46 protein-coding genes and 1 pseudogene are annotated in these 56,458 nt (G+C 50.5%); 10 read left to right on the top strand and 37 right to left on the bottom strand.

The window, feature by feature from the left end; translation table 11 throughout:
- Positions 1-146 precede the first annotated feature (146 nt).
- Genes B5F07_RS18005 through B5F07_RS17980 form a run of 6 tightly spaced genes read right to left on the bottom strand, consistent with a single transcriptional unit; the run spans position 147 to position 5,401 of the window.
- A complete protein-coding gene (locus tag B5F07_RS18005; protein ID WP_087162592.1) occupies positions 147-710 on the bottom strand; it encodes a 4Fe-4S binding protein in 564 nt (187 codons plus the stop codon).
- Between the two features lie 10 nt (positions 711-720).
- Positions 721-1,800, bottom strand: a complete 1,080-nt coding sequence (locus tag B5F07_RS18000; protein WP_087162591.1) for a hydrogenase large subunit — start codon at positions 1,798-1,800, stop codon at positions 721-723.
- 5 nt (positions 1,801-1,805) lie between these two features.
- Positions 1,806-2,153, bottom strand: coding sequence for an NADH-quinone oxidoreductase subunit C (locus B5F07_RS17995; RefSeq protein ID WP_087162590.1), 348 nt, complete (start codon positions 2,151-2,153; stop codon positions 1,806-1,808).
- Positions 2,137-2,631 (bottom strand): NADH-quinone oxidoreductase subunit B family protein, encoded by a 495-nt coding sequence (locus B5F07_RS17990; protein ID WP_087162589.1) that lies wholly within the window; start codon positions 2,629-2,631, stop codon positions 2,137-2,139. The genes B5F07_RS17995 and B5F07_RS17990 overlap by 17 nt, the downstream gene beginning before the upstream one ends.
- 14 nt (positions 2,632-2,645) lie before the next feature.
- Positions 2,646-3,509: a respiratory chain complex I subunit 1 family protein gene (locus B5F07_RS17985; RefSeq protein ID WP_087162588.1), complete on the bottom strand. Its 864-nt coding sequence runs from the start codon at positions 3,507-3,509 to the stop codon at positions 2,646-2,648.
- Positions 3,509-5,401, bottom strand: a complete 1,893-nt coding sequence (locus B5F07_RS17980; protein ID WP_087162597.1) for an NADH-quinone oxidoreductase subunit 5 family protein — start codon at positions 5,399-5,401, stop codon at positions 3,509-3,511. Before B5F07_RS17980 ends, B5F07_RS17985 begins: the two co-directional genes overlap by 1 nt.
- 236 nt (positions 5,402-5,637) lie before the next feature.
- Here B5F07_RS17980 and hypA point away from each other — a divergent pair, with 236 nt between their 5' ends.
- Genes hypA through hypE form a run of 6 tightly spaced genes read left to right on the top strand, consistent with a single transcriptional unit; the run spans position 5,638 to position 11,567 of the window.
- The gene (gene hypA, locus B5F07_RS17975) at positions 5,638-6,063 is read left to right on the top strand and encodes a hydrogenase maturation nickel metallochaperone HypA (RefSeq protein ID WP_087162587.1); all 426 of its coding nucleotides are present in this window, start codon (positions 5,638-5,640) and stop codon (positions 6,061-6,063) included.
- The gene (gene hypB, locus B5F07_RS17970; RefSeq protein WP_087162586.1) at positions 5,981-6,721 is read left to right on the top strand and encodes a hydrogenase nickel incorporation protein HypB; all 741 of its coding nucleotides are present in this window, start codon (positions 5,981-5,983) and stop codon (positions 6,719-6,721) included. Before hypA ends, hypB begins: the two co-directional genes overlap by 83 nt.
- Complete coding sequence (locus tag B5F07_RS17965) at positions 6,718-9,222, top strand: carbamoyltransferase HypF (protein ID WP_087162585.1); 2,505 nt, start codon at positions 6,718-6,720, stop codon at positions 9,220-9,222. Before hypB ends, B5F07_RS17965 begins: the two co-directional genes overlap by 4 nt.
- The gene (locus tag B5F07_RS17960) at positions 9,194-9,412 is read left to right on the top strand and encodes a HypC/HybG/HupF family hydrogenase formation chaperone (RefSeq protein ID WP_087162584.1); all 219 of its coding nucleotides are present in this window, start codon (positions 9,194-9,196) and stop codon (positions 9,410-9,412) included. The genes B5F07_RS17965 and B5F07_RS17960 overlap by 29 nt, the downstream gene beginning before the upstream one ends.
- The gene (hypD, locus tag B5F07_RS17955) at positions 9,402-10,496 is read left to right on the top strand and encodes a hydrogenase formation protein HypD (RefSeq protein WP_087162583.1); all 1,095 of its coding nucleotides are present in this window, start codon (positions 9,402-9,404) and stop codon (positions 10,494-10,496) included. The genes B5F07_RS17960 and hypD overlap by 11 nt, the downstream gene beginning before the upstream one ends.
- Positions 10,497-10,517: 21 nt before the next feature.
- Positions 10,518-11,567, top strand: a complete 1,050-nt coding sequence (hypE, locus tag B5F07_RS17950) for a hydrogenase expression/formation protein HypE (protein ID WP_087162582.1) — start codon at positions 10,518-10,520, stop codon at positions 11,565-11,567.
- A gap of 129 nt (positions 11,568-11,696) precedes the next feature.
- On the opposite strand, the gene B5F07_RS17945 is transcribed toward hypE, so the two are convergent.
- The 10 genes from B5F07_RS17945 to B5F07_RS17900 all read right to left on the bottom strand — a co-directional run bounded on the left by B5F07_RS17945 (position 11,697) and on the right by B5F07_RS17900 (position 28,616).
- Positions 11,697-12,911, bottom strand: a complete 1,215-nt coding sequence (locus B5F07_RS17945) for an AAA-like domain-containing protein (protein WP_162613167.1) — start codon at positions 12,909-12,911, stop codon at positions 11,697-11,699.
- An 87-nt stretch (positions 12,912-12,998) separates the two neighbouring features.
- Positions 12,999-14,330, bottom strand: coding sequence for a GH1 family beta-glucosidase (locus B5F07_RS17940; protein WP_087162580.1), 1,332 nt, complete (start codon positions 14,328-14,330; stop codon positions 12,999-13,001).
- A gap of 39 nt (positions 14,331-14,369) precedes the next feature.
- Complete coding sequence (locus tag B5F07_RS17935; protein ID WP_087162596.1) at positions 14,370-17,069, bottom strand: glycosyl hydrolase; 2,700 nt, start codon at positions 17,067-17,069, stop codon at positions 14,370-14,372.
- A gap of 59 nt (positions 17,070-17,128) precedes the next feature.
- Positions 17,129-18,685: a helix-turn-helix domain-containing protein gene (locus tag B5F07_RS17930; RefSeq protein ID WP_087162579.1), complete on the bottom strand. Its 1,557-nt coding sequence runs from the start codon at positions 18,683-18,685 to the stop codon at positions 17,129-17,131.
- 11 nt (positions 18,686-18,696) lie between these two features.
- Positions 18,697-20,469: a cache domain-containing sensor histidine kinase gene (locus B5F07_RS17925; RefSeq protein WP_087162578.1), complete on the bottom strand. Its 1,773-nt coding sequence runs from the start codon at positions 20,467-20,469 to the stop codon at positions 18,697-18,699.
- Positions 20,470-20,604: 135 nt separating this feature from the next.
- On the bottom strand, positions 20,605-22,182 hold the full coding sequence (locus tag B5F07_RS17920) for an extracellular solute-binding protein (RefSeq protein WP_087162577.1): 1,578 nt from the start codon (positions 22,180-22,182) through the stop codon (positions 20,605-20,607).
- Between the two features lie 140 nt (positions 22,183-22,322).
- Entirely contained in the window at positions 22,323-23,222 is a 900-nt protein-coding gene (locus tag B5F07_RS17915) for a carbohydrate ABC transporter permease (protein ID WP_191403417.1), read from the bottom strand.
- Positions 23,222-24,112, bottom strand: a complete 891-nt coding sequence (locus B5F07_RS17910) for an ABC transporter permease (RefSeq protein ID WP_242972576.1) — start codon at positions 24,110-24,112, stop codon at positions 23,222-23,224. Before B5F07_RS17910 ends, B5F07_RS17915 begins: the two co-directional genes overlap by 1 nt.
- A gap of 293 nt (positions 24,113-24,405) precedes the next feature.
- The gene (locus tag B5F07_RS17905; RefSeq protein ID WP_087162576.1) at positions 24,406-27,324 is read right to left on the bottom strand and encodes a glycosyl hydrolase; all 2,919 of its coding nucleotides are present in this window, start codon (positions 27,322-27,324) and stop codon (positions 24,406-24,408) included.
- 11 nt (positions 27,325-27,335) lie between these two features.
- Positions 27,336-28,616: a CapA family protein gene (locus B5F07_RS17900; RefSeq protein WP_087162575.1), complete on the bottom strand. Its 1,281-nt coding sequence runs from the start codon at positions 28,614-28,616 to the stop codon at positions 27,336-27,338.
- A gap of 272 nt (positions 28,617-28,888) precedes the next feature.
- Here B5F07_RS17900 and B5F07_RS17895 point away from each other — a divergent pair, with 272 nt between their 5' ends.
- The gene (locus B5F07_RS17895) at positions 28,889-29,128 is read left to right on the top strand and encodes an antitoxin (RefSeq protein ID WP_087162574.1); all 240 of its coding nucleotides are present in this window, start codon (positions 28,889-28,891) and stop codon (positions 29,126-29,128) included.
- Positions 29,129-29,209: 81 nt separating this feature from the next.
- On the opposite strand, the gene B5F07_RS17890 is transcribed toward B5F07_RS17895, so the two are convergent.
- The 5 genes from B5F07_RS17890 to B5F07_RS17870 are packed head-to-tail and all read right to left on the bottom strand — an operon-like array spanning position 29,210 to position 34,216.
- Positions 29,210-30,004: an LPXTG cell wall anchor domain-containing protein gene (locus tag B5F07_RS17890; RefSeq protein ID WP_140398048.1), complete on the bottom strand. Its 795-nt coding sequence runs from the start codon at positions 30,002-30,004 to the stop codon at positions 29,210-29,212.
- A gap of 15 nt (positions 30,005-30,019) precedes the next feature.
- On the bottom strand, positions 30,020-30,520 hold the full coding sequence (locus B5F07_RS17885; protein WP_087162572.1) for a hypothetical protein: 501 nt from the start codon (positions 30,518-30,520) through the stop codon (positions 30,020-30,022).
- Positions 30,521-30,565: 45 nt separating this feature from the next.
- Positions 30,566-31,075 (bottom strand): hypothetical protein, encoded by a 510-nt coding sequence (locus tag B5F07_RS17880; protein ID WP_140398047.1) that lies wholly within the window; start codon positions 31,073-31,075, stop codon positions 30,566-30,568.
- 44 nt (positions 31,076-31,119) lie between these two features.
- The gene (locus B5F07_RS17875; RefSeq protein ID WP_087162570.1) at positions 31,120-31,620 is read right to left on the bottom strand and encodes a tRNA (uracil-5-)-methyltransferase; all 501 of its coding nucleotides are present in this window, start codon (positions 31,618-31,620) and stop codon (positions 31,120-31,122) included.
- Positions 31,621-31,636: 16 nt separating this feature from the next.
- Positions 31,637-34,216, bottom strand: a complete 2,580-nt coding sequence (locus B5F07_RS17870) for a carbohydrate-binding domain-containing protein (RefSeq protein ID WP_087162569.1) — start codon at positions 34,214-34,216, stop codon at positions 31,637-31,639.
- Between the two features lie 229 nt (positions 34,217-34,445).
- Between B5F07_RS17870 and B5F07_RS17865 the strand changes: the two genes are divergently transcribed.
- Complete coding sequence (locus B5F07_RS17865) at positions 34,446-36,107, top strand: ATP-binding protein (protein ID WP_087162568.1); 1,662 nt, start codon at positions 34,446-34,448, stop codon at positions 36,105-36,107.
- Between the two features lie 55 nt (positions 36,108-36,162).
- Here the strand turns inward: B5F07_RS17865 and B5F07_RS17860 are convergent, their stop codons facing one another.
- From B5F07_RS17860 to B5F07_RS17780, 16 genes are all read right to left on the bottom strand, one after another.
- A complete protein-coding gene (locus B5F07_RS17860) occupies positions 36,163-36,909 on the bottom strand; it encodes a LytR/AlgR family response regulator transcription factor (protein ID WP_162613166.1) in 747 nt (248 codons plus the stop codon).
- Positions 36,910-36,964: 55 nt separating this feature from the next.
- The gene (locus B5F07_RS23185) at positions 36,965-37,603 is read right to left on the bottom strand and encodes a PBECR4 domain-containing protein (protein ID WP_242972575.1); all 639 of its coding nucleotides are present in this window, start codon (positions 37,601-37,603) and stop codon (positions 36,965-36,967) included.
- Between the two features lie 391 nt (positions 37,604-37,994).
- Positions 37,995-39,962, bottom strand: coding sequence for a lysine--tRNA ligase (gene lysS / locus B5F07_RS17850; protein WP_087162566.1), 1,968 nt, complete (start codon positions 39,960-39,962; stop codon positions 37,995-37,997).
- An 89-nt stretch (positions 39,963-40,051) separates the two neighbouring features.
- Complete coding sequence (gene greA / locus B5F07_RS17845) at positions 40,052-40,537, bottom strand: transcription elongation factor GreA (RefSeq protein ID WP_087162565.1); 486 nt, start codon at positions 40,535-40,537, stop codon at positions 40,052-40,054.
- Between the two features lie 112 nt (positions 40,538-40,649).
- Positions 40,650-41,609, bottom strand: coding sequence for a tRNA dihydrouridine synthase DusB (gene dusB / locus B5F07_RS17840; protein WP_087162564.1), 960 nt, complete (start codon positions 41,607-41,609; stop codon positions 40,650-40,652).
- Positions 41,606-42,397: a type III pantothenate kinase gene (locus B5F07_RS17835; protein WP_087162563.1), complete on the bottom strand. Its 792-nt coding sequence runs from the start codon at positions 42,395-42,397 to the stop codon at positions 41,606-41,608. Before B5F07_RS17835 ends, dusB begins: the two co-directional genes overlap by 4 nt.
- A 111-nt stretch (positions 42,398-42,508) precedes the next feature.
- Positions 42,509-43,627, bottom strand: a complete 1,119-nt coding sequence (locus B5F07_RS17830; RefSeq protein WP_087162562.1) for a J domain-containing protein — start codon at positions 43,625-43,627, stop codon at positions 42,509-42,511.
- Positions 43,615-45,483 (bottom strand): Hsp70 family protein, encoded by a 1,869-nt coding sequence (locus tag B5F07_RS17825; protein WP_087162561.1) that lies wholly within the window; start codon positions 45,481-45,483, stop codon positions 43,615-43,617. Before B5F07_RS17825 ends, B5F07_RS17830 begins: the two co-directional genes overlap by 13 nt.
- A 159-nt stretch (positions 45,484-45,642) precedes the next feature.
- Positions 45,643-45,870: an HPr family phosphocarrier protein gene (locus tag B5F07_RS17815; RefSeq protein ID WP_087162559.1), complete on the bottom strand. Its 228-nt coding sequence runs from the start codon at positions 45,868-45,870 to the stop codon at positions 45,643-45,645.
- A gap of 123 nt (positions 45,871-45,993) precedes the next feature.
- The gene (locus tag B5F07_RS17810; RefSeq protein WP_087162558.1) at positions 45,994-47,205 is read right to left on the bottom strand and encodes a helix-turn-helix transcriptional regulator; all 1,212 of its coding nucleotides are present in this window, start codon (positions 47,203-47,205) and stop codon (positions 45,994-45,996) included.
- 56 nt (positions 47,206-47,261) lie between these two features.
- Positions 47,262-48,377, bottom strand: a complete 1,116-nt coding sequence (locus B5F07_RS17805) for an SLC13 family permease (RefSeq protein WP_087162557.1) — start codon at positions 48,375-48,377, stop codon at positions 47,262-47,264.
- A gap of 95 nt (positions 48,378-48,472) precedes the next feature.
- The gene (locus B5F07_RS17800; RefSeq protein ID WP_087162556.1) at positions 48,473-49,387 is read right to left on the bottom strand and encodes a glycosyltransferase family 2 protein; all 915 of its coding nucleotides are present in this window, start codon (positions 49,385-49,387) and stop codon (positions 48,473-48,475) included.
- 31 nt (positions 49,388-49,418) lie between these two features.
- Positions 49,419-50,492: a HEAT repeat domain-containing protein gene (locus B5F07_RS17795; protein ID WP_087162555.1), complete on the bottom strand. Its 1,074-nt coding sequence runs from the start codon at positions 50,490-50,492 to the stop codon at positions 49,419-49,421.
- 3 nt (positions 50,493-50,495) lie between these two features.
- Complete coding sequence (locus B5F07_RS17790) at positions 50,496-53,297, bottom strand: CotH kinase family protein (RefSeq protein ID WP_140398046.1); 2,802 nt, start codon at positions 53,295-53,297, stop codon at positions 50,496-50,498.
- Positions 53,298-53,302: 5 nt separating this feature from the next.
- A complete protein-coding gene (locus B5F07_RS17785) occupies positions 53,303-53,980 on the bottom strand; it encodes a DUF4956 domain-containing protein (protein WP_087162553.1) in 678 nt (225 codons plus the stop codon).
- Positions 53,981-54,066: 86 nt separating this feature from the next.
- Entirely contained in the window at positions 54,067-54,762 is a 696-nt protein-coding gene (locus B5F07_RS17780) for a polyphosphate polymerase domain-containing protein (RefSeq protein WP_087162593.1), read from the bottom strand.
- A 116-nt stretch (positions 54,763-54,878) separates the two neighbouring features.
- Here B5F07_RS17780 and B5F07_RS23740 point away from each other — a divergent pair.
- A pseudogene (locus B5F07_RS23740) lies at positions 54,879-56,030 on the top strand (IS91 family transposase).
- Positions 56,031-56,069: 39 nt separating this feature from the next.
- On the top strand, positions 56,070-56,246 hold the full coding sequence (locus tag B5F07_RS22875) for a hypothetical protein (protein ID WP_204248866.1): 177 nt from the start codon (positions 56,070-56,072) through the stop codon (positions 56,244-56,246).
- The last annotated feature ends 212 nt before the right edge of the window (positions 56,247-56,458 follow it).

Here is a 56,458-nt window from a genome sequence, read left to right as displayed (position 1 = left end):
CACCTATGCCATTACTGACACCGGCTTGTGGTTCACTACACTTGGCGGTAAATACCCGTGACTGGACTTTCACCAGTAAGATTAGTGCCATGCTCGGCACACAAGGAAAGACCCGCGGATCGCTCCGCAGGTCTCGCTGATGTTTCCTAATCCTTCATCTCTATGGCTTTTTTCGGGCAGGCTCCGGCGCAGATTCCGCAGCCTACACATTTTTCTTCGTGGAGTTTCCACAGTTTTTCCTTGCGGTCAACTGTGATCGCTTCCTGGGGACATTTCTTTGCGCAGAGTGTGCAGTAGACGCATTTTTCCGGGTCTACCGCCGGTTTTCCGCCGCCTCCGCCTGAAGCCGTCTGTTCTTCCGTCTTCGGTTTCACATAGTTCTCGCTCTTCTTCTGAACATCCGGCGCCGTATAGCCTTTCTCCATAAACAGGCATTTCTTCGGACATACGCTTACGCAGCTTCCGCACTGAACGCAGTCGAAACGGTTGATTATCCATGTGCCTGCCTTCCGGTCCACCTGGATCGCCTGGGACGGACAGGAGCGCATGCACAGCCCGCAGCTGATGCAGTCCTCGATCTTTATCGTCACGTGCCCCCGCATCCGCTCCGGATAGTCCACCGGCTCAAAGGGGTAGCCCGTGGTCGCCGGTTTCCGGAACAGATTTTTCAGCACTCTTCCTGCCAGTGTAAATATTCTCGTCTTCTCCATACTGCACCTCCTAACGCTCCGTGCAGCTCACGCACGGGTCAATGGTCAGGATCAGCACCGGCACATCCGCGAGCTGGCACCCTTTGAGCATCTCCACCATGGGAGGTATGTTGCTTGTCGTAGGCGTGCGCAGCCGGAAACGGTCCAGATATTTCGTGCCGTTTCCCTTGACGTAGTAAATCGCCTCGCCTCTGGGCTGCTCGATGCGCATGAAGAACTCTCCCGACGGATTCCCCTTCACCGGAACGCTGATATCTCCCTCCGGGATTTTCCCGATGGCTTCCCGGATCAGTTCAAAGGACTGCATCAGCTCTTTCAGCCGCACCTCGCATCTCGCGTAGGAATCGCACTCCTGTGATGTAACCGGCGCAACGGTAAGATCCTTATAGGCTGCGTATCCAAGCAGCCGTGCGTCATACTCCACACCGCTGGCGCGCAGCATGGGGCCTACAGCACCCATGGCGATGGCATTTTCCTTTGTCAGGATACCGGTTCCTTTCAGACGGCTCTGCACGGTATAATCCTGAAGAAATGTCTCCACAACCGGCTTCAGCTCTCCCTCCAGATCCTTCACCGCATGGAGGATGTCATTTAACATGGAAGAATCCATATCTTTCTGGACGCCTCCCACACAGTTAACGGAATGGATGATCCTTCCTCCCGTCGTCTCATCGAACATGTCCAGGATCTTTTCCCGCAGCCTCCAGCTCTCCATAAACAGGCTCTCGAACCCCATGGCGTCCGCCAGAAGTCCCAGCCAGAGCAGATGGCTGTGTACACGGCTCATCTCCATCCAGATGGTGCGCAGGTATTTTGCACGGTCAGGCACCTCGATTCCCATGACCTGCTCCACTGCCTCGCAGTAGCCGAGTCCGTGCCCGCAGCTGCAGATTCCGCAGACCCGCTCCGCAATATATACATACTGTTTAAAATCTCTCTTTTCCACCAGTTTTTCCAGTCCCCGGTGAATGTAGCCGATGCTCGGCACCGCGCCCACCACGGTCTCATCCTCCAGGACGAGATCCAGATGGACAGGCTCCGGCAGCACCGGGTGCTGGGGACCGAAAGGTACGATACTTCTCTTTGCCATATTTCCTACTCCTTCTTCTTAAACGGCGCCGTCTCATCGATCCGGTACAGCCTGTCATGATAATCTGTCTGAATGTTGGTAATCTTCACGCCGAAAAGCTCCGCCGCTTCGTTTTCCTGCAGAAATGCACACGGATAAATCTGGGTGATGCTCGCCACCTCTTCGTCCATCTCCACATCCAGCCGGAGCGTTACCATCTCGTAGTCTTTACAGAAGGAGTAGCTCATCTCGTATCCGCCTTCCACCGAAACCGCACAGATCTGAACCAGCCTCCAGTCCTTTGCCTTCATATCCACGATTGCCGGGAAGAACTCCCCTTTCGTGACTTTCCTGATCTCACTCTGATATGCCATGTCCGTCACCTCCCGCCGTTCCCGGATGCCCGCTCTTTTCCGCGGCTTTCTTCGCCTCAAGCGCCGTCTGCTTTTCGTCTAGCACTTTCAGCGCCTGCACGACCCCGTCGATGATCGACTCCGGACGCGCCGCGCAGCCGGGCACGTATACGTCTACCGGGATCACCGTATCGATCCCGCCTTTTATGTTATAACATTCTTTAAAAACACCGCCGGTGCAGGCGCAGATTCCCACTGCCACCACCACTTTCGGTTCCGGCATCTGACTGTAGATCTGCTTTACCACACTCTCGGTCTGGCTGTTTACCCCTCCGGTAATCAGAAGGATATCCGCCTGGAAAGGATCTCCGGTGTTGATAATTCCAAACCGCTCGATATCGTATTTCGGCGTCAGGCAGTCCAACACCTCGATGTCGCAGCCGTTGCAGCTGCTGGCGTCATAGTGGAGCAGCCACGGTGATTTTGAAACTTTACTCATGCTTGTCCTCCTCCCTACTTATCCAGCATCAGAATCAGTATGTTTACTCCACCTGCCACCAGGGTCACTACCCAGCAGCTGTAGAGAAGCGTTTTCCATTTTACACGGGCGCTCACATTGTCCCACAGCGTTTCCATAAAGAAGATCAGCGCGCAGGCGAGCACTGCTACAATCCAGCTCCACCATGTGCTGTTGATAAAGAACAGACAGAAAATGCCGAAGAGCAGGATCATCTCATAATATTCCGCAATGTTCATGATCGCCAGAGTCGTTCCTGACATCTCCGTAGTAATTCCCTTGACCATCTCCTGGTGCGCATGATGGCTAGTGGACAGGTCGAAAGGCGATTTACGGAACTTGATCGCCGCAGTGAACATGAATCCCACGAGCAGCCCCGGCATCCAGATCACTGCGCTTACATCTGCCCGGATGATGTCCGATACATGGAAAGATCCGGTTGTCAGATAGAATCCCACCGCCACCAGAAGGGTCAGCGGCTCGTATGCCATCATCTGGAGCATCTCCCGGCTCGCACCCATGTTGGCGTACGGGGAAGAATCGCTGGACGCCGCCATGATCAGGAACATGTCCGCCGTACTTAAGATGAACAGCACCATCAGAAGATCAGCCCCGGCGAACAGCATGCACCCGGCAATCACAAGGATCACAAGGTAGCTTAAGTTCAGAAGAAGCTGGACATTGTTGACCGCGATCATCTCTTTGGAAAAAAGTTTGCCGATATCATAGAACGGCTGAAGCAGATGCGGTCCTTTTCTCCTCTGCATCCTGGCGCTTATGATTCGCTCCACACCGTCCAGGAGACCGCCCAGGAGTGGCGCAAATATCAGATAGGCAAGTACAAATAAGACTTTTTCCATCACAGGGCACCTCCAATCACAAGACAGAACCCGAGTACAAGCACGGCAGCGGCCAGGATAATCGCCGGAATCCGCAGGTGTCTGCGCCCGAATTCAAAACGCAGATACCAGTTGCTCAGATACAGATGTTCTTTATCCCCGAAGCTGTTTGTAAAGTAGCGGTTGTCGCCCTCGTTGATTCCGTTCATATAGATCGGCACCAGCTCCCGGTGCGACCTGCGGCTGATGAAGAACATAACCACCGGGACAATGAAGATTGACACAAGCATAATCGCCATTGTCGCAAGCACACTCATCGACAGAACGTCTGTGGAATTTCCGAACAGCTCCCGCACAATCGGATTGACCACCTTGATTGCCACAAAAGGAAGGAAGAGGCACAAAAGCAGCATCACCGCTGCATGGAATGACATGGATACATATTCATCCCTGTGAGTCACATCTTTCACCGTGTCACGCGGGATATGGTAGCACAGAAGCTTTGCCAGCCATTTCGTCCAGTAAAACATGGTTGTGGCGCTGCCGTATGCGATGAAGAGCACCAGGACAAAGTTCCCGGAGTCCACGAATGCCTTGAGGGCAACCCATTTGGAAATCAGCATGCCGAAAGGCGCCAGATACATTCCGGCGATTCCGATTCCCATGATATACGCCAGTTTCGGAATCCGGATAATCAGCCCGTGCATATCCTCGATATCCCTGGAACCCAGGCAGTTTTCCGTAGCGCCCACGGACTGGAACAGCATGGATTTGCTGACCGAGTGGAAGATCATCAGGAATACGGCAGCCCAGACCGTCTCCTCCACGCCGATCCCGGCGCAGCCCACGATCAGTCCCAGATTGGAGATTGTGGAGAATGCCAGCACTTTCTTGCCGTCATTCTGTGCAATCGCCATCATACTTGCCATGATAAATGTCAGGCCGCCGATGCTTGAGACGATAATCCCGGTCATATTTCCGTAGAACGCCGGGGAAAGACGGATCAGCAGATACACACCTGCCTTTACCATGGTCGCACTGTGAAGCAGCGCGCTGGAAGGCGTAGGCGCCACCATTGCCCCCACAAGCCAGGTGGAAAAGGGAAGCTGCGCGGATTTGGTCAGTCCCGCCAGGGCAAGACAGATCAGCGGCACCTCCGCGCCTGCACTGATCACATCCAACAGCTGGACAGTTCCTTCCATAAACGCCATCCATGTAATGCCTGCGGCAAATCCCAGACCGCCCAGCAGGTTCATCCACAGAGCGCAGAAGCTGTTGTTCACCGCCTCATCTGTTCTCGTATATCCGATCATCAGGAACGAAATCACACTGGTGATCTCCCAGAAAAAGTACATCCAGATCAGATTCTGGGAAAAGACCAGACCGAACATGGCTGCCAGAAACAGGAACAGCATGGAAAAGAAAAACGGCTGCCGGTCCTGAACATCTGTATGATGCGCGTGATATCCCTTCATATACCCCACGGTATAGATACAGATAAATCCTCCGATAAATGCGATGATGATGCACATGAGAATGGTCAGCCAGTCCACGGACATGTGGGGTCCTTCCGCCACCTCAGTCGAGAACTCCGTATAAAGCATCAGCACCGTCTGCCCCACGGACAGCAGAATGGGCAGGATTCTTCTGTATTTTATACTCAGATATACGATCAGGCACATCAGGATAATATCCCCCGCTGCCATCAGATGATCCACCAGTTCCGTTGACGGATAGAGCATCAGCGTTTCCGCCCCGCCTGCCAGCCACTGAACGATAAAAATCACCGTCGTCAGCATCACGATCCCGGCTCCTGTGTATACCATGATTCCCCTGGATCTGCTCTCCCGCATAAAGGGGAAAATCAGGGCAAACAGCACCGGGATACCGATTAAAAATGGTATCATTGTCATATTTTCAGCACTTCCTCTCTTTATGTATTCTGGCATATAATTCAGATACACTTTTACAGATATCTGTATATATTGAATAAAAAATTGCCCATTATTGTTATAATCCTGATTCATTTTTTTTACAATACCAAATTTGTTCTTTCTTCTTCCTTTTCCGGCAAAATTTTTCTTACTCTTTCTTTTCTCCCGGAATGTGCTAGAATGGTAGTGTTCGGAATTCCAGGGGAGGTGCCGTTATGCACGAACTGAGTATTACAGAGCATCTGCTCGATTACTGTCTCAAAGAAGCACAGAGACAGGGCGCTGTGAAAATCCGCGCCATAAAAATATGTGTGGGGCAGCTTGGAGGGATCGTCCCGGAGTGTATCCAGGTCTATCTGGACATGCTCTCCGAAGGGACCATCGCAGAGGGCGCACGCATCGAGGCGGAGTTTCTTCCGGTCAGGGTCCGCTGCCGGGACTGCGGCAGGGAAGGCGAGATCACTCCCCGCAGCCTGCAGTGTCCGCACTGCGGCAGCCTCAGGCTGGAGCTTCTCTCGGGGAAAGAATTTTATATCGAAAGTATGGAGGTAGATACAGATGGAGATAAAGGTACTGCACCAGATCATGGACTGGAACGAGGATGTGAGCCAGGAAGTACGGGAGACACTGGCAGGGCATAAAATCTGCATGGTCAATGTCATGGGAAGTCCCGGCGCCGGAAAGACCAGCATGATTACCGCCCTTATCGGCGCCCTGAAAGACCGTTTCCGCATCGGAGTCATTGAGGGAGATATTGCAGGAAAGATCGACGCCGAGCGGATTGCGGATCTGGGGATCCCCACCGTGCAGCTCAACACAGACGGAGCCTGCCACATCGAAGCCATGAGCATCCGTGCGATCCTGCCGGAGCTCCCCCTGGATTCTCTGGATCTGATCTTCGTGGAAAATATCGGGAATCTTGTGTGCCCGGCAGAGTTTCGGATCGGGGAATCTCTGCGTATCACCCTCCTCAGCATACCGGAAGGGGACGACAAAGTAGAGAAATACCCGCTCATGTTTACCGATACCGACTGCCTTGTCTTAAATAAGTACGACATGCTTCCTTATTTCGATTTTGATGCGGAGCGGGTTGTGGCAAATTATCATACCGTAAATCCCGGCGCGCCCTTCTTCCATGTCAACAGCCGCGATGGGGAAGGTGTCGGGGAACTGGCAGAATTCATCGCAGGGAAAATCTCCGCTGCGTTTGGCGAGGATGCGGCTTTGACAGGAGACGCGACTGCGGCGGGCGAGACTGCCCCGGCGGAGGAAGCGGCTCCCGCGGATGACAGATCATGAGTCGGGAATCCATGACGCGGATCCGCCTGACGGTATCCGGCATCGTCCAGGGCGTGGGCTTCCGCCCCTTTCTCCACAGACTGGCAGAAAAATACCGGATCGGCGGATGGGTGCGCAACACCTCAGAAGGGCTGGAAGGGGAACTGGAAGGGACGGAGCAGAATCTGGAACACTTTCTGAAAGATCTGCAGGATTCCCCGCCGCCCATGGCGGTAATCGAAGAAGTCCGGGCAATGCCTGCCAAAGAGACATCCGACGATTCCGATTCCGCCTGTCAGCCGGGGAAATTCGTTATACGCAAGAGCCGCATCAGCGCCGGACACACTCTTGTCTCCCCGGACATTTCCATCTGTCCGGAATGTGCCAGAGAGCTTTACACCCCTTCGGACCGCAGATACCGCTATCCGTTTATCAACTGTACCAACTGCGGTCCCCGGTACACGATCATCCGGGATCTGCCCTACGACCGGGAGCGCACGGTCATGGAACAGTTCCCCATGTGCCCGGAATGTGAACAGGAGTACCACGACATCCGCAGCCGCCGCTATCACGCGCAGCCCGACTGCTGCCCGGCGTGCGGTCCGCAGGTCTTTTATCGAGAAGCCAGAGAAGCGATGCAGCCAAAGGCCACGGCACAAACTCTCCCTCCGGAAAGCACAACACAAACTCTCCCATCGGAAAGCACAGCCGCCGGAATGGATCCGGAGCCCTTTCGTGCTGCCCAGGAACTGCTCGTCCAAGGCGGGATTCTCGCAGTGAAAGGCATCGGCGGAATTCATCTTGCCTGTGACGCCTGCCGACCGGAAGCAGTCCGTCGGCTTCGACAGCGCAAGCACCGCCCGGAAAAGCCCCTGGCTGTCATGTGTTCCTCCCTGGAGGCAGTCCGCCGGATCTGCCGTGTGACACCGGAAGAAGAACGCCTTCTCGCCAGTCCCGCGCGTCCGATCGTCCTTCTTGCGAAAAAGGACCGGGATTCTGCAGTGCTCAGGGAGTTAAGCTTCAGCCCCCGCCTTGGCGTCATGCTTCCGTACACGCCTCTGCACATGCTTCTTCTGGACGGGACGTATGGCGGACCGGACACGGTGGTCATGACAAGCGGAAATGTTTCCGGATGTCCGGTGATCACGGAAAACAAAGAGGCGCTTACCGCCCTCGGGGATGTGGCAGATGGATTTCTTCTGCACAACCGCCCCATCGAGAACCGCTGCGATGATTCTCTCGTCATGGAGTGGCAGGGCGCTCCCTGTTTTTTCCGGCGGAGCCGGGGATATGCCCCCTCGCCGCTGAAGATGAAGGAGTGCGCCGCCGAAACCTCCGGAGACGCGGCCAGCCCGGAAACAGAAGACAAGGGCGGCATTTTCGCCATGGGCGCGGAACTGAAAGCTTCTTTTGCCCTTGGGAGAGGTGACGAAGTATTTTTAAGCCCCTATATCGGGGATCTGAAAAATGCCGAGACAGCCGCCCATTATAATGAAGCGCGCCGAACTTACGAGCGCCTCTTCCGCCTGGAACCATCCCTGTTCGTCTGCGACCTGCACCCGGACTATATTTCCACCCGGATTGCCGCAGAAGAAGCCTCCCGCAGAGAAGTCCCCCTTCTGCAGGTGCAGCACCACTGGGCGCATATGGCTTCCTGCATGGCGGACAACGCCCTGTCCGAACCCTGCTTCGGCATCATCTGGGACGGCACGGGGCTTGGAACGGACGGCGCCGTCTGGGGCGGCGAATTCCTGACCGGAGATTACTCTGACTTCAGGCGCACAGGTTCCATCCGCCCCGTTTCTCTCGCCGGAGGAGACAAAGCCGTCCAGGAGATCAGCCGGATCGCCCTTGCGCTTCTCCTGGACGCGGGGATCAGCCCGGAAGGACTCATATCCCTGCCGGAGGACAGATGCAGAATGCTCTCCCGCCTGATCCACTCCTCAATCCCGCCCCGTGCTTCCAGTATCGGACGGCTTTTCGACGGAGTATGCTCCCTGCTTCTTGACCGCGCAGATGTCAGCTATGACGGGGAAGCGCCCGCCCTCGTGGAATCGCTCTGCCCGTTGGAAGTTCCGGATACTGTTCCGGGTCAGACAGAGACATACCTCAGAGAACTCTCTTATCCCCTTTCCTTTTATATGGAGGACAGAGGAGATAACAAATGGGGTGTCCGCATCTTTGACACCCGCCCGGTCATCCGCGGAATCGTCCGGGACATCCAGAAGGGCAGACCGCCGGGAGAAACTGCCCTGCGTTTTCAGGCAACACTCTGCTGCATGGCTCTGGAACAGTGCCTGGCGCTAAATCCCTGCAAACTTCCCGTTGTCCTCTCCGGAGGTGTATTCCAGAACCGGTTCCTCCTGTCCGGAATCACCTCGCTGCTTGAGGAAAACGGATTTCACGTATATACACACCATCAGGTTTCTACCGGCGATGAAGGGATCTGTCTCGGACAGCTCGCCATCGCACGAAAAAGAAGGAGTGACAGTCATGTGTCTGGCAATGCCGATGAAAATTAAAACAATAGATGGAAAGACAGCATCCTGCGACGCCGGAGGGCTGACCCAGTCCGTCCGGATTGACTTTATCGAGGACGCTCTTCCCGGCGATTACGTCATGGTTCACGCCGGATTTGCCATCGAAAAAATGTCGGAAAAAGAAGCAAAGGAAAATCTGGAACTGTTGGAGGAGATTCAAAATGCTTTGTGAACAGGACTTTAAAAATCCCGGGAACGCTGCCGGCACGCTTGAAAAAATCCGGCAATATGCGCCCTCTTCCGGGGAAATCAGGATCATGGAAATCTGCGGCACACACACCATGGCAATCGCCCGCAGCGGACTGAAAACTGTCCTGCCGCCTTCCATCCGCCTGCTCTCCGGTCCCGGCTGTCCGGTCTGCGTCACCCCCGCCGGGGCAATGGATATGATTCTCTCGCTCTCCGAAAAGCCGGACGTTCTCATCGCAAGCTACGGCGATCTTCTGCGCGTCCCCGGTTCCCGCAGAGGCGACAGCCTCATGAACCGCAGGGGCGCCGGCGCAAAAGTGCTCTCCGTCTATTCGCCCATGGAGGCGCTGCAGACAGCCCGGGAGCACCCGGAACTGGAAGTCGTTTTCCTCGGAGTCGGATTCGAGACCACTGCCCCCGGGACAGCCGTCTGCATCAGGGAAGCAGCTTCCCTCGGGGTGACGAATTTTTCCGTTCTCTGTCTTCTGAAAAAGACTTTCCCTGCGCTTCGGGCGCTGATCGAATCCCCGGACTTTGCCGTGGACGGATTCCTGTGTCCCGGACATGTGGCGGCCATCACCGGCTCTGACGCATTCGCCTTTCTGCCGGAGGAATACGGACTGCCGGCGGTGGTTGGCGGATTTGAAGCCGCGGATCTGCTCGGCTGTGTCCTGGAACTGACCCGGATGATCACCCGGAAATCGCCTGCCCTCGTCAACGAATATACCCGTCTGGTCCGCCCCCAGGGGAATCCGGCGGCGAAAGAACTGATCGGTCAGGTATTCTGCTCCGCTCCCTCCGACTGGCGCGGACTGGGGCATATCGAAGAAAGCGGCTTCCGGATACGGGAAGAATACCGGCAATGGGACGCCTGGGAGAAATTTCACCTCACCCTTCCCGGCAGCCGTGAGATTCCCGGATGCAGCTGCGCGCAGATCATCCGCGGCGTCCTTTCTCCGGGAGAGTGCCCTCTCTTTGGCAGCACATGCACTCCGGAAAATCCGGTGGGACCGTGCATGGTCTCCGGCGAGGGCGCCTGTGCGGCGGCATATCAGTACGACAGATAAACAGAAAAGAGGTTCATCCATATGAATGATAGAATTACACTGGATTACGGAAGCGGAGGGCTTAAGACGTCGGAGCTGATCGACTCTGTCCTTCTCCCTGCATTTGACAACCCGCTTCTCACAGAGCTCGGCGACGGCGCAGTTCTCGCAGATACGGGAGGGAGCGGGCTGGTCTTCTCCACGGACAGCTTCGTGGTGACGCCCTGGCGTTTTCCCGGAGGCGACATCGGAAAGCTCTCCGTCTGCGGCACGGTAAACGATCTGTGCATGGCGGGAGGCACGCCCAGATACTTAAGTCTTTCCCTCATCCTGGAAGAAGGCTTCCCGATTGCTGACCTGAAAGAAATCGTTGCCTCGGTCGCAGCAGAGACCAGAAAATGCGGCGTGATAATCGTCACCGGAGACACAAAAGTCGTGGAATCAGGAAAAGGAGACGGCATCTATATCAATACGTCCGGAATCGGGCTGCGCCGCGCCGTCCTTCCGGGGAAATCAGGAATACGCCCCGGCGACGCCGTGCTCATAAGCGGCACTGCAGGCTGCCACGGCACCGCCGTCATGATGGCGCGGGCAGGGCTTCTGGATGAGGGAAGTCCCCTCGTCTCCGACTGTGCCCCTCTCCACAGCATCAGCGCCGCAGTGCTCGAGGCAGCACAGCAGACATCGAACACCTCCGGGGGCTCCGCTGACGCCGGAGCAGTGCGCATCCTCCGGGATCCCACCCGGGGCGGCGTTGCCACCACTCTGAATGAATTTTCGGAAGGGATGCCTTTCTCTATTGAACTCATCCAGAACGACATTCCCGTAGATCCCGTGGTGGAAGCCGCCTGCGATATGCTCGGACTGGATCCGCTGTACTGTGCCTGTGAGGGACGCATGCTGGTGGTCTGTGCTCCGGAAAAAGCAGAGGCTGTTCTCGCCGCCATGAGGACGCTTCCGGAAGGGAAAGACGCTGCCCGGATTGGGACAGTCACAGAGGATATGCCGGGGAAGGTTCTGTTAAAGACTCCCATCGGCGGGCACCGGATCCTGACCAAGCTCACAGGGATGCAGCTGCCGAGAATCTGCTGATATATATGCGCCGACAATCTGCTGATGGAAATGAACCGAAAAACAGGCAGGGACAAAAGAAACACTGTTCTTTCATCCTGCCTGCTTTTCTCTTCTACACTACCGCCTCGATGATTTCTTTGTCTCCTATTATAATTTCATGTACACCCGGCTTTTTCTTTTTATTGAGCTTCTGTCCTGCAGAGATGTCCTGTATAGTTCTGTCTCCTGCATTTCACTCTGTGATAAATAGTAATTATAAAGTCTCATCTCAAATATCCGGTTGGCCACTGCCACTGTCCCGTTCCGGTTCTTAATAAATCCAAACATAGACGCTATATCTGTTGTATTTTCATCTGAATTATACAAAAAAGTCCTGCCTGTAAAAAGTACCGTTTCCAACATGGTATTGAGCCGGGGATAATCATGCAGTTTTCCGATCAGAGACTCGAACAGCGTATTTTTTTCACTCAGAAGCATGCGCACTGCTTCATTAAATCCCTCTTTTGTCCACGCTGCTTTCTTTGAGGCATATTCCGCTTTTATACTCACTGCTTCGTCCATCAACTGGCAAAGCCTCGAGACAAGGAAAGGGTAACCGGAAGTATAGTCGCGGAGCAGCTCTGACATCATAGAGATGTCCATGCCCGTATTATAATCTGTCTCATACTCTTCCAGCATCCCGGCAATATCTGCGGCAGAGAAACTCATATCTACCTTAAAGTCCGCAGCAATATTCCAGGGGCTGTTGTATTTATGCTCTCCTTCCGGCCGGATCTTCTGCTTCAGATTCTTTACATCGCAGACTCCGGCAAGGATCACCGACTGAAATGCCGGCTGTTGGAATCTCGTAATATACTGTGCCCGAAGCTGTGCCAGGAAATCGAGGAACACCTGATTATTCGATGCACTGTCCACTTCATCTATCATCAGGACGATTGGCCTGTCAGAGGCAGCGCAGATCGATCTCAATTTTCTGAAAAGGCTGCGCAACGTATATTTTTTCTCCTCATGCTCTTCTTCCAGGCCATCTGCCAGATCCCGCAGCCTCCCGGGAATCGAAGGATTATTATATTCAAAGCCCTCGGCAAAAGCTCCTGCAAAGGCTTCCGCAAACGTATATTCTGTACGAAATTCTGCACTTCCAAAAGTCTGAAAGTCCAACGAAACTGTATAATATGCATTTTTCAGGCTCTGGTTCAAAGCCATCAGCAATGTTGTCTTGCCATACTGCCTCGCCCGGTTAATGGTAAAATATTTTCCTTCATCCACAAGCTGACGAATCTCCCGCAGGCGGCTGTCGAGATTTACCATATAATGTTTTTCCGGTATGCATACCGCGGTTGTATTAAAAACTCTGGGCATTTTGCTAACGCCTCCCTTCAGCATTTTTTCCGCTGATTCTATCTAAACCTTAGCACACCGGATATATTTTTTCAACCGGTTCCTGACTTACACCCCGTTCTCCCGGATTACCTGCTGATACCAGTAGAACGAATCTTTGGGCGTTCTCTTCTGCGTCCTGTAATCCACATATACAAGCCCGAACCTGGGATCGAAACCATCTGTCCACTCAAAATTGTCCATCAGCGACCAGACCGTGTAGCCGATCACCGGAACGCCCTCTTCCATCACCTGATGGAGCTGCCCCAGGTATGCCTTGAGATATTCGATTCTCTGGGGATCATGTACTTTCCCGTCACTCATCACAAAGTCGATATTTGCCATACCGTTTTCCGTGATCAGAATCGGAAGGTGATATCTCTCATAAAGGAATCTGGGCGCCCAGTAGAGAATATCCGGGGAGACGGGCCAGCCGATCTGGGTTCGCGGCATTCCCGCCCATCCCTTGTCCGGGTTAAGTTCATCCGCATCATAGTTGCTCGCAAAATAGCAGTTAAATCCGAAGAAATCCAAAGGCTGACAGATCTCGCGCAGATCCGCTTCCGATACCACCTCTTCCATATATGCGGGTGCCTTCCCCAGAATCATCGGGTCTGCCCACCAGTTCACCGCAAAGTAGGCTTCTTTCTCAACATTAAACATATTCTCCCTTGCCCGTTCAATGCCCTCCGGCGTATTGTCATAAGCCGCAAACGTATGGGCGTTTAAGGCGGCGCCGATCTGAGGTGTTCTCTTCGCATATTTCCGGATGATCTGCACGGCTTTTCCATGGCAGAGAAGCACGTTTCTGCTGATCCTTGCCAGCTCCCTCATTTTCTGCTCCTTCGCCATGGTATTCTTCCGGAACGGCACATACCTTCCCTCGATGTAACCAAGACCGATAAAGCATGCCGGCTCGTTAAATGTCATCCAGTAACCCACCTTATCCGAAAGCGCCTCAACCACAACTTTTACATACTCTTCGAAGTCCTCAACAATATGCGGGTTCTCCCAACCGCCTTCCTCGTGGAGCCACATCGGGAGATCCCAGTGATAGAGCGTGCAGAGCGGTTCGATTCCCGCCTCTGCAAGACTGCTGGCCAGGCGGACGTAAAACGCAAGCCCCTTCTCGTTTACTTTTCCCCTCTCCGGGATCACTCTGGACCAGCTGATGGAAAAGCGGTAACTCTTAAGTCCCAGTTCCTTCATCAGCTCAACATCTTCCTTCCAGCGGTGATAGTGGTCGCATGTAACATCTCCGTTTTCATTTCTCTTAATCTTCTGAGGTGTCAGAGCGTCCCATATGCTGTCAGTCCTTCCATCCTCATTGCGCGCGCCCTCTACCTGAAATGCAGCGCTCGCCGCTCCCCATAAAAAATTCTCCGGAAATTTTTTCTCCATTTTCTGATTCCTCCATCCTGATGTATTAATCTCAGCCCATTATCCGTTCTTCTCATGTACCAGATACACATTTCCACACAGTCCGCACTGATTCCCCGGTTTCCATTCCGGCGTCCTGTTCTTCGGCGGGATCTGCCGCTCCAGTGTCGTGGCAGCTTCGATCACGATCTGATTCTTCCCGTCTGTCAGCTCACTGCTGATGTCATAGCGGTAAGGCGGGACAATCTGAATCCCCAGATCTCTTCCATTTACAAACACCTGCACAGCCTCTCCCGCATCTGTAATCTCAAGCACCGTCTTTCCTGCTTCCCCGGGTCCGCCGGTTTCCGGAATATCCTCAGCATCCAGCCACTTCTCATATCTGACATATCCCGCGAAGTCCGGGATCTCCTCCTCCACACAGTCCGGCAGTGACACGTTCTTCTCACTGTGAAACAGCGGGTAATCAATGCTGCCGCAGACAGAACGTTTCCAGTTATCACACAGTTCCTGTCTGCATTCCAGATCTGCCTCCGGCTTCCGGTACTTTCCTCCGCCGGTCTCTGCCGTCTCGCCAAACACGATAATAAAGCTTTTCCCCGGCTCGATCTTCGCCCGGATCATCATCCCGTCTGCTGTCACCGACGCCTCCGCCTTCTCCAGCGTATTTTCCCACGCCTGATACCGGCAGCATGTATTATATGAAGTCCTTACTTCCACATTTCCCTCATACACCCGGGTTCCTTCATTTGTCATATATAAAATGTCTGTATCTCCATGATAGATAAGACTTCTGATATATGGCTCTGCGGGCGATATCCGGACTGTTCCGATTTCCTGTTCTTCCAGATATCCCGCCAGTTCGTCCAGTTTTATTTTCCCTGTATATCTCAGGAGCCTGTCAAGGATTCTCCTTCCTTCGGCAGCATCCGGTTCATTACAGATTCCCTGAGGATAACTGTTCAGAAAGATACAGGGAAATCCCTGTTCTCCAAGCGCCGCAGCCGCCTGCGCAGTCTCTTTTGTAATATAGTCTGCTTCCGGTATAATCAGTACCTTATAATGCTGCGTGTTCACTGTCAGTCCTCCCTCGAGGTTCGTCTTATAACACGCATCCGTAAAAATATCCGAAGGCACGAAATCAAAGCCGACCTGATTCTCTGTGAGAATCCGAGCAGGCTCCTGGACATACATACACTTCATCCCTGTCCACTCCGCATCCCCGTGATAGAGAATGGCAGCCTCGCTCTCATGGGTTCCGCCGCTGATCAGTGTACACACCCGGTTCATATACTTCATCAGCACGCCAAAATGTCTGTACTGAGGATTGTGTCCGTGGGCGTAGAAATGGGGCGGGCAGTCCGGATCCGGGAAATCCTTTGCCGAAAATGCATGGGGCACAAAATGATTCACTCCCCGCACCATAAAATGATCCGCAAGATATGCTTCCAGCCTCACGCCCTCCTTCCATCCGTAATTCCCGAATATCTCACACATGGAGTTTCCTTTTTTCCGGGAATCAATCGCCGCCGCACTGGATGCAAGCCGCCCCAGTGTAAAATGATAGAACACACCGTCTCTCTTTGTCCCGAGATGGGAAGTATACTCAATATCTTCCCCCTGAGGCAGAACCTGTCCCCCGATATCGTCTATTCCTGCCATATCCTGCCCTGACAGTCCGCGGAAGTAATGCCCCAGGCTGGAACCGCACCGCGCATGCTGGTTGTTGTCCTCGATCAGATGCCCGATATATTCCACGCCATGCTCCCGGCACCATGTTCCCACCTGCTGTGAGAAATTCTTTTCCACAAGATGCGTCACATGATCCATAAAACAGAAGCGTACCTGTGCGGTCATTCCCCGGTCAAAGTCCTGTTCCCAGAGAAGGGGCAGATAACGGAAATACTCCTCTCCCCACTCTTCTTTCAGAGCTGTTTCCAGTTCCGGGCTCCACGGCTGATCACCGTTTTCATAGATCTTCCGGTCCATCTCATAAAGGTGCCCGTTCCCGATCTCCGGCTCATCGGAAAAGAAACCTGCAATCGTAGTTCCAAACCTGTCTCTGTAATGCCGGTAATGCGGCTCATACACCGCATCGATCAGCGTGCGGCAGGATTCCCGGTCCAGCATGTTCATATAATTCCTGTGCGGTCCCCGGTTTCTCGTCAGCTGGCAGGAATAGACCTTCCACGTTCCCTCCGCCGCAGTAAAAGAAAGTTTTCCCCCTTCTTCCCGCAGTGGAACCAGGTTATCCACACCGTTTCCGTCCTTTTTCACCGCCACAGCTCCGATCCAACGGTCATCTGCAAATTCTTCAAAGGAAAGATGGAAATAATTCTCTATCCATGACGGCTGAAATGGAAGCACACTGCGGTACTCACCGCTCTCCCATGTCCGGCGCTCCCCTTCTGTTACTTCTCCCAACATCCGGTAAGTCAGGAACTGCCTGCGCATGGAAAGAGGCCTTTTCACGATCTCTCCATTGCAGTATCCTGTAGGGAAATGGCTGTCATCCAGAATCCACACCTTCATCTCCAGTTTCTCTGCCTCATCCAGAATAATATCCATATCACGCCACCAACCGGGTCCGCAGAAATCCGGATGGGGTCTGCTCTCAATACACACGGCTTTGATATTGGATCTGCGGATCACCTGCATATATTCTCTGAGTACGGACTCCTCTTCTCCATGCTGCCAGAAAAAGGGAAAGATATGGTTTTCCTCCCTGTCTGCCAGCAGATCTGTAATTTTCTTATTCATTTCCTGTCCTTTCCCGGCACCGGTACGAGCGTTCAATTCTCTGTACCGCGCCGCTGATTTCACTCATTTCTGCACTTCTTTCTGTATTCATTCGGCTTCATGCCCCGGAGCCGCTCAAACAACTGGTTAAAATGGTTTACATCGCTGTACCCGACCATCTGGCAGACCTCATAGATCCTCAGATCCGTCTCTTCCAGAAGCTTTGCCGCCCGGTCGATCCGGTACTCGGCGAGATAATTCTGATAGGTCATTCCGGTCTTCTTTTTAAAAAGCTGGCTGAAATAGGAGGGATTAATATAAAACTGTCTGGAAATATCATTCAGCGAAACGTTCTGGTCGTAATGCTGCCGGATATATTCCTTTGCCTCCGCAATCACATCTTTCTTCTTCGGAATCGAATCCTTTACCATCAGTTCATTCATGCTGTTGATCATATTGATAATCCAGTTTTCCAGCTGTTCAATAGTACGGAATTTTTCAATGCTCTTCAGGGTAAACAGGTTTTTCCCGAAGTATTCATTCATCTGGATCTGCGCCAGCGGGATATTATGAAGTCCCATCAGCACTATGTTAAGGCTCAGCTTCTGCAGGTCTGGAAGGGTAAGCTGGTTTTCGGAGAGAATCCGGTTGAAGATGCTTTTGAGGGCAACGCGGAATCCCTCCTGGTCAAAACGGTCGATCCGCTCCCGCAGCCGTTCCATCTCCTGATCGGTAATAAGCTCCTCCTGATTTGACTCCAGATCGCAGAGCTGCTCATAGAGAATCTCCCGGCTCTTCATCTTCAGAATCCGGTAATTCAGGGCGATACAGGCCTCCTCGTAGGACTTCGGCAACTGCATGCAGTCTCCATATGTGCCGCCGATCCCGATGCTTGTGCTGATATTATTCTCATCCATCAGGCACAGGCACTTTTCCCCGATCATTTTCTTCTTCTCTGCGTCCAGACTGTCCCCTGCTGCCAGGAAAATCAGCCTCTCCGGATCGGACTTTACACAGTATAAAAAGATTTCTTCTTCCTCCCCAAAGTCCGGACACTCCATTTCTTCCTTCCGGGAGTCCGGGTTCTCACACTCTGCGACCAGGCAGGCATACTCCCTGTATGTCCCGGCTGCACCGATCTGCTCCAGACTTTCCTTTACCTTGTAGATATCCCCCTCCCCTTTTTCCAGGAAATCCCGCAGCACATAGTTTCTCATATCATCATTCATCTTCAGGCGGGAATCCTCTGTACTTCTTTTCTCTGCAATCTCCCGGCATACCTGTTGGAGCGTGCCGCTTAATTCCATCTCGTCCACCGGTTTCGTTATAAAATTCCTCACACCGAGTTCGATGGCCTTCTTCGCATAGTTAAATTCTGCGTATCCGCTCAGCACAACAAACTCCGCCGGAAATTCTCTGTCCCGGAGCGCGCGGATCATCTCCAGCCCGTCCATATTGGGCATCCGGATATCCGTCAGAATGATATCCGGATTCTCCCGCAGCGCCATCTCGTATCCTTCCACTCCGTCCGCTGCAATCAGAACAGGCGTACACTCCGGATTATACTTCTCCACCAGGTAGGCGATTCCTTTTGCCTTTTCGCTTTCATCTTCTGCTATCATCACCTTGAATGTCATGTTTTTCTCCCCTATTCCTTATATGGGACCCGGATCTCGATCACGGTCCCGCTCTCATCACTGGACACAATCCGCAGGCTTCCCTCATTGCCGTAGCGGAGACGGATTCTCTCGGCAATATTGCGAAGCCCGATGCTGTGGGATGTATTTTCCTCTTCTTCCATGCCCGCCGTATGATCCCCGGAAAGCTCCCGGTTCATCTCGTCAATCCTTTCCGGGGACATTCCTTTCCCATTGTCCCGGATCGTGAAAACCATGCGATCCTCATCCTCTTTTCTTCCCTCAATCGAAATATGAAGGGGTACATTTCTCCCCCTGCTTCCATGTTTAAAGCAGTTCTCGATCACAGGCTGGAACACGATGGCTATCATCTTCGCCTGACAGATCTCAGGGTCGATATCCTCCTCCAACGTGATAATGTCGTTAAATCGGATGTTCTGAAGCCGGATAAAGGAACGGATATTTTCCAGTTCATCAATCACCCTGTGGTGTGATTCATCACAGTCCAGTGTCGTCCGGAACATTTTCGCAAGCATTTTAATCATATCCGCCACCGGATCATCCCCGTTCAGAATCGCCTTGATGCGGATGGATTCCAGTGTATTAAAAAGGAAGTGCGGATTGATCTGGGTCCGCAGGGCCATCAACTGGGCGTTTTTCTGCCGGACTCCCGCAATGTAGACTTCTTCGATCAGCGCCTGCATTTTGGAAACCATGTGGTTGTAGCTCTTCACCAGACTTCCGATCTCATCATTTCCGACAGGTGTGTCAATGTACTCATACTTTCCTGCTTCCAGACGTTTCATACTGTCCTGAAGCCTGCGGATCAGCCGCACCATATTCCTGCTGAAAAGGATGGAGGTCACGATGATCACAAGGATCAGCACCGCCACAAGGAGTACCGTAACCCTCTGAATATAGCTGACACGGAGAAACATCGTACTTCTGGGGATCACTGTATTCACCTTCATTCCCAGCATCTCGGTCTCATTTCTCATAATCAGAAAATCCTTCTCATTCTTCTGATACAGCAGCAGCGCCTCCTCATCAATCTGGCTGTAATTCACTCTGCCGCTGGACAGATCCGAGTCGTAGATCAGTCCTCCGTCCGCGTCCGTAATATTGATCTTAATATTGTACTGGGTTCTCTCCATTAAGAACTCATCACTCAGCCGAATCAGGCTGGCAGGCGACATGTCGATCAGGATCATGCCTTCCACCTGACCTGCTTTATAGATCCGGCGCCCAAATGTGATGGAAATCTGATCCTGGTTCCTGTCATAGTAAGAGCAGTCATGAAGCGGCGTCAGAAATATGGTATCCGTCCCGTCAAGCTGTTTCTTAAGCCACTCCTGCCCGATCAGTGAATTATAATCCAGCACTTTTCCGTTCCGGTCATACTGGTAATACTGTCCTTCCATATTCATAATACACACGGACTGGATATCACTTTTGAGCGCCATCAGCTCCATAACCAGATGCCGGTAATACAGCTTGTTATTGATCCGTTCCGAGATCGGCAGGTCTTCCGAAAGATTGCTGATCAGTGTATTGTCCACAAGCAGCGATTTCGTGAGAGAATCATAGTCTTTGACGAAATCATTCATGTCCGACACAATCTGGGAGTTGAGTGCCGAAGTCGTCTCCTCCATGGCTTCCTCCAGGCTGGACGCCGCCACATGATACAGCACAAAGCTGCTCACAGCCAGCGGGATCACGCTGACCAGAGAAAACACAACGATTAATTTTGCCGCCATATTCAGGCGGTTCCATATCCTTTTCATTCTGCACACCACCAAATCCAAATGTTCCCTTTCCGATATTTTCTCCCAGTTTAACACACAACTTTTTTCTGCACAAATCCCGGAACTTTTTCGCCGAAAAAGGGGCTCTGTACATCTGACAGAGCCCCCGGATCATTACTTCGTCTTATTCGCGTACCACTCTCTCGCCAGCTTTGTGACTTCTTCTCCGCCGGACTCATACCAGCGGTCTACAAACTCATCAAACTTATCGATGGAATACTCTCCTGTAATGATTTTGGTTGCATACTCTACATATAATGTCCGGTTTCCGATATCCGGATAATCTGCATAGATAGAATCCGGCAGCCCGTCTCCCGCATAGGTCTTCACGTAGTTCTGAAGATCCTGGACATTTGTGATCGCCTGTGAAACAGACCATTCTCTCTCCGGAGTCAGCTGGGATGACAGCAGTTCAACCTGGAAATCAAGGTCGGCAATATTGTTATACGGAGAAAGCGCATAAATATTTTCCATGGTTGCAGGATCGTCCGGAAGGCGGACCAGTTTGCCGTCTACCTCCTCGCTGTGCATTCCTTCCACACCATTGTAGAAATCCATCCACAGATCCTTGTTCCCGTATGCATCCAGAACAGCCATAATCTTGTCGATCTTTGCCTCGTCATCTGTATTCGCCACTACAAATGTGCTTCCGTTCATCTGACGCTCTGTATAGAATCCTTCATATCCCGGTGCGGAGATTGCAGGAAGGATCGCGATCTCAGGCTGCACGCCCGTTGCATTGTAGATATTTTCCGCATAGTTGTAGCATTCCTGAGGTATGTGCTCCCAGATTCCCACAACGCCGGAGTTGATCTTTCCATCCCAGGCTGCCTTGTCGTTGAGCAGCGTCTCCGGATCCATCAGGCCTTCTTTGTACAGCTCTGACATCCATTCCAGACAATCCTTCATATTCTGCGTCACTGCCGAGTAAGTCAGCTCTCCGTCATAGATATCCCACTGCGGAGCACCTTCCCACATGGCGATTCCATACTGGCCGAACAGCTGTCCCATCCATTTTGCCTCTTCTCTTCCTCCGGTCGGGATCTCATCTGCCACGCCGTTTCCATTGGGATCATTGTTCTTAAATGCACGGAGCACTTCAACAAACTCCTCCTGTGTGGTCGGCATATCCAGTCCCAGATTATCCAGCCAGTCTTTACGGATCATGGCGCCGTTTCTGCCATAGCTGATCACTGTCGGTATCGTATAGATCCGGTTGTTTCCGGTAGGATCATTCGCCTTCACAGCGTCCCACACCTCCTGGGGAATACTCTCCCACAGATGCGGCGCCTTCTCCGGCAGAAGATCCGTCAGGTCAAGAAGCGCCCCGCTCTCAATCAGATCCGTCTCCATTCCATCTACCGGTGTAAACATATCCGGCATATCGTTCGCTGCGATTCTGTAATTGAGCTGTTCCTTATAAGTCTCGCCGCCATTCCACTCTACATAGGGCTGAACGATGCCTACTCCGGTCAGTTCCTTGAACAGGTTGTAAGTCTCGCTTCCGTGCTCGATCGCCAGGAAGCCGTTGTTCGTCGTCCAGACCTCCAGATCTTCATCGGAAGCATCTCCATTTTCAGATGCCTTCTTTTCACCCGTCCCACTTCCTGTGCCGCAACCTGACAACGCTCCCAGAGCAAGTGTTGCAGCCATCACCGCACAGATTAATGCTTTTACGCTTTTTCTTTTCATCTTCTTTCCTCCTTATGTTTTGCTTTTGGAAAGCCGCTCTTTCGCTGGCGCTTCCAGGCGGCTTTCTCTATTAAAAACCGGCTTTCTGCCAGCTTTTATCCTATGGTCATCCTGTCGCCATAATCCATTTTCTCTTTCTGTTATCCCTTCACAGAACCGAGCATCGCGCCTTTGGCAAAATATTTCTGAATCCACGGATACGCGATCAGAATCGGGATAATGGCAAATACAACCGCCACCGCGCTTAATGTAGCCTGCGTATAGTTGGCATCCTGCAGCATGGTCACTGCCTGCAGCTCGCTTCCGCCGTCCACGATGGAGCGGATCTTCATCTGCAGCGGGAACAGATCCATATTGTTGATGAACATCAGCGGATGCTCATACTGGTTCCACATGGTCACTCCATAGAACAGTCCCACCGTTGCCAGTACAGCCTTGGATGCCGGGAGCACGATCTGGAACAGAATACGGAATTTTCCGCATCCGTCGATCATTGCAGCCTCCTCCAGTTCCTTCGGGAACTGTTTGAAAAATGTTCTGACAATGATCAGGTTATAGGCCGTCATAATGTGGGGCAGGATCAGAACCCAGTAGTTATTATACAGCCCGTACGTGCGCAGCGTCAGGAAATACGGTACTTTCGGCGCTGCAAAAATCATCGTGAACACCACAAAAAGCATGATGTATTTCGAGGGCTTAAACTCCGTTTTTGACAGCGGGTATGCCATCAGCACATTGAGGATCAGCGCAATGGCAACACCCAGGATCGTTGAAGTCACTGAGATCAGAAACGGTTTCCAGATTCCTCCTTTTGCCAGAAGGTATTTCCAGGAATCCAGTGTAAATTCCACCGGGAGCAGATTGATCCGGTTCATCTGTGAAGCAGTCTTTGAACTTAGGGATACCGCCAGCTCGGAAATCAGCGGAATCGCCGTTGCAATCGCAAATACGATCAGGATAAACGCGATCACTGCCCCGAACATGATGTCCCCCCGTGATTCATGGACATGTGCATGTGCTTTTCTTTTTCCGATTTTCATTACCACAGTCCTCCATCCTCTGAAACTTTGTTTGCAATCTTGTTAAATACCACAACCATGATCAGTCCGACCACTGACTGGAACAGACCGACAGCCGTTGCAAAACTGTACTGTGCTTCCTGAATACCTACGCGGAATACATATGTATCAAAAATATCAGCCACCGAATATGTCATCGGAGTATACAGATTGTATACCTGGTCAAATCCCAGCGTCAGGAAGTTTCCGATATTAAGCAGAAGCAGAATCAGCGCCGTAGGAACCAGAAGCGGGAAGGTAATATACCGCATCTTCTGAAATCTTGACGCACCGTCAATCGACGCCGACTCGTACAGGCTCGGATCGATGCTGCTGATCGCCGCAAGATAGACCACTGTTCCCCATCCGGATTCTTTCCAGATCGTCGAGATCAGATACACCGGGCGAAACCATGATTCTTTCTGCATAACCAGAAGCGTATCCATCCCAAGTGCCTCTCTTACGTTGTTGAAGATTCCTCCGACTCCGAAGAAGTCGAACACCAGACCTCCGACAACAACCCATGATATGAAGTACGGAATACAGATAATTGTCTGGATCGCCTTTTTCATCTTCGCATTCCGCAGTTCGTTAAGCATCAGTGCCAGAATCAGCGGAATCGGGAATACCAGAAACGTCTTGATAAATCCAAGTACAATCGTATTTCTCAGGATCCGGTAGAAATCCGGATACTCAAAGAGCTTCTTGAAATTTTCCAGTCCTGACCATGCGCTCCCCCAGATTCCCTGGAACACCGAGTAGTCTTTGAAAGCAATAACGCTGCCCATCATCGGAACATACTTGAACATGATCAGATATATAATTCCCGGAAGCATCATCGCATAATATGGAAAATACTTTCTGAAATGCAATGTGAGTGACCCCTCCTGCCTTTTTCTTTTCCCTGCAGTTTTCACTTTTCCCCTTCCTCTCTTTCTTTTTCTCTTTTCTTCTTTTTGTTTATTCTTGCTTTTTGCTATGGTTTTATTTTATCATTCTGAATTTCGGGTAAAATATCGGGATTTTAGATATTGATATGGGATTTTTAAGATTTTCCAAAAAGCCGGTAGTAAAATCCGGCAGTAGAATACAGAAAAAAATACAGGAAGGATTGATCTTCCTTCCTGCATTAACGCACTTACTTATTCCCTGTTTATATCTTCTCTTATTTTTTTATATATACTTCCACCGGCTTTTCTTCTGACGGGCATATGCCGTAACAGCGCGGGGAAAATGCCCCAGGTAAATTATACGGAATGTCCCCGCCTGTCGCAGTGCCCACAAGTTTATTGTACAGTTCGGAGACAACTCGCACTTCAATCCTGTTCTTTCCCTTTCTCGCCAGACCAGTAATGTCCGCGCGCTTCATAACCTGATCCGGGAAAGAGGTTTCCACTCCGTTCACACACACGGTAAATGTATCATACACATCACCCAGGCTGACGATCAGCCGTTCTCCGTCGGCAGGTTCCTCATCAATTTCCAGAGTTCCCCGGTATATTCCCGCTCCTGCCGCAAATTTCAGAGACGGATCCATCTCATGCCACGGTATCAGCTCTGCATCTGTTTCAAGCTTCCTGCTCCATGTGGGAGTCTCCGCGAAGCTGCTTCGCAGAAATGATTTTCCCTCCGGAGTATCCGGCCCGAATTCACAGAAAGAGAACTCTTCAAACCGGATCCGTCCGGCTTTTCTGCACTCCGAAAGTTCCGGCAGATCACCGGATATCTCCGAAAATCTATCGTCATTATGCAGGCAGAGAATGATCATCTCGTCTTCCTCCACGCGGATCCTGCCCTTCATTCTTCCGGCTCCGTCATACATAAATTTCTCCGGCAGGAGGCTGCCGCTCCACGGATCCAGCGAAAATACCGGGCCATTTCCACTGAGCGCCACATCTGCAACTCTCTCTGATGCTTTCCCCGGTCTCTGGTAAACCGGCTTTACATCCTTCGGGTCTGCATTTCCCGGTCCGACAAATCCTTCCCCTGTATGGATCCGGTTATACCCATACAGCACATACCAGATCCGGTCTGTGTTTTCTTCCTTTCTCACAGCGGTCATCAGATCACCGCCATTTTCCAGAAATACACGGGGAGAGACGCCGCAGGCTGCAAGTGCTTCCGGGACATCGGAAATCTCTGCTGCCCGCACGATATTTTCCACCTGCCGCCCCCACAGACGTTCCCGGCAGTTCCGCCAGTTTTCCCGCTCTTCTGCGCTTCTCCACTCACTGAAGTAGCAGGATTCTTCCGGAGCCTCCCCCACCAGTACTACCGGAAGGCCTTCCTCCGCGAGAGCCAGAATCCTCTGCATGGCACGCCCTGACATTTTCCCCTGATGGGGCACAATAAGCGCGCGGTATCCCGGTCCTTCCGGATCCAGTTCGCCATTTCTCACTTCAGCCTGCGGAAGATGCAGAAGATAATCAGACACATATTCATAGCTGTATCCCATATTTGTCAGCAGCCCGTCATCGTCATAAAGGTAATAATCCGCCCCAAGTCCGGAATTTTCATAAGCCTGTCGGAAAATACACAGATCAATCCTGGCGTGTTCCCGAAAGACACGGTTCATCCGCGAAATGGCATCCATACATCCTCTTGCATGGTTCTCATCAGGCGTGCGGTTCCAATTATTGCTGACATATTTTCCGAATCCCTCATATCCCGGCCATAGTGCCGATTTCGCCAGAACATTGTTCGGATCCGCTCCTGTACATCTGCCGGAATAGGACGCGCCGTGCAGTACCTGGGCGTTCATTCCCGCCATCAGGCTGCGTTTGACCCACCACATAAGATCCTCGTATCCCTGTCCGTAGCTCTGCCCGAATTCCGCTGCGCACTCAAAAGAGTACCTGCTCTTTCTCCCCATATGAACCGCAGCCGCCATCAGCCTCTGCCCGTCTATCTGGCTTCTTCCGAGGGCTTCATTCTCCGGGATCTCCACATAAAGGCCGCAGCGTTCCTCCTCGAAAGGCTTATTATAGGCCACCTGATAGCGCACTGTCTTTCCATATTTTCCCGCCATCTCTTCCAGCTGTTCCAGATGTTCCTCGCAGTACAGCCGGGTCAGTATCTCCATGTAATCATCGTTTACCTGTGTCTGAATACTCTCCGGCCTGGACGGAAAAGCCGGCGCATCCCCCGCCGGGTAAGTATCGCACATCCCGATAAACGGAAGATACGGAAGAAGATCATAGTGATTGATCTTACGGAAAATCTCCGGAAGCGCAGGAGTCCAGTCTGTTGCCACATCATATTCCAGAGAGTCGCAGAACAGAGATTCCACGGCATCATAATGTCCGGCGCTTAGCACAGGCTCCCAGTAATCCGCTACAGCCTTTGCTCCCTCTCTGCTCAGGTGATCAACCACATACGTCCTCCCTCCGTTGATTTTCTGAACTGCCGGCTGATACCAGAATGCAAACACCATCCACCTGTCTTCCGGCGTACCGGGAACATTCCACACAAGATGTCCGCTGTCCCTGGCGGTCACTTTGTTGTTCTCCGCATTTACATAGTTTTCCAGGTTGATGTAACTTTCTGCTATCAAAGGGAGACGATATTCCCGCTCTCCAAATGCGGACTTTACCTTTGTTCCCAGTTTAGCGTTCTTCTCCGGATCCGAGGTGTCGATACGATATGCCATAACAGCTATGCGCTTCGGCGTTCCTTCCTCGTGCACCACCCGGCGCTCCGGAAGGGCGCCGTCATAATGCGTACCGCCTTCCAGCTCCAGACATCCGTAAGTCAGCTCACACAATACTCCGGGATCATCCGCGCTCTCAAGCACCGGAGAAGCGATCGGCCATCCCGGTCCGGCTGCAAGATCAACAGTCATCCCCTGCTTTTTGGCCTCATCATTAATAACAGCAACCATTCTGTCCCAGTTTTTACTTCCCCATCCATCTTCGGAAAGCAGGATCTCCTGAGGCACACTCTGCAGTACCACCACTTCAATCCCGCCGAATCCCCGTCTTGCGAGCATCCGAATCTCCTCTCTCAGATCTGCTTCTTCCATTGCTGCCCCCGGAAGCCAGTACCGTACTTTCGGGCGTACATCCATCGATATTTTCTCTGTCATCTGCTCTCTCCTCACTTTCCAGTAAACTGCGCAAAATACCGCCCTATGCTCTCCATGGTAAATTCATCCTCCGAATAACCGTGTGCCCCATGCTCCGCCGCCAGTTCTTCCGTATAGTCCGAGAACAGATATACCCGGCAGTTTGTCTGATTCTCTTCGTAGTGCATCACAAGAGGCACGAGGGAATATTCCGCAACCGTCACTGCTCCCGTATCCTTATCCTTTTTCAGTGTGATATCCGCCATTCCTTCCAGGAGCTGCGGCACTTCTTTCTGTGCGGAGACGAAATTGCCAAGTGAATAATACACAAGCGTCTGTCCTCCGTCCGCCCTGGTCAGCATTTCCACTTTCCGCAGGACATGGGGATGCGTACAGATCACCAGATCCGCTCCCTGGTCAGCGAGATACTGCACCCGTTCCGCGGTACGGCTGTCCACCTCATTGTCATTCTCCACACCGGAATGAAGGTAAACGATCACATAGTCCGCCGCCTCTTTCGCCGCCGCAATATCAGCCGCAGCCGTCTCTTCGCTGAACACATCCACCGAATAAGCCTTGTCCTCCGGCACCTGTGCGTCCTCATTGATCAGACAGGTGTAGTTTACCATAGCGATTTTGAAATTCTTCTTCTCCACGATCTTTACCCGGTTTGCACTCTGATCCTCTGCACTGTCATGTATCCCCAGAAGAGTAATCTCCGGATGGCTGTTTCTCCAGAAAGAGAGGGCATCCGTGATTCCCGTATCCCCTTTGTCATAGGCATGGTTCGTCGCCATGGTAACCACGTCAAATCCTGCGTTTACAAGCGCATCGCCTCCCGCCAGAGGTGTCCCGAACTTTGGATATCCGCTGGCATTATCCCCGTTTTCGATCAGGGGAACCTCCTGATTCACAACGGCAAGATCCGCCGCTCCGATCGTCTCCCTGACATTGTCATAAATGGAATCAAAATTCCAGTTCCCGTTCTCGTCTTTCCCTGCGTTCAGAATCGCATCGTGATAGAAATTGTCTCCCACGGCAAGGAAATGAAGCGTGTTGTTCTCCTCTTCCAACGCAGCCGCCTTCTGCTCCGCTTCTTCCTGCGCCTGGATTTTCGCCGCCGTTTCCGCTGCCTTTCTCTGATTGTTCCGGACTGCCATCACAACCGCTGTTATCAGAGCCGCGATCAGGACTATGATCAGCAGAAGTCCCCCAAGTACAATCCTCCTCCTGATGATCCTCTTCCTGCGGATCGCCGCCCGCCGCTTCTTCCTCGCCAGATATTCCCGGTATCTTCTCTCCTCTTCCGTCATCCTGTCCCCTCTTCTCTTTTGTATAGTATCCTGATTCCGGCTCAGTTGATTAAATATCTTCTCCTGCTCCGGGCTCCATATTCAATAGAATAAATCATATCCAACATCGCCGCAAGTCCTTTCTTCAGCGCGGCAACTGCCGTTTACGGAGAACGAAATATTGTATTTTCTCCGTTCTGTTTTAAAAATGAATGCTATTGCTTGCTATAAGCTTCATATTATTATATAATAATAGTATATTTAATAATAGATCTGTAAAGGAGATGACTGCTATGAAAACAATCAGTATAAGACTGGAAGATTCACTCTATGAAGAGCTTGGTGAAATGTTGGATGCAATGGGGCAGACTAAGCAGACATTTTATGAGACCTTTACAAGAACTGCATTAAGAGAAAGGCGGATTCCTTTTATCATATCTGCTCCTCTTGAAACGAAAGAAGGAAATGAAGATCGTAGAATTGCGGCCTTTCATAAGTTAGAAGCTGCCAGGAAAAAGAGTTCCGAAACTTAAGGAAACGGTACGGATTCCTGTTCAAATCCGTACCGTTTATTTTACTATTAACCAATATTGCTGGAAAATTCGTCAGCATATTCAGATAATCTGCTTCCTCTTTTTATCCACCAGGGCAAACACAAGAATCACCGAGACTGCCATCATCCCCGCCCACAGGCCGGTCTGTACCATATCTCCCGTCTTCGGAAGTTCTTCTCCGGATCCCCCCGACGTTTCGCTGTCTGTGCCGCCCGTACCGGATTGCCCGCCGGTTTCGCCCGGGCTGCCTGAAGGGCTTCCGGAACCGCCTGCCGCGTCTGGCTCTTCCGGAGTTTCCGGCTTCCCGGGTTCTTCCGGTTCCGCTGTTTCCACCTGTTCCGCCAATGCATAATAGCTGTTATGGTCTGTGATAAAGGAAATCTGATCTTCGTTTACGGAAGTTTCCATCTTCTGCGTTTCTCCGCTTTCACAGATATAATACACTGCCGGATTCCGGTATTCTCCATTCAGACTGAAGGATACCGTGATCGGTTCTGTGATCTCATACCGGTTTCCGCTGTCATCCAAAAAATAGATGTCATAACCCCGGAGGTTGGTTCCTTTGCCTTCCATACACGATTCGATCCACGCAAGAGTCCCTGCCTCTAACGGTTCCACTACAAACAGCAGTCCATCCGGCAGCACTTCCCCCTGTACCGCTACCCGGCTTCCGTCCGGCAGAGTTGTCTGTGCCGCTCCGCCCTCCACATCCGCCGGATATCCGGGAACAGATACCGTCAGCGTAATCTGAGTTCCGGACTGACCGGTGTTCTCTGCTGCAAAAGCATTCAGCGGGAAAATGAAGATCAGAAGGAGAAACAGCGCCGCAAATCCTGTCATTCTTCGCTTCTTCAACTTTATCACCACCTGTTACTCCACATTCTGAAGCTCTGCATAAAATGTCAGCGTTGCCGCATAATCACCTGCAACAACTTCTCCCCAGGTCTCATTTGGGATATGCACCGTCAGAGAATAGGCTGTCGGCGTATCCGCCCGAACCTGTTTCCAGTCCCATACCGCTTCTTCAAAATCCGCTCCGCCGCTCTGCAGAGTAAATGGAAAACAGTTATCTTCATCCTTTACATCTGTAAACTTTGTTTTCTCCACAGACACAGCCACCTGCTGTTTTGTGCCGATATCCCCGGTCACATACAGATCGCCAATCACGGTATTCTCTGCTCCGAACTGAATACTGGCTGTAGTCTTTGGGATCGACATCATAAAATCCGCATCCTTGCTCATACTTAAGTTCAGAGATGATTCCTGCATTCCGGTACTGGTTTCTTCGCTGGCATAAGCCGGAATCCCGGCTGCCATAACCAGGGCTGCTGAAAAAGCAAGCGCTGCCGCTTTTCTCGTCTTTTCTTTCATAATCTGTATCTCCCTTCTGCCGGAATGTTCCCGGTCTTTCCGATATTATTCTCCCGTTGCTCCGGCATCGGCCGTACTCACAATAGACGCCTGGTATGTCATCTGGCCGCTGTATGTTCCTGCAGGCACATTTCCTAAAGCATCAAAATACAGATTCGCAGTCAAAGGATTAGAATCCATTGTAAATTCTGCGATTATACCGTCAGAAGCCAACGGATCGCCGCCCTGCTCCAGCCTGACAGTAGAAGTACAGGTATTTCCTGGATCCTGCATATCGGTAAGTATTACTGCTCCTTCTGCTGAAATACCACTCGTCACTCTGATCTGTACTTTTTCTGTGGTAGATACGTTAATGGAGCTCAAGCCGACAGTGCCGATTGTTCCGGCGGTTTCAGATAATGTAACCTCTGCCGGAATTGACAACACAAAAGTGGACTCTTCCTCGTATCCTACAGTTAGATTCTTTGATGAAACTCCTGTATCCGCACTGACCGGCATTACCATTCCCGCCGTCATCACTGCCACCATCATTGCTGCAACTAATTTTTTCTTCATCTTTGTCTCCTCCTTGAAATTTTCAGGGTACATCCTTGCCTTCCCTATTCTAATACATTTAATGTCAGTTTTATTTCAGAGCCGTTTAACGGCGTCTGTTCATCATTCATGACGAAGCACTCATATTTGAGTATCGCATTTTCATATTCCCCAGCTTCTAACGTCTGGTTCAAAGTGATATGATAGATTGCTTTCCCCGGCTCCACCAGGCCGCTTTTCCAAAGCTCCGTGCCATCCGCAAGGAGCAGCGACATCCGGAAATAACAGGTGTTCTGCTCCGGATTATACAGATTCACACTCTGCTCGGTGGTTCCCGCCTGCAGATTGATCGCCTCAAAACCGGGAATGTCAATCGTATCTGTGTTCTTCTCTCCCTGGTACACATCCCTGTCTCCGGTATAGTCCTCCGCATTTGCGTCAAGTTCTGCAGTATCAGCGGGCTCGTCTCCGAACCAATGATTCCAGTTCATCCCGACAAATACACCGCCAACCACCAGAACCACCGCCAGCAGGATCAGGAGAATGTTTTTTGCTGTCTTATTCATCTCGCATTCTCCTCTCTCAACTTGACGATCCCGTTTCACTATAAGAAAACGTAAACGTCATCGTGCCTGTGTAGGAGCCGGCAGGGATCGCTCCGCCGCCATCAAGCGCAGGCTGTCCAAAACGGATCTCAGCGCTTTGACTTTGATAATTGCTCTGGTCAAAACTGATGAGCGTGTTGCCGCTATGTGCAGTGTATGTACCTGAACTATCTCTCACAAGCAGGGCGGAAGTAAGAGACGTACCCGGATCTCCTGTCCTCGTAAGAGTTACGCTCGCCGGAGCCGACACTGTGACCACTCCGCCATACCCTATATCAAAGTCTTTCGTCTGATCAATGCCAACAGTGACTGTACTGCTTTCATCCCCCGCTGTCAGCGTTTGAGCGGGGATGGTAACAGTATACGTTACTCCATTTGTGGTTACCTGTAAGGGCTGAGATACCGCTGAAGCATTGTACAAATCATCCTGCGGGATATAAGTCCATATGTAATATGTGGTATTTGATCTCAAGTCATTAAAAGTAAGCGTCTCACTACCGGCAGTTCCATTTTCCGGCTGCCATCCCTCATCAGTTGCTGCCGGCGCGGTACTCGTTGTCGTACAGATATACTTCTGTCCGGCTATTGTCTTGATAGTAATGCTGCCTGCTTTTACTGAATCAGTTTCCGGCGCAGATGGCTGTGTTCTCTGCCCTTTTCCTATGGTAAAACTTTGTCTCGCTGTTACAGAGCCATATAAGCCCGTCGCTAGTGCAGACACCTCCACATAATAGGTGCCGGGATCGGAAGGAGCTGTTTCCCTTGAACTGCCAATCGTTCCATCCGCATTGCTGTCATACCATGCGATTGTAATCGTCGGCGTATTAGGATCTCCAGTGTATCTATAGCTTACCTCGCTGTTCTGAACGGGATTTCCGTTATACTCTGTTTTGCTGACAGATATATTCGTAATGCTAGCTTGAAGTTTTGCAGTCTCAGGGCTGATTGTTCCTGTACCAGAGATTGCTCCGCTGTTCGTCAATGTACCGTTTACAGTCAGTGTGCCATTATTGGTCAGAGTCACGCCATCCGGGATCGTCAGACTTATGCCACTGGGAACAGTCACGGTCACGCCGCCTGGGATGGTAACACTCCCCGGCAAAGTCAGATCGCCATAGACCTCGTATGCATTGTTCCCGCTGCTAGTGTTGGGCCGGATACCAGCGCCGACTGTACCATCTCCGCCACTACTACTTCCTTGTCCGCCACCAATATTGATGCCATCATCGATGCCGCCGGTGCCAGTACCCGTGCCGCCGGTAACATTAACTGAGGTAAGGATAATTACCGTGCCGCCAGCGCCGCCAGCACTGCCCGAGGCGCCGCCGCCGATGCCAGCGCCACCGTAGCCGCCATTACCTCCAGTGACAGTAACAGTGCCACCAGTGATGATTACCGTTCCACCTGCACCGCCGTTGGCGCTATTAAATCCAGCACCGCCGCCAATGCCAGTTCCGCCGGCACCGATGCCACTACTGATTCCCCCAGTGATGGTAACGCTGCCGCCTTTGATGGTCACATTGCCCCCCGCGCCGCCAGAGCCGGAGCTGTAACTTGTACCGCCGCCGATACCCACTCCACCTAGTCCACCGCTGCCACCTTTGACCTCCACAGTACCGCTAAGGATGGTAATGGTGCCACAGGCCTCTGCTGCTGATGTAACTGTTCTGCTATTGCCGCCGATGCCCGCACCGCCAAAACCGCTACTACCTCCGTTGCCGCCAGTCACAGTAAGGGAGCCGGTTCCTTGAATAGTGAGCGAGGCCCCGCTGGGAAGATGGATGCCGGGGGCGGCCATAACACCATTAAAATCATCATACCCGCCGCCAGTCAGTGTATTTGTGCCCACCAGGTTCAGTGTCACATTTGCGCCAGATTGAATGTCAAAAGCGGTGCCGGTGGTGCTGGAACGATCAATGGTAACGTTATTTAACGTGATCGTCGCCGTCACGCCGGAATTGACCGTGATGGTGTTGGTTGTCGTAGTGCCGGTAATGGTATAAGTGCCATCGGTTGTAATGGTAACTGGGCCGCTGCTAACATCTGTATTGTCCGCCAACGTATTTACCATACCATTGAACACTGCAAAGAGATTGTCAAACTTCTCAGCCCCGGTAACCTGTGCCCTCTGCTCATCTGTCAGCGCTGCATAAGCGTCATAGGCAGCCATTACCTGTTCATAAACCGCCTGCTGTTCCTCCAGCCTCATGCCTGCCAGTTCTGTATCCGCAGGCAGAGCATCGATCTGATCCTGGACACTTTGTACTGCTTCATCTACAGTTTCCGCAGGAACTTCCAAAATCTGATTCTGTGCCGGGGGAACAGACTGTATCTGTACTTCTGGTGTTGTCTCTGTTCCCGGCTCTGTTATCTCTGTGCCGGTTTCAGGCTCGCTTCCGGGCGTCTCGCCGGTATTGTCTGTCTCTGTGACATTCGCCGGTTCCGTCTGCTCTGTCTCTGCCAACACAGGCACCCCGCTTCCGGCGGACAGGATCAGAGCCGCTGCCAACAGACATACCGCCGCACTTCTGTATCGCCTTTTCTTCCTGTTCTTCATGCCTATATATAAACCTCCTTTTCCTGTATCCAATCGGTCTGTCCATGTCATCCTTTTTCAAATAAAAATCACTACTTTATTTTATCATAATTTTTTTCTTCACTAATTGTTAAGTAGCGCAAAAACACTGTTAGTTAGGCAAAGTTTGGGGTTTGGCTTGTCAAAACAGGGAATGTCTTAGTATGATAAATGATATATACAGCCACACTTTATTGAAGGAGGAATTTCCATGAAACGACACTTGCGCCGGGTCTGCTCAGCACTATTTCTCGCGGCAGCCATTGCTGTCATCTGGATCTTGCAGCTTTTTATTCAGGTAGACGATAACGTCACATATATCAACTGGGACTCTTCCGTACAGATTATGTCTGACGGAACAGAACAGGATTTTTCTGTTGACAGCTATACCAATGTTCCGGATTTCAACGGTACTTACCGTTTCACCGGCCGGCTCCCGGAAGGGCTTCCCGCCGGTTCCCTCCTGTTTGAAACCACAGGGCTTGATCTGACGGTCAATTTGGACGGCAGGACAATCTGGCAGTCACAGACAACGAACAATACAGAAGGCAGCTATCTCATGGCCCAGGCATCCATCCCTCTTCCCGAGGGCACCTCCGGCGAACTGACCGCTGTCTGTTCGATCCTTGACAGCACGGTCTCCTTGTTCCCGCCAATGATCCGCTTTGTCCCTGAGAATCGTGAGGTCACAGAGACAACGGCACTTGCCAACCGTGAGGCGTTTCCCGCCGGAGCTGCAGCTCTGGCTCTTGTCCTGATCTTTGGCATTTTCCTTTTGGGTATCCTGTTAAGAGAACCGGACTGGAGCCTGATTCCTCTGCTCCTGGCAGCCACAGGGCTTACCTTTTTCCACCTCATCCAGTCGCAGGGATACTACTTTCTCCCGGAAAATGTCTATCTGACGCTTAGCCGTCCGGAAGTGGGGCTTTTCATCCTGCTGGCCCTGGCCCTGTATCTGGTCATGAACCGGCGGCGGCAGTTCTGGAAATATCTGGGACTGGCAGCAGCATGGAGCGCCGGAGCGTTACTGCTCTGTTATCTGCTCTCTTCTGCGGTGGACGGGACCTTTGCTACCGCAGTAAATTTCCTGTTAGCGAAGCTTGCCCTCGGACAGTATGACAGCGTGTCCTACTGGCTCACCCTCTGGCTTGCCCTGACCTGCGCCCTGATCTCCGCCTACAGCGTGGCCCGCTCCTTTGCAGATCATAAAGCAAGGGAACAGGGTCTTCTGTTGGAAAACAGGCGGATCTCCGAGAATTACCAGGCTCTGGAGGCATGGACGTCGGACGCCGCTGCCCGCTATCACGAAGTCAATCACCAGCTTACCGCCCTGGACTGTCTCTATCGCAACGGGAACTATCAAGAGATGGGAGAGATCATGGCACAGATGCGGACAGACCTGAACAGCCATTCCGTCATTACCTTTACCGCCAATCGGACAGTCAACACTATCCTGCAGAATGCGGCGGCCCAGGCGAAATGGCAGAACATCCATTTCCGCGCCCAGGCAAATCTTCCGGAAGTTCTGAATATCCCGGAAACCGACCTGTGCACCCTTCTCATAAACATGCTGGACAATGCCCTGGAGGCCGCCTCAAAAGTCAGCCCTCCGGAAGAGCGGAACATCTTTGTCCAGATCAAAGTAGCAGATCTGTACCTTGCCATTCACTGTGAAAATTCTTTTAACGGGGAAATCCGGACAGATAAGAACGGAGAACTGCTGACCACGAAAGAAAATCCTTCCGTCCATGGTTACGGTATTCAGCAAATGAAAGAAATCGCGAAGAAATATCAGAGCGTGATCCGTTTTGACAGGAAAGGCGAACATACATTTATCGCGCAGACCGCTTTACGGATTCCGGACAGCCGCTGAAACAGACGTCCCCTGGCAGGCCACACATTTTCATACAGCCTCCAGGGGACACATTCTATCTGTTCTTATAAGATACAAAAGCATTTTGACAATCGTTGTAATATTTCCGGCTGACAGGCAGATTCTGACAGCCGTTGTCCATCCGAAAAGACTGGCTGCTGCATTCCCGCACATGTTCCAGATTGACAATATAGCTGTTGTGGCAGCGTATAAACTGCCCTTCCGGGAGCATTCTTTCCATCTCGGCTATGCCCGCCGGGAATTTCACACTTCCGTCTGTAAGCGCAATCTGCACGCCATGACTTCCGTCCGTCTCCACGTACAGGATCGAGCTGATATTCAGCCGGACTTTCTTCCTCCCCTTTTCCAGAAACACGGTTCTGGGACTGTGGTTCCGTCTCCAGTCTGTCATAAGCGCCCGTTTCAGATCACTCCAGTTCAACGGTTTCATCAGGAACTGTATGGGCTGCACTTCATATCCTTCCAGGGCATACTCCGCATACCCTGTGACAAAAAGAATACTTACTCTTTCATCCCGGCTGCGCACCTCTTTTGCCAGTTCCATACCTGTTTTGTTCTCCAGTTTTATATCCAGTATCAGCAGATCAAAGGGCTGCCTGTTCATGCCGGAGTCATCTGACTGTCCTTCTGTCTTCAGAACATTTTCCAGTTCCTCTGCACTTGAGAACGGGATAATATCATGCTCGATGTTCTCTTCTGTCAGTGTCCTGTCGCAGACACGGCAGATCTCATCCCGCACTGTTTCATCGTCCTCACAGACTGCCAGACGATATTTCTGCATCTGTCCCGCTCCTTTCCTTTCTGATTTCCATTCAGAGTTCTCATGAGAAATTACCTCACAGGAACATATTCTCATAAAATTTTTCGCTTATCAAATGTTTAATACTTTCTGGTATCGTTTTATGTTTATCTTCTACTAATACGGTATCATACTTTGCGACACTTGCATCTTTTGAAAAGATAAAGTCAACAATTTCACCCACATTGCTTTTCTCAACAGACGAATTCTCAACTCGTAAAGACATAGGCAGAAAAAAGTCATTTACCTTCTTCCCTTTTTCATCCATATTCTCTGTCAGTCCTAATGTAAACTCTAAATTGGTAACACTGAGTTTATATATAATTGTAACAGTCTGCATATCCTTAAGAATACAGACCATATCATTTGTTAACTCCGGCAATCTTTTCAAACAGGGCAGTTTCTTTTTTGCATTCGCATACGGATGCCTTGCATCAAAATAAAACTGGTTATTCGTGAGTTTCGCCTTTTTAGCGTTCTTATAAAAATCCTTTGCAGAAAGCTTTGTCTCCACTCCTGTTAAATGAAGAAAGTGATCCACAGGAAAAGATACTTCAAAATACTCATCTCCATATACATACAGAAAAGCTTTACCTGCCAAATTCTGGCTATATATCGCAGCTGAATCTATAATTCCTTGTCGTATTGCATTTTTCTTATCCGCTTTAGTTGCCATCTATACCTCATACGTAAAGAGGAGTGTGATGCAAAACCACACTCCTCAAAATTTCTTAAAAAAGAGTTTTCTGCTGGTTGTCAGCCTCGGTATCCAGTTAAGATACCCATAATGACGTGGAAATCATTAAGTCCCCCACGTGGACTACAGCTTTCTCCAAGCTGCCAGGCTCGATGTCCAGTTAAGACATCTAATGAGATGGAAATTTATCCTGCTCCATCTGCAGCCCAACTTTTAACGATGCTCTTACATCGAGAGCATTTCTGCTCCTACTTATATTATACTCAGTTCAGTGGAAAAATCAACCCAAATCAATACTTTCCGTATTTTTCATCCAATTAATAATTTACGATCGTAACCGAAAATCCTGCTTTTTGTACCTTTATGAAATTTAATACAGCTTCGCTCCCGCCGGGATCACATCATCCACCATCAGCAGATTCAAGCCTTCTCTTCCCTCATACTCGTATACCGCGCTGATCAGCATACCACAGGAATCAATTCCCATCATCTTCCGCGGCGGCAGATTCGTGATAGCAATGCATGTCTTTCCGACCAGCTCTTCCGGCTCGTAATACTCGTGAATGCCGCTCAGGATCACGCGGTCTGTGCCTGATCCGTCATCAAGAACGAACTTCAGAAGCTTCTTGCTCTTCGGCACTGCCTCGCATTCCTTAACCTTCACCACACGGAAATCGGACTTGCTGAATGTATCAAAGTCAACCATATCCTCAAACAACGGCTCAATCTTCACTTTGGAGAGATCAAGCTTCACTGCCGTCTCCGCAGCCGCTGCCCCGGCAGCATGTGCCGCCTGAGCCTGTGCCGGTGCGGAAGACTGTGCTGCATTGTTTGCTTCATTCTTTGCCGCTCCCTGAGATTTCATGGTCGGGAACAGCAGAACATCCCGGATCGCTGCGCTGTCAGTCAGCAGCATGCACATACGGTCGATACCGAAACCGATTCCTCCTGTAGGCGGCATACCGATCTCCAGTGCGTTCAGGAAATCTTCGTCTGTTGTGTTCGCCTCGTCATTTCCCTGGGCAAGCTGTTTCTCCTGTTCTCTGAAACGCTCTCTCTGATCGATCGGGTCATTGAGCTCGGAGTAAGCATTCGCCATCTCCCAACCGTTCATAAAGAACTCGAAACGCTCCACATAGTCCGGATTCTCCGGTTTCTTCTTTGTAAGCGGAGAGATCTCGATGGGATGATCCGTTACAAATGTCGGCTGGATCAGGTGTTCCTCTGCGAACTCCTCGAAGAACAGAGAAAGGATCTCGCCCTTTGAGTGCCTCTCCTCGAACTCCACGTTATGCTCTTTTGCAAGCGCCCTTGCCTGCGCCAGAGTCTCAACCTCGTTCCAGTCAACTCCCGCGTATTTCTTCACTGCGTCAATCATGGTGATCCGCTCAAACGGCTTTCCGAGATCCATCTCCACGCCGTTGTAAACGATTTTAGTTGTTCCGAGAACTTCCTGCGCCACATGGCGGTAAAGGTTCTCTGTCAGATCCATCATGCCATTGTAATCCGTATATGCCTGATAGAGTTCCATCAGTGTGAACTCCGGATTGTGTCTTGTGTCAAGTCCTTCGTTTCTGAAAACACGTCCGATCTCATATACTTTTTCAAGTCCGCCTACGATCAGTCTCTTCAGGTAAAGCTCAAGAGAGATACGAAGCTTGAGGTCTTCGTTCAGCGCGTTAAAATGTGTCTCAAACGGTCTCGCCGCCGCACCGCCTGCATTGCTCACGAGGATCGGTGTCTCGACTTCCATGAAGCCCTCTCCGTCAAGGTATTTCCGGATCGCGCTGATGATCTTTGAACGCTTGATAAATGTATCCTTGACATCCGGATTCATAATCAGATCCACATATCTCTGGCGGTAACGAATATCCGTATTGGTCAGACCGTGGAACTTCTCCGGAAGGATCTGAAGGCTCTTGGAAAGCAGCGTCACCTGAGCTGCATGCACCGAGATCTCGCCGGTCTTTGTGCGGAACACTTCTCCTCTGATACCGATCACATCGCCCACGTCAAGCTTCTTGAACTCTTTGTAATTTTCCTCGCCCACACTGTCTCTTGCCACATAGGACTGGATATTTCCCTGAAGATCCTGCACGTTGCAGAAAGAAGCTTTTCCCATGACACGCTTGGACATCATACGTCCGGCGATGGACACCTCTTTTCCCTCCAACTCGTCAAACCTGTCTTTGATCTCCTGGCTGTGGTGCGTCTGATCATATTTCGTGATAACAAACGGATCCTTTCCATTCTGCTGCAGTTCTGAAAGCTTCTCACGGCGAACCTTTCTTAACTGGTTTAAATCTGGTTCCTGTACATTTTTCTGTTCCTGACCCACGTCTTTTTCTCCTTCCCTGTTGACGGTAACCGCCTCTGAACCGAATTAAGACCTCTTATCAGATAAGAGGTCCTCATTTGTCACATATGTTACATAGAACGGCTGATATCAAGCACTTTGTACTGAATCACGCCTGCCTGCGTCTCCACATCCACAACGTCTCCGACTTTCTTGCCCATGAGCGCCTGTCCGACCGGAGATTCGTTGGAGATCTTGCCCTCAAGGCTGTTCGCCTCGGTTGAGCCTACGACCTTAAATTCCATCTCTTCATCATATGTGATGTCAAATACCTTGACCGTACATCCGACATTGATCTTGTCAAAGTCCACTTCATCCTCAACAACGACTTCTGCATTTTTCAGAATGCCTTCCAGCTCCTCGATACGTGCCTCGATATCGCGCTGCTCGTCCTTCGCCGCATCATACTCTGCATTCTCGGAGAGATCGCCCTGCTCTCTTGCTTCCTTAATCTTAGCGGCAACTTCCTTTCTCTTTACCACTTTCAGGTTCTCAAGCTCATCCTCAAGTGCTTTTAATCCAGCATAAGTAAGTAATCTCTTTTTTGCCTCTGCCATTGGTAACGCTCCCTTTCTGTTTTATAAATTTCTGTCTATACTTTACAAGATTTTTCACTCTTGTATGCTGTCTTTTAAGTCTATTTCGCAATTTCAATATTATAACCAAAGTCTACAGTGATGTCAAGAGATTTTCCAACTCCCCGTAGGACTCCACACTGTTGATCTTTTCCCTCAGCCGCGCGGCATTCGGGATTCCCTTCGTGTACCAGGCCACATGTTTTCGCATCTCACGGATCCCCAGGTAATCTCCTTTATACTCCAACTGAAGTCTGGCATGCCGGAGCATCATTTCCCGCACTTCATCCTTTGACGGGCGGGGCGGAACTTTCCCTGTTTCTTCATATTCCGTAAGTTCCGAAAAGATCCACGGATTCCCCTGAGCGCCCCTTGCAATCATAACGCCGTCGCACCCGGTCGCAGCGAACATCTCTTCCGCTTTCTCCGGCGATGTCACATCCCCGTTTCCGATGACGGGAATCGAAACCGCCTCCTTCACCTGCCGGATAATGTCCCAGTCTGCTTTCCCGCTGTAATACTGTTCTCTGGTTCTCCCGTGTACCGCCACAGCCGCTGCTCCTGCCTCCTCGATGATCTTCGCAATCTCCACCGCATTGACATGTTCATCGTCGAAACCTTTGCGGATCTTTACCGTAACCGGTTTTTCCACCGCTTTTACCATGGCGCTGACGATCTCATAGACAAGCTTCGGGTTCTTCATCAGTGCTGAGCCTTCCCCGTTTTTTACGACCTTCGGCACCGGACATCCCATATTGATATCAAGGATCGCAAAAGGGCGCTCCTCAATCTTCTTCGCCATCTCGCTCATAATCTTCGGATCCGAACCGAAGAGCTGCAGGGATACCGGGCGCTCGTCCGGATGGATTGTCAAAAGCTGCTCTGTGTTCCGGTTATTATAGAGAATCGCCTTGGCGCTTACCATCTCCATGCAGAGGAGCCCCGCCCCCTGCTCCCGGCAGAGCAGACGAAATGGCAGGTCCGTCACGCCTGCCATGGGTCCTAAAATATATCTGTTTTCCAGTTCTATATTTCCTATTTTCAAGTGTTTCATACTGTTTTTTCCGTTTCTTTCTCCTTCATCCTGTCATAGATCATCCTTAACCCGTTCAGTGTCAGCTGCGGGTCGTACAGATCGATACAGTGCGTCTCCCGGGCAATAATCTTTCCCAGGCCGCCGGTAGCGATCACACAGGCGTCGCTGTATCCGGACTCTTCCTTCATCTTCTTCACAATATACTCTGTCTGGCCGATAGCTCCAAATACAAGACCGCCCTGCATGCCGGATACGGTTTCCCTCGCCAGAATAGAGTCCGGTTTCTCGATCTGAATCGCCGGAAGCATTGCAGCTCCACCCCAGAGAGAACGCCCTGCCGTTTCGATTCCCGGCGCGATAATGCACGCCTCAAGGGTCCGCTCCGGTCCTACCAGATCATAGGTAGTAGCAGTACCGAAATCGATCACAATCGCCGGACCGTTTGCCAGGGCATATCCCGCCACGGCATTGACGATCCGGTCTGCTCCGGTTCGGGACGGATTGTCCGTGATAACCCGGATCCCGGTATCTGTCTTTGAAGACACGAGAATCGGGGTGGTATGAAGATATTTTATGATGCCGCTTGTAAGGGAATGCATGATATCCGGCACAACCGATGCAATGATCACAGCGCTGATTTCCTTCGGGTCGATTCCCCTGTGTTCCAGTATCCCACAGATCGTGAAACCATATTCATCCGATGTACGGGGCTGTTTCGTCATCATGCGGAACATTCCCTGCAAAGATTCATCCGCAAAAACCCCCATCGTTATGTTCGTGTTCCCCACATCGATCGTCAGCAGCATTCACATTCCTCCCTTTTCCATATCCTCATTAAACTGTGGTACAATAATATCAACTTTTCCACTGCCAAGTCAAGTTTTATCCGATTCGGCGCTTTCTTCCTGCTGTCTCCTCTATTTCCTCTTTGCCACGCTCTTCATTTTCGAGACAACCGCCGCAACAGCAAGTACAATCATCCAGGCAACCCCCAGCATCATGACCGTCACCGCTACCATCGTGCCGTCATCCACACCGAACGCCGGAGCATAAAAATCAAACATCACTGCAAAGAACTGTGATACTGCCAGAATCAGGGCTGTCACAAACTGCGCGAAAATACCGGAATGGTTTTCGTACAGTTTTCGTCCAAGCCACACCAGAGCAATCACTGCAAGTGCGCACCAGAACAGTACGCCAACTGCCCTGTTCGCCCGGTAAGCATTGCGCAGCACGATCCGCAGAGCCACAGCCGCTCCCGCAGGAATCGCAAATGCCTGCGCGCCGAGCCGTTTCTTCATAATTCCCCGTCTCTGGTCAAGCAGATCATAGAGCATTCCCGCCCCCTTATGGATCTGCCGGCGGTCCACACTTTTCAGACGGTAATAATCGATAATATAGTCATAAATGATTCCCTTGAGTTCTGTCTTTTTCAGTTCATCCGCAAAAGCTTCCATGAATTCAGAGGTTTTCAGTGCGGTCTGATACTCTTCCTTTTTAAAAAATTCCCTGAACAGTCTGAGCTTATATTTGTACTGCGGTCCAAGCAGAATCTTCATCTCTGCCACGGCTTTGAGCACCGTCTCATGAAGCTGCTCCTGTTCCCTCTGCTGCGCCGCGCTGACAGCACTGTCGAAATCAAGCCCGTCATCCTCCGGCTGTTCTGCACCGGCCGGCTCCCGCTGTTTCTGCGCCGCTGTCCGTTCAGTCCGGACATCTCGCTCTGTTTCACCACTTCCGTCCTCCTCCGCTCCGTCAGCGGAGTGCACTGATGTTTCTTCCTCAACAGGACGGGCTGCGCTGTCTTCCTCAGCGGAGCGCGCCCCGCGTCCCATGTGTCCGGTTCCGCGGGCCGCATTTCCGCCTCTTCCCGCACTCCGGATCAGCGTTTGATAGGCTTCATGAATCTGCTGAAATTCCTCCGGATGTTCTTCCGGGTGATATTTCTTCGAAAGTTCCGCATAGGCTTCCCGTATCTCCGTGCGCCCCGCACTCTCGTCCAAACCAAGTATCCTGCATGCCGTCAGCTTGTCCATCTCTTATTCCCCCTCATCCCGTTTCTTCCATAAATATCGTTGTCTTCCGTATCAGCGCCTTCTCCTCCCGGCGCGTCCTCCTCCCATTCTTCATCTCCGCCATTTCCGCTCCAGCCGTCTCCGCCGGTCTCATCTTCTCCGCCATCTTCCTCATATCCGCCGCTTTCCCAGTTCACAGCGAAAGGATCATAGGATTCCAGCTGCTCGATGAGTCCTTCCAGATATTCCCGGTAACGTTTGATCGGCCGCGGATTCTGCCGGTTGAGCAGCTGATCAAAATATTCGATGCATCTCTGCAGGTTTTCCCGCAGTTCCACCGGTGATTCCTCATACAGCGCTTTCAGCCGTTCCATCACATATTTATTTTCCGTAACATCCTTCGGATGAATCTTGAGCTTTTCCAGTTCTTTCATCCTCTGACGTATCTCTGCCTCGCTCATATTCTCCGAGATCACTTTTGACATGGTTCGCCCTGTGGATACCGACGTAACCTCTGCAATCAAAATTCCGTTAATGTCATAGGTAAAACGGACATCCACCGCTTCTTCTCCCTTTTTCTTCTTCGGAACATTCAGACTGAGAACTCCCAGCTTCATATTATCCTCCGCATAAACCTGCTCGCCCTGCAGAATCGAAATATCCACTTTTGTCTGATTGTCCCGCGCCGTATAAAACCTGCGCACACGCGAGCAAGGAAGCACCGTGTTTCGCTCAATCACCGGCGTCATATACGGATGTGCCGGGTCTGCCTCGTTGTTCGTATCCGTCCCCAGAGTAAACGGGCAGATATCTGTCAGGACAAAATCTTTCACTTTATCCCGGCGCTGCATCACGCCGCAGACCACCCCCAGTCCCCGGGCAACTGTCTCATCGCAGTTTCCCGTCACCATCGGCGCCATATGGAACAAATGCTGGATATACGACTGAATCATCGGCATCTTGCTGGAGCCGCCCACCATTACAACAGCCGCAATATCCTGCACACCGAAGCCTCCGTCCGTAAGAGCATGTGTCAGCACCTTCCGGATCCGTTCCAGGATTTCCCCGCTTTCCTCCATTAGCCTGCGGTTCGTATAAATGCTCTCATAGTCCGCTCCGCCGACTGCTGCTCTCATGACCGCCTCATTTTTCCGCGTCAGTTCCTGCTTGCATTTTTCCGCGGCCCGCCGCAGCACCGCCCTTTCACGCTCTGTAATATGTTCCCGCGCCTCCGGATGTTCCCGCAGAAAACTCTCTGCCATGATGTCGTGAAAATTATCGCCGCCCAGTCTGTTGTCACCCGAAACCGAGACAATCTCCACCATCGTATCAAAGCAGTCCACAATCGATACGTCCAGCGTACCGCCCCCGAAATCAAACACGAGAAAAAGCTGTTCCTGATCCGTGTCGAAATAGGACGCCAGAGCAGCAGCGCTCGGCTCATTGATAATCCGGTTGACCTGCACTCCTGCCAGCGCTCCCGCCTTCTTGGTCGCCGTTCTCTGTCTGTCATGGAAATACGCCGGAACCGATATCACCGCCTCATCCACTTTCTCACCGAGATAACGCTCCGCATCTTCCACGACAGAGCGCACCACAAAACTGCTGAGTTCCTCGGCAGTAAACTTTCTTCCGCCCAGATCCCACGTTTCCTTTGTCCCCATAAACTTTTTAAACGACGCCGCAGTACGTTCCGGATGGGTAATCAGACGCTCTTTCGCGACCGCACCTGTGATCACCGCTCCGTTTTCATCCACGCTCACCACACTCGGTGTCAGGAAGCTGCCGAACCGGTTCGGTATCAGTTCCGCCCTGCCTTCCCGGTAAACCACGCCAAGCGAGTTCGTCGTTCCAAGGTCAATTCCGATCAAAGCCATCGCACCATACCTCTTCTCCGTTTTTTTATATCATAGCAACGCATCCTCCCTGCGTCAACCGGTACTGCAGGAACTTCTTCCCTATACAGGAACTTCCTCTCAACGCAAAAATCCCGGCGCATCTCTTCCGATACGCCGGGATTTTCGCCGGATCCGTAATTAAGCCGCATATTTTGCGATTTTCTCGCACAGCTCCTCACAGTCCTCTGAATACATCTGCAGTTCGATCACATTATTAAGTCCAAGATGCATAATTCCCAGCAGGGACTTTGCATCCACAACAACATGTCCTTTCTTCATATCCATATCAAATTCATATTTTGAAACCGTGTTCACAAAGTCAAGGATCTCACTGGGATCTTTAAATGTGACATTCATTTTACTCATAATTCTTTTCACCTCTTTCTGCCATTTCGCGCGGCTCTGCCGCAGATCTGACGCAGATTATCGCTATCATACCACATTTTCCCATGATAGAAAGGGTGAAATTTTTAAAAAAGGATGAATATTTTAAAGAACTGACTTGCGGAATTCCGTGGGAAGCATCCCTGTCTCTTCTTTAAATACCCGGCTCATATACTTGGGATCCGAATATCCTGTCAGTTCGGCAATCTGGTTCAGCTTAAGGCGGGTCCCCAGAAGCAGTCCCTTTATCCGGTTGATTCTGTACCCCTTTACCGTCTCCGTAAATCCTGCTCCCGTCTCCTTTTTAAACTGGGTGCTGAGATATTCCTCGGACACAAAAAGTGTGCCTGCGATCTCCTCCAGGGTAATCCCCTGGTCGTAATATTTTCGCACGAGCTGAAGTGCTTTTCTCACAAGAGGACTGAGCGCTTCATCTCCCTCTTCCAGAAATGCATCAAAGTGGAGTGCCTGCAGGAACTTTTCCATTGCCTGACGAATCTGCCTCCAGCTCACGGCAATCAGAATTTCCTGCATGCATCTCTGTATTTCCAGCTCTGATCCGATAATGTGCTGCATCTTATATGCATTTACCAGAGCCATGTTAAAACGGATCAGACACTCCTTCATCTCTTCCGGGTCATGCATCTCCTGCCGGAGAATTCCATACAGTCTGTAATAGCATTTTTTGATCTCTTCGCCGTCCGACGCCTGCACCGCCTGACGTGCCTGCTCTTCGATTTTCGCCGGATACTTCAGCGGCACTGTCTTCATGTTCTCAACCTTCTGAAAACGGATCAGCTCGCCTCTGTCAAACAGCAGATTCCACTGACTCACCCGCCATATTTTCTTCATCACGTCCGGCAGATCAAGGAGCCTCTCCACCTCGAACCAGCAGCAGACGAGTTCGCCCTGAACACTGCTGCACAGCACAGGCAAAATATTGTTTTCAAACTCTTCCGCGCGCTCCGCTCCGTTTTTCTCCGCACTTCCATCGCCGGCTCCGCACAGAACAACCAGAATAACCTGCCAGACATCCGCGTAGAGAATATAGCCTCCATTTTCCCTTTTTATGCCCGTCCCCTTTAATATTCCTCCGACCTTTTCCTTCTGTTCCGCATACCGGTTTCCCAACCAGATGACAATCACATTTCCGGGCTCTGCAACTGTAAATCCCAGGATATCCTCCGACATCCTGTTGAACGTTTCATCGGGATGCAGCAGACCGTTCAGACATCCCAACAGGACATTTTCCGCCGTAAAAATCTGCTTCCCCAGCATTTCCCAGGCCACCGTTTCTTTTCCCGGATTCTGCTCCATCTGCCTCCTCCTTCCCTGTATCTCTTAAAACCGTTTCTTCAGCAACATCTTTCTTTCTATCCCAATATCACTGCCGCTCCTGTCAGAACTGCCAGGAACACCAGATTCCATATCGTGAAAACTTTCAGAAATTTCCCCTTTTTGTCCGGATATTCCCTTGTAAAAAATTTGAACGATATGAGGCTTGCCAGAGATGCGATCAGCGTTCCGAGTCCGCCCAGATTTACTCCTGTCAGCAGCGCGGAATAATCGTCCGTAAAGCCGGACAGAAGAATCGCCGCCGGCACGTTGCTGATCACCTGGCTCGTGAGAATTCCTGTCAGAAGCGCCTTTCCGTCAATCACCGAATACAGAAGCGAACTGATCTCCGGAATCCGCTTGATATTCCCCACAAACACAAAGAAGCAGAGAAAGGTCAGCAGCAGGAAATAATCCACCGACAGATACAGCTTTCTGTCAGCAATAAGAACCACCACCATAACGCAGACCAGCACCGGCACATATGGCAGCACCCGAAAAACCACCAGAAGACATAACAGCAGCAGAACCAGAAACGGCACCAACGCCGGAAACAGCCTGTGCCCGCCGTTTTTTTCCTTCACCACCACATCAAGAAGCGGCTCGTCCCTCTCAGCCAGCACCACAGCCACAAGCATAACAAGAGCGATTCCCGCATAAGGCAGTACTGCCCGCGCAAACTCTCCCATATTAAGCTCTGAGACAGAATACAGGTAAAGATTCTGCGGATTGCCTATAGGCGTTGCCATACTTCCCAGATTCGCGGCAATCGTCTCCAGCACCACCAGTTTCAGCACCCGTTCCACTCTGCCTCCCATCCGGAACACAAGAATCGTAAACGGCACAAATGTAATCAGCGTCACATCATTTGTTATGATCATGCTGCTGAAAAAGCACAGCAGAACCATGATCAGTGAAAGGCTTCTCATTCCTCCTGCCTTCTGGAGCAGGAAATGCCCCAGAAGCGCAAACACTCCAAGCGACTGGAATCCCGCCACTATAATCATCAGACAGAATAAAAGCGCCAGCGTCCGGTAATCCGGATATGTCAGATAATCTGCGTCCGGATGTACTGCAACAGACGACAACACCGCAAGCACCAGGGAGACGCAGAACACAGTTTCATTTCTCAGTAAATTTTTCAATATCCTCATCGCACATTCCACCTTTTAGACTCACCTGATTATAACGCTGAACCTGCGGGAATGCAATGGGAAGGATTGCGAGGTATCTGTTCCTTTGCCTATTTTCATACCCCTCCCTGCTTTACGCGCTTAATGTTCCCCCATTGTTTTTTCCGCTTCTTATATCCGATGAATGCCGTCACGCGTACCACATCAAGGAACAGACGGAAGAATACATGCAGTCTGACGACAAGCTCCATATCCTCTCCCAATGTTTCTCTGTCATATCCTCCCGCCGCAATCACCACATCCTTTTTGAACAGGCCGAACGCTCCAGAAATAATCATATTGCCGTTAAAACGATCCATCAGTATCCTTGCTGCCAGAAACGAGCGGTCATACTCCATGATCTGCATACTCGTCACAAGATTCCACGGCATACGGTAGCCTACGCGCTTTCCATCCTTTATCTTAAGGCTCTGTGCAGCGCGCACCAGTCCTCCCACCGCTACTACATTATCTTCTTCCATGACCGGCTGTACGATCTTCTCCAGTGAGTCAGTCTGAAGCATGGAATCCGCATCAATGCAGAGAAAATACGGATAGGCGGAAGCATTGATTCCCATATTCAGGGCATCTCCCTTGCCTCCGTTATGTTTGCTGATAAGGGTGACGGGCACTCTAAGACCTTCCGCCTTATACACCGCCTTCTCCTGCTCACACATCAGGCGTTTCCGTATGGGCCGGTGCTCCATCCGCATTTTAAAATGCTCTACCAGCACTTTGACTGTATCGTCCGATGAACCGTCGTCTACGATGATAATCTCATAAAGACGATAATTCAGTTTCAGAAGGGATTCAATACTGTCTACAATCGTAACCTCTTCATTGTATGCCGGTACAAGAATGGATACCGGGAAATAGAAATCATGTCTAATTTCATTTTTGATGCGCCGCATCTTGTTTGCATAGTACAGATCCCATGCTCCTACACTTACCGACAGCAGAAGGTATGTGGCATAGATCATCAGATAAAACAAAAAAACACGTTAACAAATTTTAATATATACTCTATTGCTCCCAGCATCCTGTCTTACCTCTGCTTTCCAGTACATAAATAAACATTTCTCTTGCGTATCTGTCCTCATCCGAGCACAGCCGGGCGATCTCTTCTTTTGAGAATTTCATTTTCATCAAAGACTCCGCTGAATTTCGCCGAACATCCCACTGCCTGCTGTGAAGTGCCTCTTTCACCGATTCATCCGGATAGTTGCCCAGAGTCTGAGCCGCCGCCACCGCCGTATCCCCGTCTTCCCTCAGGATCTTAAGCAGTACAGGCTCTGCCTCTCTGTTAATATGCGTTGCAAAATACCGGATTGCAGCAAAACACAGCTCATTGCGTCCCGTCTCAAGCTCAGGCAGGACCAGATCAGACATGTCTTCCTCCAGTCTGGTCATAAACCGGATCAGTACTGTTTTCATCTGGTCGCCCCACTTCTGGTTCCACAGTCTCCTCGCGAGATCATTTTTATCGCCCCGGTAGTGGAGCATACCGTCAGACAGCAGTTTTGGCTCATGATACCATCTGTTTTCCTGAAGCATCTGAAGCGCTCTTATAAGCGCGTTTTCATTTCCGAGAGTGTATAACGCCTGAAGCACATTCTCCCGGCAGTATACCGTGGAATGATCCAGATAGGCCAGAAGGAGCTCTCCCATTCTGTAATATTCCGGTACCGCCTTCTCCGGAAGTAGAGAAATAAAGTATGCAAATAGCGCCCGCTCCATCGCCTCTTTCTTCCTGTAGACTGCAGCTGCGTCAAATATGACATTCCGGCAGGCGATCATATACTCTGTAATATTATCCTCTTCCAGTCTCCCATAATTTTTTTCCAGCGCCTCTACACAGATCAGCAACCCGTATTCATTTTTTATCTTCCTGTACAGTCTTCTCCTGTAACGCTGATCCACCATGGCCGGGACATTCTCCATGATACTGCGCTGTTCATCCATTTCCCTGCGGATCGTGTATTTCATGACCTTGCTTTTTGTGCCGCTGCTCAACATATAAATAATATTAAAAAACAGGAGCGCAACACTGATGAAAATATATAAAAACAAAATCATGCTGACAACACTCTGCTGCATCTGTCACCTCCATGCCGCCCGAACAATATCGTACGACTGCTTTACCCTTTCTGTGTACGTCTTTTCTTCCCATTTCAGCGGGAATTCATGCATTTCTGTCTCTTCGCCTGCATCCGCTGCAATTCCCAGCCAGAAGCTGTCTGCCCGTATAAAATCCACTCCGTAATTCTCGTAATAATCGTCATGGATGAGCATATCTGCCGGGTTCGCCACATTCAGGAGTGCCCACGGGATTCTGAGTTCCACACAATCGTCCCCAAAGCAGAAATCTGCCAGCGAGTCATAATCCTCAGCTTCCGGATTGCCGTTTCCATGGCGCAGCTTTCCGGTCTCATATACAGGCAGATATTTCAGTCCCCGGTTCGTATAGTCCACATAATCCACTATTGTTGTGTTCTCCATCACCATATTTATTGGTAAGAACACATCCGAATCAGCGGACGGAAAAGAAATATATGCATCCTCTCCGTTTATCTCCTGCAGAAAATTGGCACGGACAGACTCATACCGTTCCTGAACCATAATTCTGCTGTTTTCTTCGCCGTCAATGCAAATCAGGAAATCCGCCGGTCTGGAAAACGAAAGTTGCGGAGTCCGGGATGTACTGCTACCGCTTTTATCCGTCGTATCTATGGGGATATACAGGGGATTTTCAGGGGAGATGCCATCTCCCTCTACCAGAAGTACGAGGCCTTCATCATCGGCATAAGCAGACAGCGTAAAGCCATTATTTTCGCAGACTATATCCTTTTTTCCCCACTCGCCGGGATCTCCGTCTGTCATACGGCTTTCGGCCGAAAATTCCATCAGACCGTATCCCTGAGCTTCTGTCTGTATATCATGCCATAGCGCATTATTTGTAAAATCCTGTGCATACGCCGTATTCCAGCTCCGCAGTTCCCACCGGTCCTGCCATGCATTGATCACCGCTCCGCTCCATCCTGTACTGCAAAGATCCTCATAGATTTCCACGAGCCGTTCTCCCTGTTCCGCTTCCGTAAGAGGGAACCCCTTTTCCGATACTACGCCCCGCGCCGTAGTAAATCCATAACTGGTACAGACTACAGGCACTGTATGATATTTCCCAAGGAGCTCGGCATAGCCGTCATAACTTCCTTCCCTGTCTATTTCCTCCAGAATGTCAGCCAACTCTGTCGTCTGTTCTTCCGAGAGATATCGGTAGAAGTCCTCACAAAAGTCGTACAGGCTGTATGCGGCAAAATACCCTGCTTTCATTTTATCAGTAGTCCTGATATGTTCCGCATCTATCTGACAGATTTTATCGAGCTGTCTGGCATATGTAACACCTGTTGTTCCGGAATACGCATACTTTTCCCGGAGTTCTCCATAGTCATCCCTGTATTCCAACGGGTCAGTTGCCGGACTGTTTGCAAATCCGATCAGGTGCTGTTCTTTATACTTGCTGCTCTCATACTCTGTAATTTCATCCATTACACGTGCCAGCATCGCTTCAAACGGACCCGCCTCACTGCCTGCAGTAAAATATGTTCCATTGTACACTCCTTTATGAGTTGTCTCATGATCTGTATATGCGACCGTATTTCCGCTCCACTCAGAACCGACAAGAAATCCGATGACCCACTCCGATATATCCTTTGTGTACCATCCGCTCCCCTTGCCAGGTACGCTTCTCATAATAAGACGGTTACCATGAATCACATCTATCATCTGTCTGCCGTCTTCCTGAAGCTGTCCCATATAATCAGATTCATATGCATCACCGGTTCCGTAATTCACGGCGTCCTGGATCAGTATGCCCTGAAGGAGATAAAGCGGCTCTTCTCCATCTTTGTTGAATTCAAAAAAAGCATTATAAAACGTATCATCCAGATATTCCAGGTAGAAATCAGGATCACTCCCCGCTTCGTCCGAATAGATTGCTTTCTCGATCTCACTGAAATCCGCCTGTATATATTCTTTTACTTCCCGGGTCAGATCCTGTCTTCCCGGATACGCAATCTCGATCTGCCTTTCCGGTTCCAGTTTTTTGGCATAAAAAGAAAACGTTTCCACTGATCTGTCCAGTTCCGCTTTGGGCTCAATATGGATCATATAGCTCATTACCGGATCCCCCGCTTCATACTGCGTCAGATCTACCCGTGATTCAGACACCTCGATCGTTTCCACCAACACATACACACCCATGTATTTTTCATTCAGGATAAGCTCGCAAAAACGAACGTTTGGCGCATATCCCATGATCTCTGCTGAAATATTCATCCACATGTAATTCCGTATCAGAGTCTTGTCCAAAAACGGACCATGGAGAACCCAGTCCGCCGACTTCTCCATCCCGAGCAGTGGCAGGCTTCTTTTCTGAAGCGGATCATTATCCCCGGTCAGCTTGATCCTGTAATTTGACTTGTCAAATGCTCTGGAAGAATTCCCTCTGATGTGGATAAGGATATCACTCTCGTTATCCGCCTCGCCTTCCGAATCATGCCATTCGCCTTCCGCTTCTATCGTCCTGAGTCTTGCCGTGATTTCAGTCTCGCCATTTTCCCCGGTTTCCTCCCCGATCACAGCATTCTGCTGCTCATCCATTATCGCCTTGCCCGGTATCTTCTGGTATACTCCGTCTTTCGTTGTATCGATCTCTATGATCGGCAGATGTGTGACCAGTCCGTCTGACTCCGGCTTCTCCCCTAATTCAGACTCATCTGGCTGTTCCAGGTGCTGATGATACCTCACGGTATCCTCTCCTCCATCAAGAACAGTAAAGAGAACCGCCGCGCACAGAACGCACACCGTCACGCCCGCATATATCAATCTGTTTCTTTTCACTGCGATCACCCGCTGATTTCATCACTCTGTGACACCAGGTTCACATATTCCACATTTCCCTGACTGTACAGATACTCTGTAATTTCTTTCTCGTTCCGGTAGCTGTCCATATAGACCTTCCGGGTCATTTCATAGATAAGTTCCACATGAGAAGGCGTGGTGTTCTTCACTTTCAGCACAGCTTTCTGGTTATAATATCTCGAGACGATTCCCTCCAAATCCAGTTCCTTTTCATTTGCGGCACGAATCACGAGAAGCATCCGGTTCTCATTGCGGACCCGTCCCAAAAGCAACAGGATCACAAATACAATCCCCGATCCGATACCCGCCACCTGATAGTCTCCTACACCGCAGCATATTCCGATCATAATCGCCCAGAAAATGTATGTGGTATCTCTCGTATCCTTGATTGCCGTACGGAAACGTACAATAGAGAGCGCGCCCACCATACCAAGCGACAATGCCACATTATTGCCAATGACTGTCATCACAGCCCCGGTCAATATGGCTAACGTAAACAGCGATACATTAAACTTCTTGCTGTATGTAGTCCCTGCATGGGTGTACCAGTATGAAATATACACAAGAATGCCAAACACTGCGGATGCCGCAATACGCAGGAAGATGTCTTCCGTTGTCAGAGTTCCGCTTCCTTCAAGTATCTGATATAAATATTCTCTCATTCGTATTCTTCTCCTTCCAGTCAGTGTACGAGCAGCGCACCGCTCTGTACTTATGACGCTTTTCTTTCCATCCCCTGCGGGTATACTTAAAAATGATAATGCATACTTACAGCCCTTCCAAGACAGTACTTGCTCACCGCCTGCTCTCCTGTACCGGCGTCTCTCAATATATCCTTAATATATTCCAGCAGGAACCCGTTGAACTTCACCTCCAGGACGACCAGATATGTATTCATCAGAGGATTCTGCAGAAGCTCTCCAGAAAAAATATCCATATTACTTTCAGTACCCGTAATGTGATGGTCAAATGTGATCCTGATGGAATTCTCCTTTGCGATAAATGCTTTTCTTTTATATTCGATCACTGCCTTAGGCAGATAGCAGAACTGGTTCATCATCCAGAAACACTCTGCCGCAAAAGAATCTTCGTATTTCAGAAGCACACTGTAGTCCCGGCGGATCAGCGCCTGTGCATCCTCCCGGCTCATCTTCAGGGAACGCTTCTTCTGCATGGCTCCCTGCTTCTGTTTCATTTCAAGTTTTGCATAAGGAGAATCCGCCCCGTAATTTCTCAGCCGTATCTTCCGCCTCAGCTCTATACCGTCTTCTTTTTCCTGATAATCCCGGTTGTCGATACTGTCAAAATACAAAGAGCGGATCGTGTATCCCTCGCCCCGGTTATTGGGATCCTCCTTTACCACCTCTTTCATCCGGTCACTCAGCTCATAATATTTGGCCAAAGAGATAAGAAACTTCTTCTCCTGGCGCAGCACTTCATTCATATGGATGCCCGCTCCTTTCCACATAAAAAATAGGCTTCGCCTATTCAACTCCCCTGCCCCTCAATCATGAGGGGTTAGGGGTTTTCTTTTTTTACTTTTTCCTGCATAATAGTCTTATGAATATTTTACAAAGAATCTTTGCAGACCATTATGAAGAAATTAAATATACTCTTCATCCCAGAAAAACTGAAATGGAAAATATCGATAAAATGATTAACTGCGGTGATCCTTCATTTGGCGGTGCCATGTACTCTTGTCCACACTGTGGTAACTTCAAGTTTGTTCCGTTCCGCTGTCACAGCCGCTTTTGCCCTACCTGCGGTAACAAATATGCTATGGAACGCACTACTAGTATGTCTTTCAAGCTCGTCAGTGTCCAACACCGCCATTGTGTTTTTACTATTGATGAAAATCTCCGTGACTTTTTCCTTCAGGACCGTTCTCTCCTGGACTGTCTCTTTCATTCTGTCTCCAGTGTAATATCACGGATGTTTTTTAACCTGAACCATGCCAAAAATTTTACTCCCGGCTACATCATGGTCCTCCATACTTTTGGCAGGGATCTCTAATGGAATCCTCACATCCACTGTCTCCTTTCCGAAGGCGGTTACAGTGATGACGGCTTCTGGCGCCATGTAAAGCACTTTAACTACAACTATCTGCGAAATGCTTTCCGCACAGCTCTCCTCAATGAAATGGAAGGCAAAATAGGACCTTCCTTTAAAAAAGTAAAAGCCAAATGCTACAGCCAGCACGAACATGGTTTCTATGTCTATGCCAAGCCCAATCTCTGCGACCCGAAAGTCGTTGCGAAATATATTGGTCGTTATCTTGGCAGACCCGTCATAGCCACATCCAGGATTGATCGGTATGATGGAGATACCGTTACTTTCCATTATAACCGCCATGAAGATGACCAGTATGTGGAGGAAACTTTGCCTGTCATGGATTTCATAAAACGTCTCATCCGCCACATCCCGGAAAAACATTTTAAAATGATCCGCTATGGCGGGCTGTATGCAAGGCACCGTAAGGTTGATTCGAAACTGCACCGTGTCATTTCCAAAGAAAAACATAAGATCTACCGCAGTTTTACTCAGTGGAGGACTGCCATCCTCCTCTCTTTCGGCTATGACCCTCTGTATTGTCCTGAATGCAATCACAAAATGGAGTTTCTGGAACTCTATTACAACCATAAGTGCGTATCCCTCGAAGAAATGTACGAGAATGTCATGTCCAAATCTCGTAGAAAGCGTTCCTCCGCATAGGCTGTTGTGATATAATCCTCTCAAAGGAGGACGTTTAGCATGAAACCAGATATCGAGGAATTACGCAAAAAATATATCAAAAATCCACCGGAAGGAATGACATCCGAGGACATTCGCCATATGAGCGGGGATGACCTTCTGGATATGGATTATTTTCTGAATGAGGACGATCCTTTTGACGATTTGTTTGGAGAAGAAGGTTTTTATATCTTCTAAATCGAACCATCGTCTTATTGTCATGTCCATTCCCCTGTTGATTTAACATATGTTCAATCAGCAGGGTTTCTTTTTCTCCTTATCCAAAATCGGAATTTCCTATAATAGGGTAGAGGGAGAATAAAATCTCGCCCCTCCCATTGAACCGTACGTACGGGTCTCGTATACGGCTCTACAACTTATATTCCAACTTTTACTAAGTAATAGGATAA

It is taken from the genome of Lachnoclostridium sp. An169, from assembly GCF_002160525.1.
GTDB classification, from domain to species: domain Bacteria; phylum Bacillota; class Clostridia; order Lachnospirales; family Lachnospiraceae; genus Mediterraneibacter; species Mediterraneibacter cottocaccae.
Note: the sequence above shows the minus strand (reverse complement) of the source record. Positions and strands in the feature narration are given on the sequence as shown.

Bases quoted from the DNA above. Each gene is read 5' to 3' on its own strand.
- B5F07_RS17965 (WP_087162585.1), top strand. From the start codon at position 6,718: ATGAGTCGGGAATCCATGACGCGGATCCGCCTGACGGTATCCGGCATC.
- B5F07_RS18005 (WP_087162592.1), bottom strand. From the start codon at position 710: ATGGAGAAGACGAGAATATTTACACTGGCAGGAAGAGTGCTGAAAAAT.
- hypD (WP_087162583.1), top strand. From the start codon at position 9,402: ATGCTTTGTGAACAGGACTTTAAAAATCCCGGGAACGCTGCCGGCACG.
- B5F07_RS17795 (WP_087162555.1), bottom strand. From the start codon at position 50,492: ATGCAGCAGAGTGTTGTCAGCATGATTTTGTTTTTATATATTTTCATC.
- B5F07_RS17920 (WP_087162577.1), bottom strand. From the start codon at position 22,182: ATGAAAAGAAAAAGCGTAAAAGCATTAATCTGTGCGGTGATGGCTGCA.
- B5F07_RS17900 (WP_087162575.1), bottom strand. From the start codon at position 28,616: ATGACGGAAGAGGAGAGAAGATACCGGGAATATCTGGCGAGGAAGAAG.
- B5F07_RS17985 (WP_087162588.1), bottom strand. From the start codon at position 3,509: ATGGAAAAAGTCTTATTTGTACTTGCCTATCTGATATTTGCGCCACTC.
- B5F07_RS17960 (WP_087162584.1), top strand. From the start codon at position 9,194: ATGTGTCTGGCAATGCCGATGAAAATTAAAACAATAGATGGAAAGACA.
- B5F07_RS17875 (WP_087162570.1), bottom strand. From the start codon at position 31,620: ATGAATAAGACAGCAAAAAACATTCTCCTGATCCTGCTGGCGGTGGTT.
- B5F07_RS17930 (WP_087162579.1), bottom strand. From the start codon at position 18,685: ATGACATTCAAGGTGATGATAGCAGAAGATGAAAGCGAAAAGGCAAAA.
- B5F07_RS17990 (WP_087162589.1), bottom strand. From the start codon at position 2,631: ATGAGTAAAGTTTCAAAATCACCGTGGCTGCTCCACTATGACGCCAGC.
- B5F07_RS17815 (WP_087162559.1), bottom strand. From the start codon at position 45,870: ATGAGTAAAATGAATGTCACATTTAAAGATCCCAGTGAGATCCTTGAC.
- B5F07_RS17810 (WP_087162558.1), bottom strand. From the start codon at position 47,205: ATGGAGCAGAATCCGGGAAAAGAAACGGTGGCCTGGGAAATGCTGGGG.
- B5F07_RS17780 (WP_087162593.1), bottom strand. From the start codon at position 54,762: ATGAATGAAGTGCTGCGCCAGGAGAAGAAGTTTCTTATCTCTTTGGCC.
- B5F07_RS17895 (WP_087162574.1), top strand. From the start codon at position 28,889: ATGAAAACAATCAGTATAAGACTGGAAGATTCACTCTATGAAGAGCTT.
- B5F07_RS17940 (WP_087162580.1), bottom strand. From the start codon at position 14,330: ATGGAGAAAAAATTTCCGGAGAATTTTTTATGGGGAGCGGCGAGCGCT.
- B5F07_RS23185 (WP_242972575.1), bottom strand. From the start codon at position 37,603: ATGGCAACTAAAGCGGATAAGAAAAATGCAATACGACAAGGAATTATA.
- hypE (WP_087162582.1), top strand. From the start codon at position 10,518: ATGAATGATAGAATTACACTGGATTACGGAAGCGGAGGGCTTAAGACG.
- B5F07_RS17980 (WP_087162597.1), bottom strand. From the start codon at position 5,401: ATGACAATGATACCATTTTTAATCGGTATCCCGGTGCTGTTTGCCCTG.
- B5F07_RS17995 (WP_087162590.1), bottom strand. From the start codon at position 2,153: ATGGCATATCAGAGTGAGATCAGGAAAGTCACGAAAGGGGAGTTCTTC.
- dusB (WP_087162564.1), bottom strand. From the start codon at position 41,609: ATGAAACACTTGAAAATAGGAAATATAGAACTGGAAAACAGATATATT.
- B5F07_RS17835 (WP_087162563.1), bottom strand. From the start codon at position 42,397: ATGCTGCTGACGATCGATGTGGGGAACACGAACATAACGATGGGGGTT.
- B5F07_RS17945 (WP_162613167.1), bottom strand. From the start codon at position 12,911: ATGCCCAGAGTTTTTAATACAACCGCGGTATGCATACCGGAAAAACAT.
- B5F07_RS17880 (WP_140398047.1), bottom strand. From the start codon at position 31,075: ATGAAGAAAAAATTAGTTGCAGCAATGATGGTGGCAGTGATGACGGCG.
- B5F07_RS17865 (WP_087162568.1), top strand. From the start codon at position 34,446: ATGAAACGACACTTGCGCCGGGTCTGCTCAGCACTATTTCTCGCGGCA.
- B5F07_RS17830 (WP_087162562.1), bottom strand. From the start codon at position 43,627: ATGGACAAGCTGACGGCATGCAGGATACTTGGTTTGGACGAGAGTGCG.
- B5F07_RS17860 (WP_162613166.1), bottom strand. From the start codon at position 36,909: ATGCAGAAATATCGTCTGGCAGTCTGTGAGGACGATGAAACAGTGCGG.
- B5F07_RS17915 (WP_191403417.1), bottom strand. From the start codon at position 23,222: ATGAAAATCGGAAAAAGAAAAGCACATGCACATGTCCATGAATCACGG.
- B5F07_RS17925 (WP_087162578.1), bottom strand. From the start codon at position 20,469: ATGAAAAGGATATGGAACCGCCTGAATATGGCGGCAAAATTAATCGTT.
- hypB (WP_087162586.1), top strand. From the start codon at position 5,981: ATGGAGATAAAGGTACTGCACCAGATCATGGACTGGAACGAGGATGTG.
- B5F07_RS17935 (WP_087162596.1), bottom strand. From the start codon at position 17,069: ATGAATAAGAAAATTACAGATCTGCTGGCAGACAGGGAGGAAAACCAT.
- B5F07_RS17905 (WP_087162576.1), bottom strand. From the start codon at position 27,324: ATGACAGAGAAAATATCGATGGATGTACGCCCGAAAGTACGGTACTGG.
- hypA (WP_087162587.1), top strand. From the start codon at position 5,638: ATGCACGAACTGAGTATTACAGAGCATCTGCTCGATTACTGTCTCAAA.
- greA (WP_087162565.1), bottom strand. From the start codon at position 40,537: ATGGCAGAGGCAAAAAAGAGATTACTTACTTATGCTGGATTAAAAGCA.
- B5F07_RS17825 (WP_087162561.1), bottom strand. From the start codon at position 45,483: ATGGCTTTGATCGGAATTGACCTTGGAACGACGAACTCGCTTGGCGTG.
- B5F07_RS17785 (WP_087162553.1), bottom strand. From the start codon at position 53,980: ATGAGAGAATATTTATATCAGATACTTGAAGGAAGCGGAACTCTGACA.
- B5F07_RS17870 (WP_087162569.1), bottom strand. From the start codon at position 34,216: ATGAAGAACAGGAAGAAAAGGCGATACAGAAGTGCGGCGGTATGTCTG.
- B5F07_RS17805 (WP_087162557.1), bottom strand. From the start codon at position 48,377: ATGAGGATATTGAAAAATTTACTGAGAAATGAAACTGTGTTCTGCGTC.
- B5F07_RS22875 (WP_204248866.1), top strand. From the start codon at position 56,070: ATGAAACCAGATATCGAGGAATTACGCAAAAAATATATCAAAAATCCA.
- B5F07_RS17885 (WP_087162572.1), bottom strand. From the start codon at position 30,520: ATGAAAGAAAAGACGAGAAAAGCGGCAGCGCTTGCTTTTTCAGCAGCC.
- B5F07_RS18000 (WP_087162591.1), bottom strand. From the start codon at position 1,800: ATGGCAAAGAGAAGTATCGTACCTTTCGGTCCCCAGCACCCGGTGCTG.